Annotated in this window: 54 protein-coding genes, 1 tRNA gene and 2 pseudogenes (2 of these 57 only partly in view); 33 read left to right on the plus strand and 24 right to left on the minus strand. The window is 56.7% G+C overall.

Annotated features, from left to right (window positions below; genetic code table 11):
• The 11 genes from ACOQOY_RS14420 to ACOQOY_RS14470 all read left to right on the plus strand — a co-directional run.
• Positions 1-229 carry the 3' portion of a DUF2950 family protein gene (locus tag ACOQOY_RS14420; protein WP_420586074.1) on the plus strand. 662 nt of this gene lie to the left of the window's left edge, so the window shows 229 of its 891 coding nt (coding positions 663-891); its start codon lies off the left edge, out of view; its stop codon occupies positions 227-229.
• A 119-nt stretch (positions 230-348) separates the two neighbouring features.
• Positions 349-1,734: a trypsin-like peptidase domain-containing protein gene (locus ACOQOY_RS14425; RefSeq protein ID WP_420586075.1), complete on the plus strand. Its 1,386-nt coding sequence runs from the start codon at positions 349-351 to the stop codon at positions 1,732-1,734.
• Between the two features lie 4 nt (positions 1,735-1,738).
• Positions 1,739-3,049 (plus strand): replication-associated recombination protein A, encoded by a 1,311-nt coding sequence (locus ACOQOY_RS14430; protein WP_420586076.1) that lies wholly within the window; start codon positions 1,739-1,741, stop codon positions 3,047-3,049.
• 75 nt (positions 3,050-3,124) lie between these two features.
• Positions 3,125-3,931, plus strand: a complete 807-nt coding sequence (locus tag ACOQOY_RS14435) for a crotonase/enoyl-CoA hydratase family protein (RefSeq protein WP_420586077.1) — start codon at positions 3,125-3,127, stop codon at positions 3,929-3,931.
• A 107-nt stretch (positions 3,932-4,038) separates the two neighbouring features.
• On the plus strand, positions 4,039-5,082 hold the full coding sequence (locus ACOQOY_RS14440) for an RluA family pseudouridine synthase (protein ID WP_420586078.1): 1,044 nt from the start codon (positions 4,039-4,041) through the stop codon (positions 5,080-5,082).
• Complete coding sequence (locus ACOQOY_RS14445; RefSeq protein ID WP_420586079.1) at positions 5,079-5,750, plus strand: HAD-IA family hydrolase; 672 nt, start codon at positions 5,079-5,081, stop codon at positions 5,748-5,750. The genes ACOQOY_RS14440 and ACOQOY_RS14445 overlap by 4 nt, the downstream gene beginning before the upstream one ends.
• A gap of 4 nt (positions 5,751-5,754) precedes the next feature.
• Positions 5,755-6,462 carry an ATP12 family chaperone protein gene (locus ACOQOY_RS14450; protein ID WP_420586080.1) on the plus strand — a complete coding sequence of 236 codons (708 nt, stop codon included), beginning with the start codon at positions 5,755-5,757 and terminating at the stop codon, positions 6,460-6,462.
• A 208-nt stretch (positions 6,463-6,670) separates the two neighbouring features.
• Positions 6,671-7,690: an amino acid ABC transporter substrate-binding protein gene (locus ACOQOY_RS14455; RefSeq protein ID WP_420586081.1), complete on the plus strand. Its 1,020-nt coding sequence runs from the start codon at positions 6,671-6,673 to the stop codon at positions 7,688-7,690.
• Between the two features lie 124 nt (positions 7,691-7,814).
• On the plus strand, positions 7,815-9,047 hold the full coding sequence (locus ACOQOY_RS14460; protein ID WP_420586082.1) for an amino acid ABC transporter permease: 1,233 nt from the start codon (positions 7,815-7,817) through the stop codon (positions 9,045-9,047).
• A gap of 3 nt (positions 9,048-9,050) precedes the next feature.
• Positions 9,051-10,349, plus strand: a complete 1,299-nt coding sequence (locus tag ACOQOY_RS14465) for an amino acid ABC transporter permease (protein ID WP_420586083.1) — start codon at positions 9,051-9,053, stop codon at positions 10,347-10,349.
• Positions 10,350-10,361: 12 nt separating this feature from the next.
• A complete protein-coding gene (locus ACOQOY_RS14470; protein ID WP_420586084.1) occupies positions 10,362-11,153 on the plus strand; it encodes an amino acid ABC transporter ATP-binding protein in 792 nt (263 codons plus the stop codon).
• A 45-nt stretch (positions 11,154-11,198) separates the two neighbouring features.
• On the opposite strand, the gene ACOQOY_RS14475 is transcribed toward ACOQOY_RS14470, so the two are convergent.
• The 11 genes from ACOQOY_RS14475 to rpmH all read right to left on the minus strand — a co-directional run bounded on the left by ACOQOY_RS14475 (position 11,199) and on the right by rpmH (position 20,034).
• Positions 11,199-11,696: a SixA phosphatase family protein gene (locus ACOQOY_RS14475; RefSeq protein ID WP_420586085.1), complete on the minus strand. Its 498-nt coding sequence runs from the start codon at positions 11,694-11,696 to the stop codon at positions 11,199-11,201.
• Positions 11,693-12,370, minus strand: a complete 678-nt coding sequence (locus tag ACOQOY_RS14480; protein ID WP_420586086.1) for a ferredoxin — start codon at positions 12,368-12,370, stop codon at positions 11,693-11,695. Before ACOQOY_RS14480 ends, ACOQOY_RS14475 begins: the two co-directional genes overlap by 4 nt.
• Before the next feature lie 17 nt (positions 12,371-12,387).
• Positions 12,388-13,251: an acetylglutamate kinase gene (argB, locus tag ACOQOY_RS14485; RefSeq protein ID WP_420586087.1), complete on the minus strand. Its 864-nt coding sequence runs from the start codon at positions 13,249-13,251 to the stop codon at positions 12,388-12,390.
• 60 nt (positions 13,252-13,311) lie between these two features.
• The gene (yihA, locus tag ACOQOY_RS14490) at positions 13,312-13,965 is read right to left on the minus strand and encodes a ribosome biogenesis GTP-binding protein YihA/YsxC (RefSeq protein ID WP_420586088.1); all 654 of its coding nucleotides are present in this window, start codon (positions 13,963-13,965) and stop codon (positions 13,312-13,314) included.
• On the minus strand, positions 13,962-14,699 hold the full coding sequence (locus ACOQOY_RS14495; RefSeq protein ID WP_420586089.1) for an MOSC domain-containing protein: 738 nt from the start codon (positions 14,697-14,699) through the stop codon (positions 13,962-13,964). The genes yihA and ACOQOY_RS14495 overlap by 4 nt, the downstream gene beginning before the upstream one ends.
• Positions 14,696-16,519, minus strand: coding sequence for a membrane protein insertase YidC (yidC, locus tag ACOQOY_RS14500; protein ID WP_420586090.1), 1,824 nt, complete (start codon positions 16,517-16,519; stop codon positions 14,696-14,698). Before yidC ends, ACOQOY_RS14495 begins: the two co-directional genes overlap by 4 nt.
• Before the next feature lie 123 nt (positions 16,520-16,642).
• On the minus strand, positions 16,643-18,184 hold the full coding sequence (locus ACOQOY_RS14505; RefSeq protein ID WP_420586091.1) for a putative bifunctional diguanylate cyclase/phosphodiesterase: 1,542 nt from the start codon (positions 18,182-18,184) through the stop codon (positions 16,643-16,645).
• 71 nt (positions 18,185-18,255) lie between these two features.
• The gene (gene ttcA / locus ACOQOY_RS14510; protein ID WP_420586092.1) at positions 18,256-19,149 is read right to left on the minus strand and encodes a tRNA 2-thiocytidine(32) synthetase TtcA; all 894 of its coding nucleotides are present in this window, start codon (positions 19,147-19,149) and stop codon (positions 18,256-18,258) included.
• 56 nt (positions 19,150-19,205) lie between these two features.
• The gene (gene yidD, locus ACOQOY_RS14515) at positions 19,206-19,451 is read right to left on the minus strand and encodes a membrane protein insertion efficiency factor YidD (RefSeq protein WP_420586093.1); all 246 of its coding nucleotides are present in this window, start codon (positions 19,449-19,451) and stop codon (positions 19,206-19,208) included.
• Positions 19,448-19,873, minus strand: a complete 426-nt coding sequence (gene rnpA / locus ACOQOY_RS14520; RefSeq protein ID WP_420586094.1) for a ribonuclease P protein component — start codon at positions 19,871-19,873, stop codon at positions 19,448-19,450. The genes yidD and rnpA overlap by 4 nt, the downstream gene beginning before the upstream one ends.
• Before the next feature lie 26 nt (positions 19,874-19,899).
• Positions 19,900-20,034, minus strand: a complete 135-nt coding sequence (rpmH, locus tag ACOQOY_RS14525; protein ID WP_005980833.1) for a 50S ribosomal protein L34 — start codon at positions 20,032-20,034, stop codon at positions 19,900-19,902.
• A gap of 296 nt (positions 20,035-20,330) precedes the next feature.
• On the opposite strand from rpmH, the gene ACOQOY_RS14530 reads away from it, so the two are divergent.
• From ACOQOY_RS14530 to ACOQOY_RS14580, 11 genes are all read left to right on the plus strand, one after another.
• Entirely contained in the window at positions 20,331-21,062 is a 732-nt protein-coding gene (locus tag ACOQOY_RS14530; RefSeq protein ID WP_420587249.1) for a TVP38/TMEM64 family protein, read from the plus strand.
• A 4-nt stretch (positions 21,063-21,066) separates the two neighbouring features.
• Complete coding sequence (locus tag ACOQOY_RS14535; protein ID WP_420586095.1) at positions 21,067-22,485, plus strand: dihydrolipoyl dehydrogenase family protein; 1,419 nt, start codon at positions 21,067-21,069, stop codon at positions 22,483-22,485.
• Positions 22,486-22,503: 18 nt separating this feature from the next.
• Positions 22,504-23,886 carry a sensor histidine kinase gene (locus tag ACOQOY_RS14540; protein ID WP_420586096.1) on the plus strand — a complete coding sequence of 461 codons (1,383 nt, stop codon included), beginning with the start codon at positions 22,504-22,506 and terminating at the stop codon, positions 23,884-23,886.
• A 64-nt stretch (positions 23,887-23,950) separates the two neighbouring features.
• Positions 23,951-24,027, plus strand: a tRNA-Arg gene (locus tag ACOQOY_RS14545).
• 909 nt (positions 24,028-24,936) lie between these two features.
• Positions 24,937-25,947 (plus strand): TRAP transporter substrate-binding protein DctP, encoded by a 1,011-nt coding sequence (dctP, locus tag ACOQOY_RS14550; protein WP_420586097.1) that lies wholly within the window; start codon positions 24,937-24,939, stop codon positions 25,945-25,947.
• A gap of 89 nt (positions 25,948-26,036) precedes the next feature.
• Positions 26,037-26,561 carry a TRAP transporter small permease gene (locus ACOQOY_RS14555; RefSeq protein ID WP_420586098.1) on the plus strand — a complete coding sequence of 175 codons (525 nt, stop codon included), beginning with the start codon at positions 26,037-26,039 and terminating at the stop codon, positions 26,559-26,561.
• Between the two features lie 2 nt (positions 26,562-26,563).
• A complete protein-coding gene (locus ACOQOY_RS14560) occupies positions 26,564-27,862 on the plus strand; it encodes a TRAP transporter large permease (protein ID WP_420586099.1) in 1,299 nt (432 codons plus the stop codon).
• A 75-nt stretch (positions 27,863-27,937) separates the two neighbouring features.
• A complete protein-coding gene (locus ACOQOY_RS14565) occupies positions 27,938-28,855 on the plus strand; it encodes a dihydrodipicolinate synthase family protein (protein WP_420586100.1) in 918 nt (305 codons plus the stop codon).
• A gap of 3 nt (positions 28,856-28,858) precedes the next feature.
• Positions 28,859-30,367, plus strand: coding sequence for an aldehyde dehydrogenase (locus ACOQOY_RS14570; RefSeq protein ID WP_420586101.1), 1,509 nt, complete (start codon positions 28,859-28,861; stop codon positions 30,365-30,367).
• Positions 30,367-31,134 carry an NAD(P)-binding domain-containing protein gene (locus tag ACOQOY_RS14575; protein WP_420586102.1) on the plus strand — a complete coding sequence of 256 codons (768 nt, stop codon included), beginning with the start codon at positions 30,367-30,369 and terminating at the stop codon, positions 31,132-31,134. The genes ACOQOY_RS14570 and ACOQOY_RS14575 overlap by 1 nt, the downstream gene beginning before the upstream one ends.
• Positions 31,131-32,480: an NAD(P)/FAD-dependent oxidoreductase gene (locus ACOQOY_RS14580; RefSeq protein WP_420586103.1), complete on the plus strand. Its 1,350-nt coding sequence runs from the start codon at positions 31,131-31,133 to the stop codon at positions 32,478-32,480. Before ACOQOY_RS14575 ends, ACOQOY_RS14580 begins: the two co-directional genes overlap by 4 nt.
• Before the next feature lie 2 nt (positions 32,481-32,482).
• Here the strand turns inward: ACOQOY_RS14580 and ACOQOY_RS14585 are convergent, their stop codons facing one another.
• Both ACOQOY_RS14585 and ACOQOY_RS14590 read right to left on the minus strand, forming a co-directional pair.
• Entirely contained in the window at positions 32,483-33,430 is a 948-nt protein-coding gene (locus ACOQOY_RS14585; protein WP_420586104.1) for a LysR family transcriptional regulator, read from the minus strand.
• A gap of 229 nt (positions 33,431-33,659) precedes the next feature.
• Positions 33,660-34,358: a GntR family transcriptional regulator gene (locus tag ACOQOY_RS14590; protein ID WP_420586105.1), complete on the minus strand. Its 699-nt coding sequence runs from the start codon at positions 34,356-34,358 to the stop codon at positions 33,660-33,662.
• 104 nt (positions 34,359-34,462) lie between these two features.
• On the opposite strand from ACOQOY_RS14590, the gene ACOQOY_RS14595 reads away from it, so the two are divergent.
• A complete protein-coding gene (locus ACOQOY_RS14595) occupies positions 34,463-34,633 on the plus strand; it encodes a winged helix-turn-helix transcriptional regulator (protein WP_420586106.1) in 171 nt (56 codons plus the stop codon).
• Between the two features lie 432 nt (positions 34,634-35,065).
• On the opposite strand, the gene ACOQOY_RS14600 is transcribed toward ACOQOY_RS14595, so the two are convergent.
• Complete coding sequence (locus tag ACOQOY_RS14600; protein ID WP_420586107.1) at positions 35,066-35,698, minus strand: tyrosine-type recombinase/integrase; 633 nt, start codon at positions 35,696-35,698, stop codon at positions 35,066-35,068.
• Positions 35,699-35,939: 241 nt separating this feature from the next.
• On the opposite strand from ACOQOY_RS14600, the gene ACOQOY_RS14605 reads away from it, so the two are divergent.
• From ACOQOY_RS14605 to ACOQOY_RS14630, 6 genes and pseudogenes are all read left to right on the plus strand, one after another.
• Positions 35,940-36,851 carry an EamA family transporter gene (locus ACOQOY_RS14605; protein ID WP_420586108.1) on the plus strand — a complete coding sequence of 304 codons (912 nt, stop codon included), beginning with the start codon at positions 35,940-35,942 and terminating at the stop codon, positions 36,849-36,851.
• Between the two features lie 548 nt (positions 36,852-37,399).
• Positions 37,400-37,564 (plus strand): annotated as a pseudogene (locus ACOQOY_RS14610) (phage minor head protein); the annotation flags it as partial.
• Positions 37,565-37,600: 36 nt separating this feature from the next.
• Positions 37,601-38,194, plus strand: a complete 594-nt coding sequence (locus ACOQOY_RS14615) for a hypothetical protein (protein WP_420586109.1) — start codon at positions 37,601-37,603, stop codon at positions 38,192-38,194.
• Between the two features lie 145 nt (positions 38,195-38,339).
• Positions 38,340-38,681: a hypothetical protein gene (locus ACOQOY_RS14620; protein WP_420586110.1), complete on the plus strand. Its 342-nt coding sequence runs from the start codon at positions 38,340-38,342 to the stop codon at positions 38,679-38,681.
• 470 nt (positions 38,682-39,151) lie between these two features.
• Positions 39,152-41,752, plus strand: coding sequence for a response regulator (locus ACOQOY_RS14625; protein ID WP_420586111.1), 2,601 nt, complete (start codon positions 39,152-39,154; stop codon positions 41,750-41,752).
• A gap of 3 nt (positions 41,753-41,755) precedes the next feature.
• A complete protein-coding gene (locus ACOQOY_RS14630; protein ID WP_420586112.1) occupies positions 41,756-43,357 on the plus strand; it encodes an adenylate/guanylate cyclase domain-containing protein in 1,602 nt (533 codons plus the stop codon).
• An 11-nt stretch (positions 43,358-43,368) separates the two neighbouring features.
• Here the strand turns inward: ACOQOY_RS14630 and ACOQOY_RS14635 are convergent, their stop codons facing one another.
• Entirely contained in the window at positions 43,369-43,737 is a 369-nt protein-coding gene (locus tag ACOQOY_RS14635) for a response regulator (RefSeq protein WP_420586113.1), read from the minus strand.
• Positions 43,738-43,941: 204 nt separating this feature from the next.
• Positions 43,942-44,676 (minus strand): annotated as a pseudogene (locus ACOQOY_RS14640) (IS5 family transposase).
• A 400-nt stretch (positions 44,677-45,076) separates the two neighbouring features.
• On the opposite strand from ACOQOY_RS14640, the gene ACOQOY_RS14645 reads away from it, so the two are divergent.
• Positions 45,077-46,024 carry a DMT family transporter gene (locus tag ACOQOY_RS14645; RefSeq protein ID WP_420587250.1) on the plus strand — a complete coding sequence of 316 codons (948 nt, stop codon included), beginning with the start codon at positions 45,077-45,079 and terminating at the stop codon, positions 46,022-46,024.
• Positions 46,025-46,147: 123 nt separating this feature from the next.
• Here the strand turns inward: ACOQOY_RS14645 and ACOQOY_RS14650 are convergent, their stop codons facing one another.
• The 6 genes from ACOQOY_RS14650 to ACOQOY_RS14675 form a co-directional block, all read right to left on the minus strand.
• Entirely contained in the window at positions 46,148-46,342 is a 195-nt protein-coding gene (locus ACOQOY_RS14650) for a hypothetical protein (RefSeq protein WP_420586114.1), read from the minus strand.
• 48 nt (positions 46,343-46,390) lie between these two features.
• Positions 46,391-47,407: an endonuclease/exonuclease/phosphatase family protein gene (locus tag ACOQOY_RS14655; protein WP_420587251.1), complete on the minus strand. Its 1,017-nt coding sequence runs from the start codon at positions 47,405-47,407 to the stop codon at positions 46,391-46,393.
• Complete coding sequence (locus ACOQOY_RS14660) at positions 47,407-48,453, minus strand: ABC transporter ATP-binding protein (RefSeq protein WP_420586115.1); 1,047 nt, start codon at positions 48,451-48,453, stop codon at positions 47,407-47,409. The genes ACOQOY_RS14655 and ACOQOY_RS14660 overlap by 1 nt, the downstream gene beginning before the upstream one ends.
• 11 nt (positions 48,454-48,464) lie before the next feature.
• Complete coding sequence (ugpE, locus tag ACOQOY_RS14665; RefSeq protein WP_420586116.1) at positions 48,465-49,358, minus strand: sn-glycerol-3-phosphate ABC transporter permease UgpE; 894 nt, start codon at positions 49,356-49,358, stop codon at positions 48,465-48,467.
• Positions 49,359-49,369: 11 nt separating this feature from the next.
• Positions 49,370-50,251: an ABC transporter permease subunit gene (locus tag ACOQOY_RS14670; RefSeq protein WP_420586117.1), complete on the minus strand. Its 882-nt coding sequence runs from the start codon at positions 50,249-50,251 to the stop codon at positions 49,370-49,372.
• Between the two features lie 72 nt (positions 50,252-50,323).
• The gene (locus ACOQOY_RS14675) at positions 50,324-51,628 is read right to left on the minus strand and encodes an extracellular solute-binding protein (protein ID WP_420586118.1); all 1,305 of its coding nucleotides are present in this window, start codon (positions 51,626-51,628) and stop codon (positions 50,324-50,326) included.
• Positions 51,629-51,884: 256 nt separating this feature from the next.
• On the opposite strand from ACOQOY_RS14675, the gene ACOQOY_RS14680 reads away from it, so the two are divergent.
• From ACOQOY_RS14680 to ACOQOY_RS14690, 3 genes are all read left to right on the plus strand, one after another.
• Positions 51,885-52,874, plus strand: coding sequence for a LacI family DNA-binding transcriptional regulator (locus ACOQOY_RS14680; RefSeq protein WP_420586119.1), 990 nt, complete (start codon positions 51,885-51,887; stop codon positions 52,872-52,874).
• Positions 52,875-53,311: 437 nt separating this feature from the next.
• Entirely contained in the window at positions 53,312-54,697 is a 1,386-nt protein-coding gene (locus tag ACOQOY_RS14685) for an IS1182 family transposase (protein ID WP_420584753.1), read from the plus strand.
• A 78-nt stretch (positions 54,698-54,775) separates the two neighbouring features.
• The gene (locus ACOQOY_RS14690; RefSeq protein ID WP_420587285.1) at positions 54,776-55,135 is read left to right on the plus strand and encodes a hypothetical protein; all 360 of its coding nucleotides are present in this window, start codon (positions 54,776-54,778) and stop codon (positions 55,133-55,135) included.
• Here ACOQOY_RS14690 and qatD read toward each other — a convergent pair.
• Positions 55,016-55,684 carry a Qat anti-phage system TatD family nuclease QatD gene (qatD, locus tag ACOQOY_RS14695; RefSeq protein WP_420586120.1) on the minus strand — a complete coding sequence of 223 codons (669 nt, stop codon included), beginning with the start codon at positions 55,682-55,684 and terminating at the stop codon, positions 55,016-55,018. The two genes, ACOQOY_RS14690 and qatD, sit on opposite strands and share 120 nt — an antisense overlap.
• Before the next feature lie 268 nt (positions 55,685-55,952).
• Positions 55,953-56,958, minus strand: partial view of an ATP-binding protein gene (locus tag ACOQOY_RS14700; protein ID WP_420586121.1) — the 3' portion only. The gene runs 116 nt beyond the window's last position; only the last 1,006 of its 1,122 coding nucleotides appear in the window; the start codon falls outside the window, past its right edge; its stop codon occupies positions 55,953-55,955.

Genomic DNA, 56,958 nt, shown 5'->3' on the forward strand with positions numbered 1-56,958 from the left:
GGGGGCGAACGCTCCGGGCGGGGCCTATTCCTATTTCGTAGGCGACTGGTTCGTTGCGGGTCACGCGCTGTTGGCCGTCCCTGCGGAATATGGTGAATCGGGCGTGCATTCCTTTCTGGTTGGCGAAAACGGGATTGTGTACGAGGCCGATTTCGGCCCTGACACCCCAGAGCGCACGGCAGAGATCACCGTTTACGATCCGGGGTCCGACTGGTCGCCGGTCGAATGACACGCAATCGCGCCGGGGCGTTTGTCCCTGGTGTGTGACCGGGCTGAACACTTAACAGACGCTTGCATTACCCCTCGTGGACACGCATATCCAACGCAACTTTCTACGTTGAGGTCATGATGCTCCGCGCGACGTTTATTGCATTGTCTTTCGCCTGTGCTTCGGTTGCCACTGCGGAAACCCAGGTCCCGCAATCACAGGCCGAGATTTCGCTGGGCTTTGCGCCTGTGGTCAAAGAGGCATCGCCTGCGGTCGTCAATATCTATGCCAAGATCGTGCGCCAAGGCCGGGCCAATCCGTTCTTTTCGGACCCGTTCTTTCAGGATTTCTTTGGTGGCGGCTTTGGTGAGCCGCGCCAGCGGGTTCAGAACTCGCTGGGGTCGGGGGTTATTCTGTCCGACGATGGTTATGTGGTGTCAAATTATCACGTGGTCGGAACCGCCACTGAAATCCGCGTGGTGACGACGGATCGGCGCGAGTTTTCGGCCCATGTGGTGCTGGGCGACAAGGAAAGCGACATTGCCATATTGCGGCTGGACGAGGCCAAAGGCCTGCCGTTCCTGCACCTGCGCGACTCGGACCATGTTGAGGTTGGTGAGCTCGCTCTGGCCATTGGCAACCCGTTTGGGGTGGGGCAGACGGTGTCGTCGGGCATCATCTCGGGTTTGGCGCGGACGGGGACGGCCACTGGCAATGCGCGGGGGTATTTCATCCAGACCGATGCGGCGATCAATCCCGGTAACTCGGGCGGGGCGCTGATTGACGTGAATGGCGATTTGATCGGGATCAACACCTCGATCCTGACCCGGTCGGGCGGGTCCAACGGGATTGGCTTTGCCATTCCCGCCAATCTGGTGGCCGAGTTTCTGCGGCAGGCGAAAGACGGCAATGACCGCTTTGTCAGCCCTTGGGCCGGAATGGCCGGTCAGCACATGAGCGCCGATATCGCCGAGTCGCTGGGTCTGGTGATCCCGTTGGGCGTTGTGATTTCCGACCTGCATCCGCTCAGCCCGCTGTCCGAGGCAGGCTTGCGCGTGGGCGATGTGGTCACGCATGTGGACGGGGATGAGGTGAACTCTCCGGCGGAAATGAAGTTTCGGATGTCGGTGGCAGGCGTTGGCGGCAGTTCGGTTCTGACGCGGCTGCGCGGGCATGAGCAGGCCGAAGTCGAGGTGGCTTTGGTCAAGGCGCCTGAAACCCCGGCGGCTGAGGAAACCACCCTGGATGATCGCACCGCGATGCCGGGTCTGGTTGTGTCGCGGATCAACCCTGAGGTCATCACCCGGATGGGGCTTTTGCTGTCGCAGACCGGTGTGGTCGTTGTGGATGCAAGCCGCTACGGAGGGCGGTCGGGGCTGCGTGCAGGCGATGTGGTCAACAGCATCAATGGCACCGAGATCGAGCATCCGCAGGACGTGGTAGATGCGCTGACCGATCCGGGGCGCAGGCTGAACCTGGTCATTCTGCGCGGTGGCCGGTTGGTCTCACTACGGTTCCGGCTGTGATTTCATGAGCGACCTGTTCGACACCGGGGCGAGCGCGCCCGCGACCTCTGGCCATCGCCCGCTGGCGGATCGGCTACGGCCGCAAAACCTGTCCGAGGTGATCGGGCAGGAACAGGTGCTTGGCCCGGATGCGCCTTTGGGCGTCATGCTGGCCTCGGGCAGCCTATCCAGTCTGGTGTTCTGGGGGCCTCCGGGCGTGGGAAAGACCACCATTGCGCGGTTGCTGGCGCAGGAAACCGACCTGCATTTCGTTCAGATCAGCGCAATTTTCACCGGCGTGCCGGATCTGAAAAAGGTGTTCGAGGCGGCTAGGATTCGTCGTCAAAACGGGCAGGGTACGTTGCTGTTTGTGGATGAAATTCACCGGTTCAACAAAGCCCAGCAGGACGGGTTCCTGCCACATATGGAAGACGGGACGATCCTGCTGGTCGGGGCCACGACCGAGAACCCCTCGTTCGAGCTGAACGCCGCTGTGCTCAGCCGGGCGCAGGTTCTTGTGTTGGAGCGTCTGAACCTGACCGATCTTGAGCGTCTGACGCAGCGGGCTGAAAAAGAGCTGAACCGCGCTCTGCCGTTGACCGGCCATGCGCGGGAAGCCCTGCAAGAGATGGCGGACGGTGACGGGCGGGCGTTGCTGAACCTGATTGAGCAGGTTGCAGCCTGGAAAGTGCAAGGCCCGCTGGACCCAGATGCGCTGTCGACCCGGCTGATGCGGCGGGCGGCGAAATACGACAAGTCCGGGGATGAGCATTACAACCTGATCTCGGCTCTGCATAAATCGGTGCGCGGGTCCGATCCGGACGCTGCGCTCTACTGGTTCGCTCGGATGCTGACGGGGGGCGAGGACCCGCGCTATCTGGCGCGGCGGATCACGCGAATGGCGGTTGAGGATATCGGGCTGGCCGATCCGCAAGCGCAAGCGATCTGCCTGCAATCATGGCAGACCTATGAACGGTTAGGCAGCCCTGAGGGCGAACTGGCTTTGGCTCAGGCGCTTGTCTATCTGGCGCTGGCCCCGAAATCGAACGGGGCCTATGTGGGGTATAAGGCGGCAATGCGGTTGGCCAAGCAATTGGGCAGTGAGCCCCCGCCAAAACACATCCTCAACGCGCCGACATCGTTGATGAAGGATCAGGGATATGGCTCGGGCTATGCCTATGATCATGATGCCGAGGATGGGTTTTCCGGCCAGAACTACTTTCCGGACGGAATGGAGCGGCCTGAACTTTATCAACCGGTCGAACGCGGCTTTGAACGCGAATTGAAGAAGCGGCTGGATTACTTCGCCAAGTTAAGGGCGCAGCGTAACGGCTAAGTGCCGCCGCGTCAGAGGCGACAGATGCGGAAAAACGAGCTTCCCTAGGGTCATGAGAGTCGAGGGAGGATACTCATGACCGTTTCCATCGAGAAAACTGACGACGTCTGGACCATCGTTCACGACCGCCCGGATGCGCGCAATGCCGTGGACACAAACCATGCCGAGGCGCTGGTGGATGCGTTTCTGGAGTTTGAGGACAGCCCGGCCAAAGTGGCTGTGTTTTGGGGCAAAGGCGGGAATTTCTGTGCGGGATGGGACCTGAAACTCGCAGCTACGCTCGCAGACCCAAAATTGGGTGAGGCGTACTTCGAGAAACACAGCTTTCCCATCGGCTCGGCGCCCTCGACCCTTGGACCAATGGGGCCGTCGCGTCTGGAGCTGTCCAAGCCGGTGATTGGTGCCGTGGAAGGGGCCGCAGTGGCGGGCGGTATGGAGCTTGCCCTGTGGTGCGATATCCGGGTGATGGCTGAGACCGCTTATCTGGGCGTTTATTGTCGTCGTTGGGGGATCACGCTGATGGATGGCGGCTCGATCCGGTTGCCGCGTCTCGTCGGGCAGGGGAAGGCGCTGGAGATCGCGCTGACCGGGCGCAAGGTCGAAGCCGAGGAATGCTATCGCATCGGTCTGGCCGAAAAGATCGTGCCCCATGGTGAGGCCCGCGCGGCGGCTGAGGCGATGGCGCATGAGATCGCCCGCTTCCCGCAAGAGGCTGTACGCGCTGACCGCCGCTCGATCATCGAAACACGCGGGATGCCGGTGCGGGATGCGCTCAAGGTCGAATGGGCCAATGGGTTGGAAGCGATCCGCCGTGAAGGCACCGCCGGTGCGGGCCGGTTCCGTGACGGGGCAGGGCGGCATGGGGATTTCTCGAACATCTGACCACCTTGACTCTTGCCCCTTTGCACGCCACAGACGCGCATGTTTTCTAAGGCACGTACAGACGGTTTTACCGCGCGGGTATTCCGCGCGACGCAAGGGGTATCGGCATGAGCGGCGTACAGATGATCACCGTGGCAGAGGGTGACGGCGACCAGCGGATTGACCGGTGGCTGCGCCGTCTGTTCCCGCATGTCAGTCAGGGTCGCATCGAAAAGATGTGCCGCAAGGGCGAGCTGCGGGTTGAAGGTGGCCGGGTGAAGGCCTCGACCCGGCTTGAGGCTGGTCAGGTGGTGCGCGTGCCGCCTCTGCCGGATGCCGATCACAAACCTGCCGAGGTCAAGCGCCGTATCTCGGACGCAGACGCCAAGATGATCCAGTCCTGCGTGATCTATCGCGACGATCACGTGCTGGTACTGAACAAGCCGCACGGATTGCCGGTGCAGGGCGGCAGCGGCCAGACCCGTCATGTGGACAGCCTGTCCGAGGCGCTGCGGTTTGGTTATGACGAAAACCCGCGCCTTGTGCATCGGTTGGACAAGGACACATCCGGAGTTCTTCTGCTGGCGCGCACCCGTGAGGCTGCCAAGAGCCTGACCGCGGCATTCCGTCATCGTGATACCCGCAAGATTTATTGGGCCTTGGTGGCCGGCGTGCCGACCCCCTATCTGGGTGAGATCAAGACCGGGCTGGTCAAGGCATCCGGCCACGGCGCGCAGGGCGAAGGCGAAAAGATGATCGCCGTCCATATGAACGAGGTTAACGATACGCCGGGCGCGAAACGGGCGCATACGCTGTACGCTACGCTGTATCGCGTTGCCGGGCGCGCCGCATGGGTCGCAATGGAGCCGATCACCGGCCGAACCCATCAGCTGAGGGCGCATATGGCTGCGATTGGGCATCCGATCATCGGCGACGGCAAATACGGCGGTTCTGGGCAGGAAAACCTGGGCGATGGCTGGGGCGCGCAGTTGGGTGGGATCATCAGCAAGAAACTGCACCTGCATGCCCGGCAGGCGACGTTCCAGCATCCCGTGACCCGCAAGACCATCACCGTCACCGCGCCGCTGCCGGATCATATGAAGCACAGCTGGGACACGTTCGGTTGGACCGAAGATCTGGCCTCTGACGACCCGTTCGAGTCTTTGCAATGAGCGCACCGCTGCGTTTGGTGTTGTTTGATGTGGATGGTACCTTGGTGGACAGTCAGGGCAGCATCGTAGCCGCGATGACGGCGAGTTTTGAGGCTCTGACCCTTCCGGTGCCGAATCGCGAGGCGATACTGTCCATTGTGGGCCTCTCTTTGCCGGTTGCCATGGCGCGGTTGGCGTCGGATCAGTCGGAGGCTGTTCAGCACAACCTGGTCGAGGGCTACAAGCAAGCTTATCACGCGCATCGTCTTGAGCAGGGTGCCGCCAGCGCGCCGCTTTATCCCGGCGCGCTGGATGCGATTGAGGCGCTGCATGCGGTGCCAGAGGTGCTGCTGGGCGTGGCGACCGGGAAATCCCAGCGCGGTCTGGACGCGTTGATCGAGGCGCACGGGCTTGGCCGTTACTTCGTCACCCGGCAGGTCGCGGATCACCACCCGTCAAAGCCACACCCGTCGATGATCGACACGGCGCGCAGCGAAACTGGGGTCGCGGCAGCCAATACGGTCATGATTGGCGACACAAAGTTCGATATGGACATGGCCCGCGCCGCAGGGGTGCCGGGTATAGGTGTGACCTGGGGCTATCACGACCGGCCCGCGCTGGACGGCGCGACCCGCGTTATCGAAACCTTTGACCAGTTGCCAAGCGCGCTGGAAGAAATCTGGACCTGAGAACATGAGCGACTGGAAACCCAAACGATTCTGGACCGAGAGTGCGGTGGTCGAAGCCGAGGGTGGCTATACCGTCGAACTTGATGGTCGCCGTGTCAAAACTCCGGCCAAGGCGGGCCTGATCCTGCCCACACGCGCCATGGCCACAGAGGTCGCCGCCGAATGGGATGCACAGGAAAAAGTGGTCGATCCGACCTCGATGCCATTTACCCGGTCGGCCAACGCAGCCATCGACAAGGTACATCACCAACACGCCGAGGTTGCGGACATGCTGGCCGACTACGGCGATTCGGACCTGTTGTGCTATCGCGCGTCACACCCGCAGGAGTTGCAGGAGCGTCAGGCCGAACATTGGAACCCGGCATTGGATTGGGCGGCCGAGGCGCTTTCGGCGCGACTGTTGCCCGTGGCGGGTGTTTTGCACCAGGCCCAGTCCGAGGCCGCGCTGAGTACGCTCAGACAGCGTGTGCATCAGCTAAACGACTTTCAGCTCGCGGCTTTTCATGATCTCGTCAGCCTGTCGGGCTCGCTGGTTCTGGGGTTTGCGGCGGCTCAGGGCTGGCGCAAAGCGGAAGATATCTGGGAGATGTCCCGCCTCGATGAGAATTGGCAGATCGAGCAATGGGGCCATGATGACGAGGCGCACGCTGTCGCGGAAACCAAAAAAGCAGCATTTTTGCACGCAAAGCGGTTCTTTGACATCTCGATTTGAGCTCTCACAGCCTATTTTTTCCGGCCTGGGCGAGTCATCTCAGGATTGACGTATCGATTTCGCTGATCCGACCCTTGACGTTTGTTTATGAATGCGCCCAAACTCGTGCGCACTAAAGGGGAGACACCTTTGGAGTAACCTTTCCGGTGCCAAAGGTGCCGGACAGAGCCGTCCCAGGAGCGGGACGGAAAATCAGGAAGAGGTAAAAATGAAAAAATCCGTAATCTTGGGCGTGGCAACCGTTGCCGGTCTGGCTGCTGGGGCTGCCGCGGCAGGTACAGTGGATGACGTCAAGGCGCGCGGTAAGCTGAACTGCGGTGTAACCACCGGTCTGGTTGGCTTTGCTGCACCCGATGCAAATGGCGAATGGCAGGGCTTTGACGTCTCGCTGTGCCGCGCTGTCGCGGCCGCCGTACTGGGCGATGCAAACGCTGTTGAATTCGTGCCGACCACCGGCAAAACACGTTTCACCGCGCTGGCCTCCGGCGAAATCGACATGCTGGCCCGCAACACCACCTGGACCTTCAGCCGCGACGTGGACCTGAAGTTCGAGTTTGTGGGTGTCAACTACTATGATGGTCAGGGCTTTATGGTTCCCAAGGCACTGGGCGTAAGCTCGGCCAAGGAACTGGACGGCGCAACCGTCTGCATCCAGACCGGGACCACCACCGAGCTGAACCTGGCGGACTTCTTCCGCTCGAACAACATCAGCTATGAGCCGGTTCCGATCGAAACCAACGCCGAGGCGCAGCAGCAGTATCTGGCTGGCGCATGTGACGTTTACACCACCGACGCTTCGGGCCTGGCCGCAACCCGCGCCACGTTCGAAAACCCCGGTGATCACGTCCTGCTGCCCGAAATCATCTCGAAAGAGCCGCTGGGCCCGCTGGTCCGTCACGGTGATCACGAGTGGGGCGATGTTGTCCGCTGGACCCTGAACGCGTTGATCTCGGCTGAAGAGCTGGGCGTTACTTCGGCCAATATCGACGAACTGTCGGGTGGCGCGGGCGACAACCCGGAAGTGAACCGCCTGCTGGGTACCGAAGGTACTCTGGGTGAGATGCTGGGTCTGGACGCTGACTGGGCGGCCAAGGCGATCAAAGCCGGTGGTAACTATGGTGAAGTGTTTGCCAAGAACATCGGTGAAGAAACCCCGATCGGTCTGGCACGCGGCCTGAACGCACAGTGGACCGAAGGCGGCCTGCTGTACTCGCCGCCGTTCCGCTAAAATCCACGGAAAAGGGCGCAGGGCAACCTGCGCCCTTTTTCTAATCAGAATGCTACGGGTCGCTCAAGAGCGGGGAATACCTCGCCGGACATGAAGCACTCGAAAAGCACGGGGATCCCAAAATATGTCGACTATGACAGACCCGCCGAAAGCTGATTTTCGGTTGTCGATGCTCATAAACGATACCCGCTATCGCTCACTGACGTTTCAGGTGATCGCGGCCATCGTTATTGCGCTTTCCATCTGGTATCTTGGCAACAACCTGATCCAGAACCTCAGGGCCGCAGGGCTCAATATTTCCTACACATTCCTCGGCGACTCCGCCGGGTATGACATCAACCAGCGCTTGATCGAATACGACAGCCAGTCCTCGCACGGACGGGCGGCTGTGGTCGGTCTGCTGAACACGCTGCTGGTGGCGTTTCTAGCCTGTATCACCGCCACGATCTTTGGCGTGATCGCGGGCGTTCTGCGCCTGTCGAACAACTGGCTGGTGTCGAAACTGATGGCGATCTACGTCGAGATCTTCCGGAACATTCCGGTTCTGATCTGGATCATCATCATCTTCACGATCATGACCGCCGTGTTGCCGGGGCCGCGCGCCTTCCGGGGGGAAAACCCAACGTCGAGCATGGTGCTGGACCTGTTCGCTTTCACCAACCGCGGCGTCTATATCCCGCGTCCTGAATTCGCCAACGGGCTGTTCAGCGCCACGATCCTGAATTGGGTTTTGGTTCTGGCGGTTCTGGTGGGATCGTGGTTCGTGTCACGCGAAATCGAAAAGCGCGCGACGCTGAAGCAGGAAATGACCGGTGAAAAACCGAAAACCCTGTTGCTGAAACTCGCCGTTTGGCTGGTGCCCTTTGCAATCCTGATGGTTCTTATGGGGCTGACCTGGGACGTTCCTGCGCTGAAGGGCTTTAACTTTAGCGGTGGTATCAAGGTCGGCGGTCCGCTGATCGCGCTTTGGTTTGCGCTGTCGATCTATACAGGCGCCTTCATCGCAGAAAACGTGCGGGCCGGTATTCAGGCGATCAGCAAAGGTCAGACCGAGGCTGCAGCCGCGCTGGGCCTGCGTCAGGGACGGATCATGAACCTTGTGATCCTGCCGCAGGCGCTTCGGGTCATCATCCCGCCGCTGATCTCGCAGTATCTGAACATCACCAAAAACTCGTCGCTGGCGATTGCCGTGGGCTATGCGGATATCACCGCGACCCTCGGTGGTATCACACTGAACCAAACTGGTCGCGCGATCGAATGTGTTCTGTTGCTGATGTTGTTCTACCTCACAGCCTCGCTGCTGATTTCGATGGGGATGAACATCTACAACGCCTCCGTTAAGTTGAAGGAGCGCTGAGCCATGAGTGATCAAACAACAAACCCGATCGCCTTTGTGGCCGAAGGCACAATCCCGCCCTCACCGCCACCAGCGAACGAAGTCGGGGTGGTCAAATGGTTGCGCGAGAACCTGTTCTCGGGCGTGACCAACACGATCCTGACGATTCTGTCGCTGCTGCTGATCTACGTGCTTCTTAAGAACACGATGCCGTGGATTCTGAACGGTGTGTGGAATGCCAATTCGCTGGCTGAATGCCGCGAGATTCTGGCCGGTAAGACCGGCGCGTGTTTCGCGGTTCTGACTGAACGTTGGCCACAGCTGATCTATGGGTTCAAATACCCCACCGATGCTTATTGGCGCCCGAATCTGGCCTTTGTGCTGATGCTGGTGGCCATTGCGCCGGTGCTGTTCTTCGATCTGCCGCGTAAGCTGCTGATCTTCACCGCGCTCTACCCGTTTGTGGCCTTCTGGCTGATTTGGGGCGGTACAATCCTGGTGCCTCTGGTTGCACTGGTTGGCTGTATCGCTGCTGGCGCGGTGTTCCAGAAACTGGGCAATAACAGCTTTGCTGCCGGGTTCTTCGGGGCCATCGTGGCTGCTCTGGTCGTCTGGAATGTGGGCGGAGCGCTGATCCCTGAGGGCGCGTCCGAGAACGCTTGGCTGACGGCTGTTCCCAGCCGTGATCTGGGTGGCTTCATGCTGAACATGATGCTGGGCGTGACCTGTGTGTCGCTGTCGGTTCCGCTGGGGATTGCCCTTGCGCTGGGTCGTCAGTCGAACATGCCGCTGATCAAGTGGGTCTGTGTCATCTTCATCGAATTCATTCGTGGCGTGCCTTTGATCACGCTGCTGTTTGTGGCTTCGGTGATGTTGTCCTACTTCTTCCCGCCTGACAGCACGGTCGACCTCTTCCTGCGTGTTGTGATCATGATTACCATGTTCTCAGCCGCCTATATCGCCGAGGTGATCCGCGGCGGTCTGGCAGCGCTTCCACGTGGACAGTACGAAGCAGCAGACAGTCTTGGCTTGGACTACCCGCAGGCAATGCGTCTGATCATCCTGCCGCAGGCTCTGAAGATCTCGATCCCCGGTATCGTGAACGTGGCCGTGGGCCTGTTCAAGGACACCACACTGGTTTCGGTCATCTCGATGTTCGATCTGGTGGGCATGATCCGGGGTCCCATCCTGGCGTCGACCGAATGGAACGGCGTCTATTGGGAACTTCTGGGCTTTGCCGCGCTTCTGTTCTTCGTCGTCTGTTACGGCATCTCTCAATATTCCCAGTGGCTCGAGCGTCGCCTTGCCACGGATCATCGTTAAGGAGTTCAACGTATGTCTGAACTTGCAATTGACCGCGAAATCGACCGCACCAAAATGCAGGTGAGCGACGAGGTCGCCATCGAAATCAACAGCATGAACAAGTGGTACGGGTCGTTCCACGTGCTGCGCGACATCAATCTGACCGTCAATCAGGGCGAGCGGATTGTTATCGCGGGGCCGTCAGGTTCCGGTAAGTCCACCCTGATCCGCTGCCTGAACGCGCTGGAGGAACATCAGCAGGGCACGATCGTTGTGGACGGGACCGAGCTGTCGAATGACCTCAAGAACATCGACAAAATCCGGTCCGAGGTCGGTATGGTGTTCCAGCACTTCAACCTGTTCCCGCATCTGACCATTCTGGAGAACTGCACGCTGGCCCCGATCTGGGTGCGCAAGACGCCCAAGAAAGAGGCCGAAGAGCGCGCTATGCATTTCCTGGAAAAGGTGAAAATCCCGGATCAGGCGCTGAAGTACCCCGGCCAGCTGTCCGGTGGTCAGCAGCAGCGTGTGGCGATTGCCCGCTCGCTCTGCATGATGCCGCGGATCATGTTGTTCGATGAACCGACATCGGCGCTGGACCCCGAGATGATTAAAGAGGTGCTCGACACCATGATCGAGCTGGCCGAAGAAGGCATGACCATGCTGTGCGTGACCCACGAGATGGGCTTTGCCCGTCAGGTCGCCAACCGCGTGATTTTCATGGATGCCGGCCAGATCGTGGAACAGAACGAACCGGAAGAGTTCTTCAACAACCCGCAGAGCGAACGGACCAAGCTGTTCCTGAGCCAGATTCTGGGGCACTGAACCAAGCAAATTCAAAGAAAAGGCGGGGTCTTGCCCCGCCTTTTTTCATTCCAGCAACTCGCGTGGGATAGTGAAGCCCAGCACTTGCCCGCTGCGCCACCGGATATCGGCCCAATCGTCGATATCAAATCGCATCACTGTCGTCGCACAGGTCGGATAGTCATAGAACCGCGGGTGGTTGGGCTTTCGCCGCACGATACGGCTGGCAAAGGCGGCAATACCGGGGTTGTGGCCCAACATAAGCACTGTAGGTTCCGTGGCCCCTGACAGCTCTGCCAGCATCGCCTCAGAGTCTGCGTGATAAAGGCTGCGGTGAAAGCAGACCTTGTTGGCGTCCAGACCCATCCGGTCCCAAGTTTCACGGGTGCGGGCCGAGGTCGAACTCAGCACCTCATCCGGCAGCCATCCATTTTCGCGCAGCCATCCGGCAATCGCAGGGGCCGACTTGCGCCCGCGCTTGTTCAGTGGGCGGTCGTGATCGTCAATCGCTGGATCATCCCAACTGGATTTTGCGTGGCGGGTCAGGATCAGGGTGCGGGTCATGACGGGTGGAAGGCTCTCATATGATGGGCGGATTGCTCCGGGTCGCGACCTGCACCCGCGCTGAGCGGGCAGGACAGGCGTGCCAGACAGCCTCCGGTCATGCAGGTTTGCCCTTCGGGGGTCGAGAGATGGCCGTGGCAGGCTTCGACATCATAGAAGCTGTCGCTGTTCAGCGCACCGACCGGGCAGGTTTGGGTGCATGGGGCCGGACATGTCGTGCACGGAGAGACGCCCGATACTTCGGGGATGTCGAATTCATCGTAGAAATGTAGCGCGCCGCGGTACGAGATCATCATGCCGACGCTATCATGCACCAGCGCGCCGACCGGGCTGCTGAAAGTGCGACCGGATTTCAGCGCCCAGTCAATGAAAGGCGCGTAAGGTGGGCCTCCGAACGGGAAATGCGCCTCAGCCCCCAGATCACGCGCCATCTGCCCGATCACACGGGTTGACCAACGATCTACTGGATGGTCGCCGGACCATTCGGGTGCGGCTTTCAGCATTGGCCAGAAATCCGGACCTGCGCCCAACAGGATCAGAGTGCCACCATCCAGCTGCTTTGCGCCTGTCAGGCGCGGATGCAGCGCGCCCATGACGATCAGACCGGCTTGCCGGATCGCACTCTCCACGCGGTCATAATGGTCTGCTGAGGAGGGGGATGGCTGTTTGGTCATGTCTCCTCCGCTGTGTGTCAGTCCGGCCGGATCAGCGAGCCAGCACCGTGTTCGGTGAACAGCTCCAACAGCACCGCATTTGGCGCGCGCCCGTCCAGAATGACCACCGCCCGCACGCCGCTGTGCAGCGCGTCCAGTGCGGTTTCGGTTTTGGGGATCATGCCACCTGCTATGGTGCCGTCCATCGTCATCTCGCGGATCTGACCGGCCTTCAGCTCAGTCACAACCTCACCCCCCGCGTTCTTCACGCCCGAGACATCTGTCAGCAGCAGTAGCCGGTCTGCCTTGAGCGCAGACGCGATGGCTCCGGCTGCTGTGTCGCCATTGATGTTGAAGGTCTCGCCGTTCTTGCCTGCGCCCAGCGGCGCAATCACCGGGATCACATCGTGAGAGAACAGGTTGTGCAGGATCGCGGGGTCCATTTCGGACGGAGAGCCAACGAAACCCAGCGACGGATCCGCCTGATCGCAGATAATCAGATTGGCGTCCTTGCCTGACAGACCTACAGCTGTCCCGCCCTGACCGTTGATCGCCTGAACGATGCGCTTGTTCACGAGGCCGGACAGGACCATCTCAACCACTTCGACGGTGGCCTTGTCGGTTACGCGCTTGCCGTTCACAAACTCGGATTGGATGTCCAGTTGATCCAGCATCGCGTTGATCATTGGCCCGCCACCATGCACGATCACCGGGTTCACGCCGACCTGACGCATCAGAACGACGTCGCGCGCAAAGCTCTCCATCGCTTCGTCGCTGCCCATGGCGTGGCCGCCCAGTTTGATAACGACGATGGCCCCGTCATAGCGTTGCAAATACGGCAGAGCGCTGTTCAAGGTGGCGGCGGTGGCGATCCAGTCCCGGTTCATATCTCGTGTCTTCATGGCTGCTTATCCCTCTGGAACCCGTGTTAGGGCCTTTAGGGGATGGTGCCAAGGGTGAAGCTATTCAAGATGCGCAATGATCGAGCGCAGCGTCGGCACCCCGTCGCCCTTTTCTGACGAGGTCAACACGATCTCGGGGTAGGCCGCCGGGTGTTTCGACAACGCGCCGCGCACTTGCTCCAGCACCTTTTCACGATCTTTGGCTTTGACCTTGTCAGCTTTGGTCATCACGCATTGAAACGTCACCGCGCTGGTGTCGAGCAACTTCATGATCTCGGCATCGACCGGTTTCACCCCGTGGCGCGAGTCGATCAGAACAAAGGCCCGACGCAATGTCTGGCGTCCGCTCAGGTACTGTTTCAGCAGCCGCTGCCACTTTTCCACAACTTTCACCGGCGCATTGGCATAGCCATAGCCCGGCAGGTCGACCAGGTAGAGTTCAGGGCCTTGCGTGAAAAAGTTGATTTCTTGCGTGCGACCCGGCGTGTTCGATGCGCGCGCCAGTCCCTTGGTGCCGGTCAGCGCGTTGATCAGGCTGGATTTGCCCACGTTGGACCGACCGGCAAAGCATACCTCAAGCCGATCAGGTGCGGGCAGGCCGTTCATGGCGACCGCACCTTTGACGAACTCAGATTCACCTGCAAACAGTTTGCGGCCACGCTCCAGCGCGAACGCGTCGGGGTCTTCGGCCAGCGGGAAGGGAAGGGGGGTCATAACAGCTCTACCTTATCACCAACCGAGATTGCGCCACCTGTGATCACCTCGGCATAGACACCGAATTCCTGATGGCCCCAGGTTTCCAGCGCGGCCAGTGTATCTGCATCGCGCTTGCCGGTTTCAGGGTTGGCCGTTGTCGCCAGGCAGCGGGTGATGGGTTCGCGGATATGAAAGACAGCTTCGCCGATCTTAACATCGCGGCCCAGCCAGTCGAACTCTTCCCACAGCGGCGCACCGTCGAACCAGATATTGCCGCGCCAGCGCGCAGGAGAAAGCTCTTGCCCGAGCTTCTGCCCGACCGCGCGGTGCGAGGCCATGTTGCACAGACTGATCGACGGGTAGTCGCTGTCGGTCATTCCGCGCCCGGGCACACGGACAATTCGGGCTGATGCGGCCCGGTCCGTTGGCATCAGTGGTTTGACCCAATCCAGAAACGCGTCTTGCCCGCTATCCGGCGCAAAGCTCAGGTCCGGGCGGTCCGGATGGGACAGTGTCAGCTTGTCACCGTCCGTGCGCGCAGAAATTGCCATCAACTGAGGTGCCTTGGCGCCGCGGCTGAAATTGGCGCAAGGAACCCAAGCAGAACCGTCCGCCTCGGACGCCTCATGCGCAACCGCCCAAACGCGATCCCCGGGCATGGTCTGCCCGGGGTTCACGGTTACGGTCTGGACGGCTTCACGACCATGGCTTTTGATCGGATGCCGCCAAAGCTGGGTTACTTCAGCTGTCATTTATCATCCGTTTTCGGCGTTCGCTTAAAGCCGGATTTGATGTTGCCGAACACGTCCGGCTTATATCCCTGGCTGCGCATGATCAGATATTGCTGCGCGAAGGTGATCGTGTTGTTTGCAATCCAGTAGACCACCAGCCCGCTGGCAAAGCTGCCCAGCATGAACATGAACACCCATGGCATCCATGCAAAGATCATTGCCTGTGTCGGATCAGTTGGTGCCGGATTCAGTTTCTGTTGCAGCCACATCGAGATACCCAGCAGCAGCGGCAGGATACCGATGAAGATCAGCGCCATAAAGCTCTCCGGCTGCGGACCAGCCCAGGGCAACAGGCCGAACAGGTTCATGATCGAGGTCGGGTCCGGCGCGCTCAGGTCGCGGAACGGGCCGAACCAAGGGGCCTGACGCAGTTCGATGGTGACGAAAATCACCTTATACAGCGAGAAGAAGATCGGGATCTGCAACAGGATGGGCAGGCAGCCCGCGGCGGGGTTTACTTTTTCCTTCTTGTACAGCTCCATCATACCTTGCTGCATCTTCTGGCGGTCGTCACCGGCGGCCTCTTTCAACGCCTCCATCTGCGGCTGGAGTTCTTTCATCTTCGCCATCGAGACATAGGATTTGAACGCCAGTGGCAGCAGGATCGCCTTGATGATCAGGGTGAGGCCAATGATCGACCAGCCCATATTGCCGATCAACACGTTGATGTTGTGCAGCAACCAGAAAATCGGCTTGGTCAGGAAGAAGAACCAGCCCCAGTCGATGCTGTCGATGAATTTCTGCACGCCTTCGGATTGATACTCGCGAATGGTTCCCCATTCTTTGGCGCCGGCAAACAGCTGCGTCGTGACCTCTTCGGTCGCACCGGGGGCAACGGTCAGGGTCGGCAGTACTGTTTCAGTCTGGTAGATTTTGCGGCGGGCATCGTATTTTGCAGCGGCTTTGAATGCAGTGCCCGCCTCGGGGATCAGCGTGGTCATCCAGTAATGGTCGGTAAAGCCGATCCAGCCGTCCTGCTTGACCTGAAACACCTCAGCCTGGGCGCGTTCGTTCGGGTCGATGTCGAAATCACGGACATCGCCATAGTCGATTTCGGCCAGCGTGCCGTCGGCCATGCCGATCACGCCTTCATGCAGGATGAAGAAGTTCTTCAGACCGGGCAGGTCGCCATCCTCGCCGATGCCGTGGCGGGCCAGCAGCCCATAAGGGGCCATTCCGACCTCGGATGCCGAGTTGTTTTCCACCGACTGCGTGACCGTGAACATATAGTTCTCATCAACCGAGATTGTACGGCGGAATGTCAGCCCGGTGTCGTTTTCCCATTTCAGAGTAATCGGTGTGTCGACACCCAGCGACTCCCCGCTTTCCACCGACCAGAGCGTATTCGGGCCGGGGACATCCGTGCCGCTGACACCCGCGCCCGGCGCCCACCCATAAACCGCGTAATAGGCCGATTCAGATCCAACCGGGTACAGCAGTTCGACGATCGGTGCGCCGTCGTCGATCGAGACTTTGTAGTCCTTCAGGAACAGCTCATCAATTCGGCCACCGGACAGCGACAAGCTGCCTTTGAGGCGCGGTGTGTTGATCTCAACCCGCGGAGCCTGCTCTTCGGGCAGGGTTTCTTCGGCGGCTGTTGTCGCCTCACCTACGGTACCTGCTGCGCTGGGCGTCTGAACCTCGTTGCCGTCGACAGCGGCGATCTCGGCCTCGCTGGGAACAGTTGTCTGTTCTGGCGGCGGGAACAGCACGAACCAAACAAGGATCACGAGAAAGCTGAGCGCGGTTGCAAGGATGAGATTCTTGTTCTGATCGTCCATCGGGGACAGCCACCTTATGCAGGGAAACACACCCGGTGGGTTCAACAGAGTGCAGGCCCAAAGGTCAAGTGGAATCGCCTGTCATTTCGTCACGTATCGTGGGTTTCTAGCGTAAATCTGCAATTATGAGCCGGTCTGACGGCCGATCTTCGGGACTCCGCTAACCTTGTTCCGATGCGCTGTAATCCAGTCCAGCGTTTTCTCGAACGGCATGGGCTTGCCAATGCCGAAACCCTGAACGTGGTTGCACCCCAATTGCGCCATCAACGCGTGCTCACCTTGCGTTTCAACGCCTTCAGCCAGTGTTTCGATATTCAGGCGTTCGGCCATGGTCAGAATGGCGCTGACCAATTGCTGCTGGCTGGCATCGCGGTCCGCCTTGGCAACGAAGGACCGGTCGATCTTGATCCGCGTGACATCAAACCGCTTGATCGCCGCAATCGAGGCGTGACCCGTGCCAAAATCATCCAGGTCAATGCCGCATCCCAGTTTGGCCATGCCCGTCACGTTTCGGGTGATCACATCGTCGGGCCGCCGTGAGAACACGGTTTCCAGAACTTCAACCGCCAGCCGGTCCGGGGTGAGGTCATTCTGGTCCAGCTCCCATTTCAGGCGGTCGATCAGAGACGGATCGCGCAGTTCGTCGGAGGAAAAATTCACGCCAATCCGGGGGATGTCGACGCCAGCACGATCCCAGTTTCGCATCGCTGCAAACGCATGATGCCGCATCGCCTGACCTAGCTTCTCCATCAATTCGGCCTGTTCGGCAAATGGCAGGAAGACCTGAGGCCCCAGAACGCCTTTCTGCGGATGCTCCCACCGGGCCAGCGCCTCGAACCCGGTCACGCGCCCTGTGTCGGTCGAGATTTGTGGCTGGAACCACGGGCGGATCTCTCCGTTGTCCAGCGCTGCTTCGAACTCTCTGCGCAGATTGGCCCGAACCTGCGCGCGGCGACGTGTTTCACTGGAAAACGCGCGGATTGTCGACGGCCCGTTGCGCTGTGCCTCGCCAAGTGCGGCGGCTGCGGCGTCGATCCAGTCTTCGTAGCGGGTTTCGGGCACGCTGGACCGCAGGCTGAACCCGATGGAGCAAGACATGTAAACGCCCGTGTTGTTCAGCGAAAACGGGTCTTCGACGGCGGCTTGAATGCGCCCTGCGGTCTGAATACAGGCTTCAAGGTCCAGATGCTGCGACGGATGCAGGCCGATGGCAATCTTGTTCTGCTCGAGCCGGGTCGAGATGTCCTGAGTTCGAATGACCGAGAGAACACGTTGCGCGAACTGATCCGCCAACTGATCACCCGCTGCATTGCCGTGCAGGTCGAGAAATTCAGAAAATTCATCCAGCGCAACAAGAATGCACGCGGATTCTGTCCCGCTGGCTGCGGAGGTGTCAAAAATTCCCTCAAGCTCGGCGGCGAAGCTGTCGATCGGCATCAGACCAGACGGGTTGCGGCGGCTGCGTCGCAGCCCGGTTCGCGCATCAACAGAGGCCGCTACCATATAGGCGAGGGGCAGGCCGAGCGCGACAACCACCAGCGCCCGTTCCCCGCCCAGCCAGAACGACGCCAAACTGATGGCTGGCACGAACGCCAGCGCAGCCGGGCCGCTGAGGCCCTGAGAGACAGCTTCGAGAACGCGATCTAATTTCTTATGTTTCCACATCGGTTTTCCGGGCCTTTACGGTGGGCGGGACACGTATTAGGCAACCGTAGAAAACCAATCTGAGTCAGACGTTAACGCAACTGCGGAATTTCATCCGAATTTTCGTCTTTTTTGCCGGGGTTTAGGGCGAGGTTGGCAAAATCGAACAGTTTCGGGTCCAGCAGGTGAGATGGCCGCGCATTGGTCAACGCCCTGAACATCACCTGACGACGACCGGGGCTGTTCTTTTCCCATTGGTCCAGAATCTGCTTTACCTGCTGGCGTTGCAAACCGTCCTGACTGCCGCACAGATCGCAGGGGATGATCGGGTACTTCATAGCGTTGGCGAACTTTTCACAGTCGGCCTCGGCCACATGAGCCAGCGGACGAAAAACGAACAAGTCGCCCTCTTCGTTCACCAGTTTCGGGGGCATGGTCGCCAGCCGTCCACCGTGGAAGAGGTTCATAAAGAAGGTCTCTAGGATATCGTCCCGGTGGTGGCCTAGAACAACGGCGGAACAGCCTTCTTCCCGCGCGATGCGATAAAGGTTGCCGCGACGCAGGCGCGAGCACAGGGCGCAATAGGTCCGGCCTTGCGGGACCTTGTCCATCACGACGGAATAGGTGTCCTGATATTCGATGCGGTGTGGCACGCCCATCCGTTCCAGAAATTCGGGCAGGACGGTCGCCGGAAAGCCGGGCTGACCCTGATCCAGATTGCAGGCCAGCAGGTCAACCGGCAGCAGGCCGCGCCATTTCAGTTCATAGAGAACGGCGAGCAGGGTATAGGAGTCCTTGCCGCCCGATAGGCAGACCAGCCAACGGGGCGGTTTGCCGTCCTTGTCATGGGCAGACGGGTCCACCATCCCGTATTGCTCAATAGCTTCACGGGTCTGGCGCACGATGCGTTTGCGCAGCTTCTTGAACTCGGTGGTCGAGGGTGCGCCAGCAAAGAGCGGGTGGATATCGTCAGCTTCGTCAAACATGCGCAGCCCCTACAATAGTTGGCGTAACCGGGCAAGATGCCGACCGGACGCCGGGTCTAATCCGTGTCCGCCCGGTCATGTGCGTCCGGCACCGGGTCATAGCCGTCTCCGCCCCATGGATGGCAGCGCCCGATCCGGCGGGCAGCCAGCCACGCGCCCTTGATCGCGCCATGTTTTTCTAGCGCGTCCAGCGCATAGGCCGAGCATGTGGGTTGATAGCGGCAGTTGAACCCGACCCAGGGGCTGAACACCAGCCGATAGGCCCGAACGGGCAGGGCAAAGATATGCGACAGCAGAGTCATTTCCGCGGCCCGTGCACTTTGCGCAAGGCATAGCGCAGATCGTCCAGCAGAGCGTCGAACGGGCGCGCAGCAGTCACCTCGGCGCGGCCGATCAGGACGTAGTCCCAACCGTCCTTCCCCTGAACGGGCAACACGGCCCGCGCCGCTTCGCGCAGACGCCGTTTGGCGCGATTCCGCGCCACCGCATTGCCGACTTTCTTAGAGCAGGTGAAACCAACGCGAATCCCCGACGCTTCGTCCGGGGTACGTTTGCGAGCCTGTACCATCATCGAAGCAGTCCCCTGACGCCGCGCGCGCGCTGCGCTCAGGAAATCAGACCGTTTCTTGAGGATCGTCAAAGTTTCAGGCGCGCAAACGGACGCCGCCGGGGGCGTATCCCAGGGCTGGTTCTTACCATCCACAGGGGCCTCCGGCGGCGTCATGTTCATAACCTGACAGGTCGAGCGGTTTACGCGCTCAGCGACTTGCGGCCACGTGCGCGGCGCGCGTTCAGGATTTTGCGGCCGGCCTTTGTGGCCATGCGCGCGCGGAAACCGTGGCGGCGTTTGCGAACCAGGTTCGAAGGCTGATAGGTGCGTTTCATCGCTCCGTCTCCAATCTATAGCGGTGGGTGCGGCGCGGATTCGCCTGGCCCTAGTGTTCGAAGCCCGTCCTCTACTGGGTAGTGGGGGGTAAGTCAAACCCCTAGGTGGGGGTTTTGCCGCCTTTTGCAACAATTCTGTAACCGCAGCACACAAAAGGTTTCAAAATGGCGGTTTAAGACGCCTTATCCCTCACATTCCCTGCCGTAAAGATCAACGCAGCGTGAGGCCCCTGTTGTGTACGCCCCGGACAGCGCATGTTGGGAGCAGAATGAAACGCACGAAACCGGACAGCCTTATGAGCGAAACAACTCAGGCCCCGCGCAACGGGCTTGCGCGACATATACCTTTGCTGGTGATTCTCGCCGTTGCCGCGGTGGGCTTTTTCACCTTGGGTGACTATCTGACCTTCGAGACGCTGCGCGACAACCGCGAAGCGTTGTTAGAGTGGCGGGATACGCATTACTGGGCGATGGCTGCCATATTTATCGCGGTCTACATCGTCATCGTGGCCTTTTCGCTGCCGGGGGCCGCAGTGGCCTCAATGACCGGGGGGTTTCTGTTCGGCCTGTTTGCCGGCACCGTCTTCAACGTCTTTGCGGCAACCATTGGCGCCTCGGCTATCTTTCTGGCGGCACGCTGGGGCTTGGGCGAAACCCTGACCGCGCGGCTGGAATCATCCGAAGGCACGATCAAAAAGCTCAAGGACGGTCTGCGCGAGAATGAAATCTCGGTCCTGTTCTTGCTGCGCCTTGTGCCGGTGGTGCCGTTTTTTGTGGCCAATCTGGTGCCTGCGCTGGTGGGTGTGAAGTTCCGCAACTTCCTGATCACCACAGCGTTGGGCATTATTCCGGGCGGCATTGTCTACACCTGGATCGGCGTAGGTTTGGGCGGTGTGTTCGACCGGGGTGAGACACCGGATGTCTCACTGCTGTGGGAGCCGTTTGTCATTGGTCCCATCCTGGGCTTGTGCGTGCTGGCCGCATTGCCGATAGTTATCAAAGCCCTGAGAGGCAAAAAGGACGCCTGATCCCATGCAAGAACTGAAAACCGATATCCTGGTGATCGGGGCCGGGTCGGGCGGCTTGTCCGTTGCGGCCGGGGCCAGCCAGATGGGCGCTGACGTGATCTTGCTGGAAGGTCACAAGATGGGCGGCGATTGCCTGAACTTTGGCTGTGTGCCGTCCAAGGCGCTGATTGCCAGTGGCAAGGCCGCCTATGGGCAATCTCACGCCGCTGCGCTGGGCGTGGCCGATGTGGTGCCCCAAGTGGATTACGCAGCCGCCAAGGACCACGTCCATGACGTGATCGCTCAGATCGAGCCGATGGACAGCCAAGAGCGGTTCGAGGGGTTCGGCGTCAAGGTGATCCGGGAATATGGCAGCTTTGTCTCTCCGACGCAGGTGCAGGCGGGGGATCACCTGATCACCGCGCGCCGGGTAGTGATTGCGACTGGATCGTCGCCTCTGGTGCCGCCGATCCCCGGTTTGGATCAAGTGGCTTATTTCACCAATGAGACCATCTTTGATCTGCGCGACAAACCCGAGCACCTGCTGATCATCGGCGGCGGTCCCATCGGGATGGAGATGGCGCAGGCGCATATCCGTCTGGGCTGTGAAGTGACCGTGATCGAAGGCATGACCGCGTTGGGCAAGGATGATCCCGAAGCTGCCGGGATCGTGCTGGATACGCTGCGCGCCGAAGGCGTGGCGATCCACGAACACGCCATGGTCGCTCAGATCCGCAACAATAACGGGTTGGTCGAGGTCGTGACCCAAAACGGTGAGATCTACACCGGCTCGCACCTGCTGTTGGCTGCTGGCCGCAAGGCCAATACCGACCGTTTGAACCTACAGGCCGCAGGGATTGAACCGACCCGCACCGGGATCAAGGTCGATGACGCGCTGCGCACCACGAATAAAAAGGTCTATGCCATCGGTGATGTGGCCGGAGGGCTGCAATTCACCCATGTCGCCGGGTATCACGCGGGAATAATTATTCGGTCGGCTCTGTTCGGCCTGCCGTCCAAGGCAAGGACGGCGCATATCCCATGGGCGACCTACACGGACCCCGAACTGGCGCAGGTCGGCCTGACCGAGGCGCAAGCTCGTGACCAGCATGGCGACAAGCTGGAAATCGCTCGGTTTGACTACCACCACAACGACCGTGCGATCTCAGAGCGCAAGACGAAAGGCTTCATTAAGGTCATGGTCGTAAAAGGCCGCCCTGTGGGCGCTACAATCGTGGGGCATCAGGCGGGGGAACTGATCAACTTGTGGTCGCTGGCGCTGGCCAATAACCTGAAGATGGGGCAGATCGCCGCGATGGTTTCGCCCTATCCGACGATCGGAGAGCTTAACAAACGGGTGGCGGGTGCCTATTTCACGCCAAGGCTGTTTGAGAATCAGACAGTTAAACGAGTGGTCAGGTTCGTCCAGCGCTGGATACCCTGACAAGAAAGGAAGAACAGATTGAACTCTCTGTCGGGCCGATTTCTGATCCTGACGACGGTCTTCGTAATGTTGGCCGAGATTTTGATCTTTGTTCCCTCGATTGCGCGGTTTCGCGAAGATTTCCTGCTGAACCGGCTTGAGCGCGCCCAGATCGCCTCATTGGCTTTGCTGGCAGATGACATGCTGGCCGAAGACCTTGAGACCGAGCTGCTGGCAAATGCGGGCGTTTATAACGTCGTGCTGAGGCGGGATGAGGTGCGGCAGTTGATGCTGTCATCTCCGATCCCAGAACAGATCACCAAAACCTATGATCTGCGCGATGCCGGGCCGATTATCCTGATCCGCGACGCCATTGCTCGCCTGTTCACACCGGAAAACGAGGTCATTCGTGTAATCGGTGAGCCGGTAAAGGGCGCGGGTTTGCTGATCGAAGTCACCATAGACAGTATGCCGCTACGGATGGCGATGACAGACTATGGCCTGCGTATTCTGGGCCTGTCCTTTGTCATCTCGATTATCACCGCGTTTTTCCTGTTCCTTGCCGTACGCGTGGTCCTCGTGAAGCCGATCAAAAGCGTTGTGGGCTACATGCAGCGCTATGCCGGTGCGCCCGAGGACGCGCGGGGGATCATCTCACCGAATTCCAAAGTGTCCGAGCTGCGCGAGGCCGAAGAGGCGCTGCAACAGCTACAGACCGAGCTGACACAGGCCCTGAAACAGCGCGAACGCCTGGCGCAGCTGGGCGGCGCGGTGGCCAAGGTCAGTCACGACCTGCGCAACATCCTGACCTCGGCACAGCTGTTCACCGACCGGATCGAGTCCAGCGATGATCCGCTGGTGCGACGTATGGCGCCGAAACTGGTGAATTCCATCACGCGGGCCGTGTCCCTGTGCGAAAGCACTCTGGCCTTTGGTCGCGCGGAAGAACCCGCGCCGACCCTGACCATGGTCCCAATGCGCGACATCGCAGATGATGTTGTCGACAGCGAGAAGTTGGCCGTGGCCGATGCCTGCGTCGAGATTGTGAACGACGTACCGAAGGACCTTGTGGCACGCGCGGACCCGGAACAGATTTTCCGTGTCATGATGAACCTCGTGCGCAATGCGCGTCAGGCGCTGGTGGCATCCGGCAAGCCGGGCCGCATCACGATTTCCGGATGCGTACATGGGGACGACTGGTGCGTTGAGATCAGGGACACAGGCCCAGGCCTGCCACCCAAGGCGCGCGAGAATCTGTTCACACCGTTTCAGGGCGGGGTGCGCAAAGGAGGCTCGGGACTCGGGCTTGCCATTTCGCAGGAACTGGTCCGCGGACATGGCGGCGATCTGGTTCTGGCCGAGACCGGGCCCGAAGGAACAACCTTTGAAATCCGCCTTCCAAGAGGCGACGTGACTTTTTAGAATTTTTTTGAAGAATCGACTTGCACGTCCTCTGAGGTGGGTCTACATACCGCCTCACCAACGCGGACCGATAGCTCAGCTGGATAGAGTACTTGACTACGAATCAAGGGGTCGGGGGTTCGAATCCTCCTCGGTCCGCCACTGGTTTCCTGTTGAACGTCACACGAACCTGACCCAACCGTCACAGTTGGACCAGAAACGGGGTGAGCGTTCGACATCGGAAGGCACCCCCAACGTTGGACATCAGTTGAATTTGACCTTTGCGTCTCAAACTGACCCCAATTTCCCATTTTAATTCTCCCGCTAAGAATTTCGTTTGATCTGGCTTCCCTTTTGGGAAATCAGGGCTGATTTGCAGATCAGACAGCGAAGCTGCCTGTTTCTGCTGATCTGCCACGTGGCGAACGCGGGAGGGGGCGAGGCAATGCTATTCGACAGGGGTGGTGCGGCCCGCAGGCACAGCCGAGGACACGGCTCTGTCTAATGGGGTTGCCCGAGGGGGAGGGCAGCGTCTTACCCCTGATGGCCAGGGGCGTTTGGCTTGTCCAAATTCAACTGACCCCAAAACAAGTGCGGCGGAGCAGGCTGCGGCGTTACTTATTGCGCCAGAACACGTTGCTTTTCAATATAATGGGCGGAGAGCTGTCATTCGTTGCTGGGCTACTTCGGGCAAATGTAGATGTAGTTAGCCCATATTGATCTCAATGGACAATACACTCTCTTATTAGCACCGGGAGCACGCTTGTGAGGCAAAGAGACTAGCAGCGCGTTGTCACCGGGTACAAAAGCGCGCCAATGTTTTCCTTTTCGCCATCCCATTGACCGCGATCTTCAATTTCCGATTTTGAAGCGAAACAGAGGCCGCCCCCAGCGCCAATGATGCGACGGCGAATTAAGTTATTGTTTTTTATCATTTTCAATCCCTGCATAAGTTCTGTATTATGCACCCCCTCTGGAATTTAACGTTTGCGGAGATCGGTGGGTTTGGAGGCTTATGTCCGCATTTCGGTAAGAGGAACCGAAGCTCTAACACTCGTTCAGGGAGGACACATGAAACATTTCACCGCCGTATCTCTTCTTTCCATCGCTGCAGCTTTGGGCGCTACATCTGCTGTTCAGGCAAGCGACCAGGAGTACAAGCTTGTTCTGACCAGTGAAGCAGGCGACCGGGATTCTGTTCTGGGCAAGGCCATGCAGAACTGGGCTTCGATGATCGAAGAGAAATCCGAAGGTCGGATGCGGGTCAATGTCTTCTATCAAGGCGAGCTTGGCGGGCAACAGGAGCTGTTCGACCAACTGGTCAAAGGCAACGTCCATATGATGATCACTTGGCCGCAGACGTCATACGATCAGCGTATTGGCGTGAACTATCTGCCGTATCTGGTAATGGGCTGGGAAGACGCGATCGAATCCTTCGGTCAGGACGGCTGGGTCCGCGATGTGATCGAGCCGGTCTATGAAGACATCGGGCTGAAGTATTTCGGGCCATTCCCCGAAGGTTTTGGCGGGATCGCTACGAAGGGCCGTTATGCCACCAGCTTTGAAGAAGCCGATGGTTTGAAAGTACGTTCGCAACCGATCTTCCCGCTGCCGCAAACCATTCAGGCGATGGGCTTTCAGGCCGTCCCGATCGATTGGGCAGAAGTTTATACTTCGATCCAGACCGGTGTTGTCGATGGCGACAGCTCGAACGTGATCTATTGGGACTACGAGTATTTCCGCGATCAGCTGGATTACTTCGTGCAGTCTTCGCACAACTTCTCATCCTATTCGCTGCTGATGAATGGCGACACCTGGAGCGAAATGGACGACGAGGACCGCGAGATCATCGCATCCTCGGCTCAGGCCCTCATCGACCAGCAGTTCGTCGACGCCAAGGCGGAAGACGACAAGTGGATCGCGGCTGCACAGGAAGCGGGCATGGAATACATCGTCCCGACTCCCGAGCAAAAGCTCGCATGGGTCGAACGTGTGCGCGCCGAAGTTTGGCCGCAAGCGGAAGAAGCTTTGGGTTCCGAAATCATGGACCAGGTTCGGGCCAACGCTTCGACACCGAAGTAACGGACCTTTCATCTAAGGGGCTCTGGGTTTCCATGGCCCCTTTTTTGGTCCGAGACCGGATCATGCCATCTATATAGGGAGGGAAACGAATGGGCGTTCTACGCGCACTCGACGGGCTTCTGATCCGTATCATTCATCCGATTCTCATTTTCGTAGGGCTTGCGGTTGCACTGATGTTGACCGTCGGGATCGTAAGCCGTGCCTTGCTGGGAGCACCGATCTTTGGCCTGGAGGAACTGATGCTCTTGGGCATCATGTGGTTCTACATGCTGGGCGCTGCGCTGGCATCGCGTGAGAGATCACACCTGAGCGCCGACTTCGTCAAAGTTCTGTCCAACAACCCCAAAGTCTGGCGGGTAGCTGCAATCGTCTCAACCGCGATTTCGCTTGTTGTCGCGATTATGTTTGTCACCTGGTCCTGGGACCTGTTCGCTTGGGGCGTAGAAAAAGGCCAGGCGACGCCGGTCTTCAATATCCCTTGGTGGGTTTCGCAATCCAGCCTGTTTTTCGCGTCGATTTTGTTCGTCATCTACCTGACCCGGGACCTCATTCTTGAGATTACCGGAAAGTCGAACAAAGACCTCGACCCCGATCACTACGACGTGGAGACCTGATCATGGGCGCACTTATCGCTATTATCGCCGTTGTCGCTCTGATGATGATTGGCGTGCCAGTTGTCTTTTCCTTTGCGGCAATGACGTTGATTTTGTCGGTTATCTATGATGTCGACGTGTCTTCGCTGATGACGACAGGCTTTTGGTCCGTCAACTCGGTCATTCTCGTGGCATTGCCCTTGTTTGTTATGACCGGCTATTTGATGCAGACAGGCGGCATCGCCAAACGCCTGGTTGATTTCGTTGAAGCCGTTGTGGGTAAATCGAAAACCGGCATGGGCACATCAATGATCGTGTCATGCGGCATCTTCGGTGCCATCTCGGGCACGGCCTCGGCAGCCGTGGCTTCAATTGGTTCGATCATGATTGATCCGATGGAAAAGCACGGCTACTCGCGCGCATATACAAGCGCGATGCTTGGTATTTCGTCGTTGCTGGGCCTGTTGATTCCGCCCTCGATCACTATGATCCTATACGCCGTTGTGACCCGGGAATCCGTTGCTGCATGTTTCCTTGCCACGATTGGACCGGGCATCCTGCTGATGATCGTCTTGTCGATCCTGAACACTGTGCACGTAAGACGGCATCTGGGTGGGAATGACGAAAAGCTTCCGCTTGCGGAACGTCTGGCGGAATCGGCTCAAACCGGTTGGAGGGCTATCCCGGCTCTGCTGCTGCCAGTCATCATTTTGGGCGGCATCTACGGGGGCATCTTCACGCCAACCGAAGCCGCAGCCATTGCTGTTGTCTACGCGATCCCGGTCGGTTTGTTCGTCTATCGCGAACTGAACTTCAAAAAGATTGGTCAGGCTGTTGTTGCTGCTGCGACAACGACGGGTGTCATCATGGTCATTCTGGTCTTTTCCTTCGTGGCAAGCCGGATTTTCACGCTAGAGCGCGTGCCACAACAGTTAACCGATGTACTGCTGGGTACGTTTGAAAGCCCGATCCTGATCCTTTTGATGGTCAACATCTTCCTGATCCTGCTTGGAATGATCATGGATGACGTGAGCGTGATCGCAATCATCAGCCCATTGATGGTGCCGGTGATGGCAGAAATTGGGGTCGATGCAGTTCACTTTGCCGCAATTATTGGAACCAGCGTTGTGATCGGTGCGAATAGCCCGCCGATGGCTCCAATTCTCTTCATGGCATGTCGAGTGGGAGGAGTTGGGATGTCCGACGTCATCAAACCAGCCCTCTACTTTATGGCTTTCGCGGCATTGCCAGTGATGTTGGTGACAACCTACTATTCGCCACTGTCGTTGTTCCTGCCCAGGCTCCTCGGCTTCTTGCCGTAAAATCTTAGGGGTCGCCTTTTCTCCTCTTCCTCGGCGGCCCCTCTTTTTAACTCTCTGATGCAACGGAAACTTGCTATGAAATTCAGTTTCGAACTCGAAGGAATCTATACGCCGATCGTGACGCCTTTGAAGGCCGACGGTTCCTTTGACCTCGATGGTCTGTCCGATGTTGTTGAACATCTTGTCGAGAAAGGCGTTCACGGGATCATCTCGGGCGGTTCAACGGGTGAGAACTACGCCCAAACCGTCGAGGAACGTATCGAACTTGCCCGTTTCACAAAGAACGCGCTGAAAGGCCGACTGCCCCTGATCATGGGAACCGGATCGATGCGTACACCGGATTCCATCGCGCTGGCGATGGCGGCCAAAGAGATGAAGGCCGATGCGCTTCTTATGGGAACGCCGCCTTACTCGGTGCCGACCGAGCGCGAAAATGCGCTGAACGTGCTTGCCGTTGACCAAGCCGCAGATCTTCCGATCATCCTTTACAACTACCCCGGGCGTATGGGCGTTCATATGGGCGAAGAATTCCTGAACCGTGTGGGCCGGTCCCGCAACGTTATCGGGATCAAGGAGAGTTCGGGGGATATTAACCGGGTTCACCTGCTTGCGCGCGATTACCCTCACATACAGATGTCTTGCGGGATGGATGACCAAGCGCTTGAGTTCTTTGCCTGGGGTGCGCGCAGCTGGATCTGCGCCGGATCGAACTTCCTGCCGGAAGAGCATGTGTACCTGTATGAAACCTGCGCGCTGAACGGCGATTTTAACAAGGGCCGCCGGATCATGAAGGCAATGATGCCGTTGATGCGTGTTCTCGAACAGGGTGGCAAATTCATTCAGTGCGTCAAGCATGGCACAGAAGTGGCCGGATTGCGGACCGGTGGCATGCGGCCACCGCTGAAAGCGCTGAACAAGGATGACAAGCGCGAGCTGGAACAGGTCATCCGCGTTTTGAAAACAACTATTGCCGGTATCAAGGCGGAGAATTGAGCCATGAGCGATCTTTTGACACATGAAGAGTACAATGCGATTGCGGCAAACTTGGTATTGCCGACATGTGCGTTCATCGACGGCGGGTTTCGCAATTCCACATCAGGCAATACCTTTGAAACAGTGAACCCCGCGACGGGCGTCAAACTGTGCGATATTGCAGCCTGCACTGAAGAAGACGTCAATTTCGCGGTGGAAAAGGCCCGTGAATCTTTTGAAGATGGCCGCTGGTCAAAGCTGCATCCGTCTGAGCGTAAGGATGTTTTGATCCGCCTGTGCAAACTGATGACGCGCAATCGTCATGAACTTGCGGTTCTGGAAAGCATCGACAGTGGCAAAACCATCTACGATTGTGAAACCGTCGATGTACCTGAGACGATCCATTGCATCAAATGGCACGCAGAACTGATCGACAAAATCTATGATCAGGTCGCCCCGGCCTCGGATGATCATATCGCGATGGTCGTGCGTGAACCTGTTGGCGTCGTGGGCTTGGTCCTTCCCTGGAACTTCCCTCTGCTTATGCTGGCCTGGAAAATTGGACCGGCCCTGGCGGCGGGATGTTCTGTTGTGGTCAAACCAGCTGCGGAAACATCCCTGACTGCCCTGCGGCTGGCCGAGCTTGCCAGTGAAGCCGGAGTGCCGGCAGGTGTGCTCAATATCGTCACCGGCAGCGGCCGCGAAGTGGGTGAGCCGTTGGGGCGTCACCCGGATGTTGACATGGTGTCATTCACCGGCTCAACCGTGACCGGACGCCGGTTCCTTGGATATTCATCTGAATCCAACCTCAAAGAGGTTGTGCTTGAGATGGGCGGTAAGAACCCGTGCATCGTTCTGGACGACGCTGAAAACCTGGATGCCGTCGCAGAACATGTGGTGAATGGCGCGTTCTGGAACATGGGTGAAAACTGCTCTGCTGCCTCACGTCTGATTGTGCACCATGACATCAAGGATGCGTTGCTTGAAAAGGTCAAAACACATGCACGCCTTTGGAATGTAGGCAATCCGCTTGATCCGTCCGTTCGTGTCGGTGCCCTGGTTTCCAAGGCGCATTTCGACAAGGTGTGCAGCTATCTGAAGCAAGCCAAGAAGTCCGATATCGTCTTGGGTGGTAAAGACAGTGATGGTGCTTTCGTTGAGCCGACGATTGTCGACGTGGAAAGCAATGATCATCTTCTGGCACGCGAAGAGATCTTTGGACCAGTTCTGTCGGTCATTGCGGTGTCCAGCTTCGAAGAGGCGATCTCGATTGCCAACGACACAGAATATGGTCTAGCGGCTTCGATCTTTACGGCCAACACAAAGCGTGCCCTTCGCGGTGCCCGCGCGCTGCGGGCCGGAACGGTGACGGTGAACAGCTTTGGTGAAGGTGACATCTCGACGCCGTTCGGGGGCTATAAGCAATCCGGTTTTGGCGGGCGGGACAATGGTATCCATGCACATGACCAATACACTCAGCTGAAAACGATCTGGCTGGATCTAAGTGACGATTCCGATAGTTCGGTGGACTAATGGCTCGGGTCGGCTTTGTTGGAACCGGTGCCATCGCTTCGGCGATGGTACAGGCACTGGGAGAGCAGGATCATAGCCTGCTCGTCTCAGAGCGATCTCAGAGTCGTGCTCAGGCGTTGGCGGCGACCTATGACAGTGTTTCGGTTGCTGACAATGCAGGGGTCGTGGCAGGTTCGGATATTGTTATCCTTTGCCTGCCCGCTGATGTGGCACGTGATGTTCTGCCTGATCTGACGTTTCGGGAAGATCAGACCGTGATCTCAGTCATGGCGGGGTTTTCCTTACAGGAATTGACCCATTCATGTGCGCCCGCCACAGATCTGGCCATCATGATCCCACTGCCGTCATTGCCATCGGGTGTAAGCCCGATCGTTGCTTATCCGCATAGTGACGCGATTGTGTCACTCTTTGGTAAATCGGCTCAGCTTCAATTCGCCCCATCTGAGGACGCCCTGAATGCGCATTTTGCAGCGACAGCGATGCTGTTGCCAATCATGACGCAAATAGATGTCGCGGCAAATTGGCTGGCTGCGGCAACTGGTGATAAACCCGAAGCCGAAAGATACATGTCGGCGTTGTTTGCAAGCTACTTCAAGACGTTGGAACTTGATCCCCAGATGAACTTCGAAGCTCTGAAAGCAGGCCTGTCCATCGAAGGCGGCATGAATAGCAGATTGACCAAGTCGCTTAGGGATTTGGGTGTCGAAGAGACTATCGTTGCAACACTAGATCAGTTTGCTGATCAAATGAGGCTCACATCAAAATGAAGGCGGCAAGCTATTCGGCGAAACGCGTCCCCGTACACAGGGGAAAGGCCGCGTGGAAAGAACTTCTACCGTATCGCGCGCCGAACGCGCCGTTGGATACTGATCTGAGCGCAGATTTCGTTGTGGTGGGTGGCGGTTTCGCGGGGCTGGCAGCCTGTCGCCGGTTGATCGAGCTAGAACCTCAGTCGAAAGTTGTCTTGCTGGAGGCTGGGGAAATAGGCGCGGCCGCATCCGGGCGTAATTCGGGCTTTATGATTGACCTTCCGCACGAATTGACGTCCGAAAACTATGCTGGCGAGGAAACCTCGAAAGACCGTGACCTGATCGAGCTTAACCGCCAAGCTATTCAATTTGCGGATGCGGCCGTTGAAGAATACGGAATCGATCCGAATTTTTTTGATCCTGCGGGTAAAATCAACGGCGCGGCGACAGAAAAAAGCAAGAATGCAAATCTCAGCTATGCCGATCATCTTCGGTCACTGAACGAGAGTTACGAGTGTCTCGATCAGCAGCAGATGAAAGACATCACCGGTTCTGACTATTATATCTCGGGTTTGTATACACCCGGGACCGTGATGTTGCAGCCCGCCGGATTTGTTTGCGGCCTGGCTGATGGTCTGTCCCGACACCTCAAGCTGTATGAGAACTCACCCGTTGTCGAAATGACGCAAGACGGCTCGGGGTGGTGCGTTAAAACGGCCCGAGGCTCTGTAAAAACAGAACGCATCATCATGGCCTGTAACGGCCATCTTGAGAGCTTTGGTTTCAAACGCGGCCGTTTGATGCATGTTTTTTTGTTTGCCGCGATGACGCGGGAACTGACGGTTGATGAAGTGCGCTCGCTCGGTGGTCGATCCAGATGGGGCATTACCCCGTCGGATCCAATGGGAACCACGGTACGCCGCATTGATACCGGACATGGCGGCAATCGGATCGCCTTGCGAAATTGCGCCGAGTTTCGTCCCAATATGCAGGCATCGCAGCGGAAGATGGCTCATGCACAAGAAGTCCTGCAAAGAAAGTTTGACGACCGCTTTCCTAACCTTGCGGGAATTCAGATGGAATTCAGCTGGGCAGGCCAACTTTGCCTGTCCCAAAACTCAGTGTCCGTCACAGGCGAAATTGAACAGGGAATATTCGCCGCCTGTTGCCAAAACGGGCTTGGCACGACGCGCGGTACTTTGACCGGAATTGCTGCGGCTGAGCTGGCCTGTGGTCAATCGAGTGTCATCTCGGATTATTTTGCCCGTGACGAAGAGCCCAAACGCCTACCGCCGCGCCCATTTTCGACCTGGGGCGCGAACACGTACTTGCGATGGAAAGAGTTTCAGGCGCGCGAAGAATGAGCTCAATCCCACACATCCCAGTCTTTGTGAAAATCTAGGATAAAGTCTGCGAAATCTGCGGCGTGCCTTCCGGATTTACCTGAGTTGCTTACTTTTATGTAATTCCCGCGCTCGAGCCTTAAGGCCGTGTCATTTGCCACGCATAGATCGTTGTTCACAAGGCTTGTGTGCACGATGTGTTGCCACCCGAGGACCACGCCCTCGCCTCGGATCGCGGCATCAATGAGCATGCAATAATTGTTGCTCACGAAGCCCGGCGCAGGGAGCTCTCGAAAGTAATTCGATTTCGCGAACCAATCGGGCCAATTGATCGGTTGCCAACCGATTGCTGCGGAATTCCAATGTTTCTGGTGCAGATGCAGCAGGTTAGATTGAGCGATTTCTTCGATACTATTGAGATTATTGTCTCTCGCGAAACCCGGGCTGCAAACTGGTTTTACGACCTCCGGAAAAAGGTAATGAACATTTTCACCAACTCCAAATCGTTCGTTTCCACACACGAATGCAACGTCGACTTCTTTAAAGTTCCGAAGGGTGTCGTCTTCATCCGACGCAAGGATCGAAAAGCGAATGCTCGGATTGGATTTTGCATAGAGATCAGTAATGGGTTTCAACCAATGCGTGGCAACAGCCACAGTTGCAGAGCAAGTAATTGTCAGCGATTCAGCTGAACCTTGAACTTCTGCAACAGCTTGACTGATTGAATCCAATCCACTGGATATCGCGCCAAGCAATTGACGCCCCTCGAGCGTAAGTTCCAACGCTTTGTGCTGGCGTAGAAACAATGGTTTTCCAAGGGCGCGTTCAAGATACTTGACTTGCTGGCTCACCGCTGCCTGCGTTACATTCAGTTCGGACGCTGCATTGGTGAAGCTAAGATGTTTCGCAGCGACCTCAAAGGTTGCGAATGAATTCAAAGAAGGCAGATGTCGGCGCGACCAATTCTTCATTTGGTCTCCTGTTTTTTTTGGCGCGCCCACAGATACTCTGCATTCTGGCAAATGTCACATGATCCTTGACCAACTTTTCGTCACCGCTGGAAGGGTGATCTCAGATCATGCAACGAGATCTGCGCACGGTGGTCACGCGAACCTGACAGCCATCCACACAGGTACCGGTTCAGTTGATTGGTGGGTTACAGACACACAAAGGCGCAAGCGCTCTATGCGCGAATGGGAACTAGCGGGTTATTGTTCCTAGCGGAATGCTCAACTCGGGCGGCATGAAAAAACGCTCAATCTGATCGCGTGAAAAGTTCCAATAGCGGACGGCCAGCTGATCTGCTTCCTCTTCATCACCGGCTTCGATGGCCGCGATGATTGCGTCGTTCTGGGCGCTGGTTTGAGAAAGATATTTCGCCAAATGGTCGTCTTGTGATCTATGAAGCCCCATGCTGATCCGAGTGTGATCAATGAGCAAACGATTGAACGCTGATAGCAGGTAAACGTTGCCAGCCATTTTGCCCGCGGTCTCATGAAATTGGTTGTTGGCCAAAGCCCGGTCTGAGAGAGTTCCAGAGCGGAGCGCGGACTTGAAAGCCTCTTGGGTCTGTTTCAGTTTCGCGACCTTTGGCTTTGTGGCGTGTCGAACCGCTAATCTCAAAACTGCCCGGTAGACCATCGGGGCTGTCAGAAAAAAATCTCGCATCGCTTTGGGCGATATTTCACTAACTCGTGCACCTCGGTTGCTTCTCAGTTCAAGATATCCTTCACCGGCCAACTGCGAAACGACCTCTCGAAATGAGGTTCTGGAAAGTTCAAATTTCTCTGACAACGTTGTTTCATCGAGATCGGAACCAGGGCTCATAGCTCCGGTCAACACGGCTGATCTTATTTCGCCATAGCAAGTCTTCTTGCGTTGTTTAGCAGGTGTCGTCATTAGAATTGCACGTTACAGGGACTCCAATAAAATTCCCAGATTTGTCAGGAAATTTTATTGTTGTCAGATATCTAAATATTGTCAAAGACCCGGTCAGAGCGAGAATGATCATCATTCTCGTGCAGGAGAATAAGCCAAAACGATTTGGTGAGCTCAAACGCTGCATTGGGGATGTCACACAAAGCGTGCTTACTGAGAACCTTCGAGGATTGCGGTGTGATAGTTACTTGGCCCGCACCGTCGATCCCGGACCTCCCGATAGCTTATGCTTATGAATTGATGCCGTCCGGTCGCAGTTTGTTTGAGATGCTGAAACCACTTGTCTTCTGGTCGCATGAACATAAGGATGAAGTTAGAGAATTTCGCCTGCAATTCGACCGCGAGCAGGCAAGTTGACTAAAACCGGATATATATTTCTATACAGTGAGTTGCCGTGATTTTACGCAGACTGTGGATTCAGCGAAACGTCAATCTCGCGCATGCCGCGAACGGCAGCAAAGCGGGATGCGACTGAAACACTCGACGGTTCGCCAGCGACCGGTTTTGGCTGGCCTTATCAGCGGCCAATGTCGGTATTCAGAACATCGCTTCGGTTTGTTCATAGTGCAGGATCTGGGAGGTTTGGGCCCGAACCGAAGCACTGCTACGGTGCGACCTTAGGTCTGGTCTGGATTGGCGAACGGCAAGTGCCGCTCGCCTAAAATGGTTCAAATGTCGATTTGCTCGGCGATGCTCAACGCATCTTCAAGTTCGACACCAAGATATCTGACTGTGCTGTCAACCTTTGTGTGTCCGAGCAACAGTTGAACCGCCCTGAGATTTCCGGTTTTGCGATAGATCTCCGCCGCCTTGGTCCGGCGCAGCGAATGGGTACCGTAGCCGCTCGGTTCCAACCCAATCGCAGCCACCCAATCTCGCACAAGTCGGCCATACTGCCGGGTCGAGATATGCGGGCGGTCATGAAACCGGCTCGGAAACATGAAGCGGCAGCCCATCATTTCTGGCGATTTGATCCATGCGGCGATGGTATCCCGCGTGTTTTCAGAGAGTTCGAACTGAACGGGTCGCCGGGTTTTGCTCTGGATCACAGACACTCTCTCGCGAACGCGGTCATCTCTGACCAAATCGCTGACGGAAAGTTTCACCAAGTCGCATCCGCGAAGCTTGCAATCAATTGCCACGTTGAACAGCGCGAGATCACGCAGATTCCTGGCCAATTCGACCCGCGCGCGGATTGCCCACACTTGTTTTGGCAACAGCGGCCTCTTCTGCCCGATAATCCGGCCTTTGTTCCAGGCTCTTCTTCTTGGGGTGACCGCGGGAAGTTGAACTCTTGGCATATTGGGGCCTCCAATCCCCCCCGCCAAGCCCAGACATAAGCACCGCGCTGACAGCTGAACATTACTGTTGGTTTGAATGGCCGTTGTCCGATTGTCTGTTCGTTGAGAAGCGCCACAGACGTATTGGGCCGTCTGAGTCCATACCTACGAAAATACCGCTCCGCGGCCAACGGCAGCTTCCGTGTCCTAAATTTGAAACCGAAGCAGCGCATTGGCAAAACACCGAAGTGGAGGTCTGAGTATGTCGATTGGAGTGTTCTTTGCGGTTCTTTGTGCGGCACTATTGCACGCCAGGTGGAATGCTTTGGTCAAAGTGAGCGTGGATAGACTTGTTCTGCTAACTGTCCTCAAGATCAAAACGACGATATTTGCAGTCGCTTCGATCCCATTCATATCGACACCCCCGGTCGAAGCTTGGCCATACATTGCCGCCTCTGTTGCCATTCATACCGCCTACTTTCTCTTTCTGACGATTTCCTACCGGTTCGGTGATCTGAGCCAAGTCTATCCAATCTCTCGGGGAGCGGCCCCACTGCTGTTTGCCGGGATTGCGGTCGTCGTGCTTGGCGCGACGCTCGAATTTCAGGCCAGTATTGCTCTCCTGCTCATCTCTTGTGGGATAATGAGCCTTGTTTTCAGCGAAAAGGGAGCGACTGGCCAACCCAAAGCTATCGGCGCTGCGCCTGCTACGGGCTGCTTTATTGCAGGCTACACGGTTGCGGAAGGCGCAGGAGCACGTCTTTCACAGGACGCGCTCAGCTATATCCTCTGGCTCAACGCCTTTAACGGTACTCCAATTATTCTAATTGCTACAGCACTTCGTCGTCGTGAACTCGTCCCACAAGCGAAGCGCGTTTGGAAGATGGGTGCATTGTCCGCGATTATCTCGCTTGCAGCATACTGGATCGTTTTGTGGGCAAGCACACAAGCTCCGCTCGCACTTGTCGCAGCCGTTCGGGAAGCAAGCATTGTCTATGCTCTGCTATTTGGGGTGGCCTTCCTGAAAGAGGAGATGGACCTTAGAAAGGTGTTGTCGGTCTTTGTGACCCTCAGCGGGACTGCTTTGTTGCGTGTCAGCCGAGACCGCAAAGCGGACATTCACCCTTTCCAAGTCAAAGGCAGCAAGGTCCGCGGTTTTATCCTCGCCCTTTAAGTGCTTGCTTCGTCACGAACGAATGGCAGGTTTTTCCGAGCCTAGCAGCACCGAGAACCACGCAGCCGCAGCAATTTTCCCGCTGCGTGCGCGCGCAGCACAAAATCACTATGACTGCCTTAGGCTCATAGCAGTCGTCCGCTGACATCTGTCGGGCATGCAGCTTGTCCCGGCACGACCAACGGCAGTTATGCGGACTTTGCTGCCGTTCGATCATTCACTTTAAAAGTCCGCTTCAATGTACAATCAATACCAGTGTAAAACAGAAGGCCTAGACAGCTATTAACCACAAAAGTAGTGGCATGGAGCTATGGCTAGCGTAGCTGTTCAGTTCGAAAAGCGTGAATCAAGGGAACCGTTGCATACATGTTGGCGCCTTAGGCGGTTGAGCAACGAACTCGTGACCAGCGCATTCATAGTTAACCATTTCTAAAGCACTTAATGGCACAAACATGTGTTCAACAAGAGGCTTTGCGTGCGATATGACCCTGATTGATCCCCAAGAGTATCGGGAAGCTTTTGTGCAATAACTGCGCAAGGGAATTCCAATCCGTTTTGAGACGAAAAACACCAAGCCTACGGATCATTACATTTGGCGGACGCAGCGCGATGGCAAGGTTCGGTCATCACATGCCGAACGCGAAGGCCAGATTTTTTCATGGGACGATCCACCAGAGGGTGGACACCCTGGAGAAGACTACGGGTGCCGTTGCGCGGCGGAACCGTATATACTTGAGGCTTCCGAGTTCATGGAAATCACATTGCAGGGTGTCTCAGGTCCCGACGAAGCCTGGAGCAGCCGGGACTTTGTCCGCCACTACTACCGTCGAAACGGACGCGGCGTTACTGTACGCGAGACCGGCCACCTTTCCGCAATCGCCAGTCAATACATGCCTTTGGTGAATAAAAAACTGAAAGACCAGGTTGCGAGGGCAGCTCGCGAGAAGCGCGATGGCCGTTTCTCTGATACGTTTTACAACACCTATGGAATGACAGGTGTCGTTTTCAGTATTGGTGATACAGTGATCGGCGGTGGATTTTTAGTGAATGTCGAAGAACAGCATGGTGTGCTGGCTGTTGAAGGCTCATTTGAATTCTATCTGAGGGACGAATTTTCTGATCCGGCTGACATAGGCGTTGAGGTCATTGATCCAGGCGAGACGATTTTTGAGAACATACACAGGCCGCTAGATAACTACCTTAGAGGCCGCACCGGCCTTCTACCGCATGGGCCTCAACGGCTCGGGATTCAAACTGGTGAAACAAATTCAATAACTGACGATTGGTCGGGAACCCTGAGAGGACAAATCTACCTAGACCCTGCGCGAAGTGCCTATGGATAAATTCTGCGCCCTTTTCGTTACCGGAATATGTGTCGCAATTTTTGCAATCGCCTTCTTTTGGGGGGTCCCAACACGCTGCGTTCAGCTTCCGAACGGTTTGAATATCGGAAAGCAAGCCCTGATCGATCTTAACAGGCCATATTTCATGCCCGATATTGTCCCAAATTTCGGAAACGGAAGGTCGCTACTACCCGGAGACGCATGGCCGTTCTTTACCACAGAAACAACAGTTCACGGGCTCGCGCTAGAAGCCGATCCTGAAGATGATTTCTGGTTCGCATGGCGTGAAGACACTGGGTTGGTCCTAAAGCGAGAAAACCTTTCGCTCTATGATAAGCTCGTTTCCGAAGCTGGCGCACCGATGGGCAACAAGGGTATCGATATCGTAGGTTCTCATGTCGTGATGATAGAACTGCAAAGACGACCGGAATATGCCAATCAAACATGTCGAACGCGATGGATAACAATCGGAACAGGTAATCTCTAGGCCGCAACCGCCCCGGCCTCGTTTTTCGCCGCTGCTATATTCCGCTCGGTGGTCGTGTGCCATTTGCCGCCTCATGCGGAATTGATCGCGCGCGACCAAATCCAGCGCGATCAGGCATAGGATGCAACAAAGCCAACCTTCTGACTTCACGCAGCATCGGTAGCTCTGGGCTCACTACGGACCTCGGAGACGGCGCAGCATCCATGCGTTATACGACCTGGGTACGGTCAGTCCGGCCCATAGCCGCCTTTGAGCAGGTTGATTTGCATCTCCTATCGTGACTGTATTCCGGACATTCGCCACAATTGCACCGCTGGCCTCAGGGGGCCTGGCATAATAACGGCTCCGTCAACATCAACCCAACGGCACACGCAGGCGGGTCGAAACAACCTTGTTTTGGCCCCGCATTTCAATTCAACTGAAAACAGTGGCTTACCGACGTGTCGGTCTCACCAGATGGAGAGTACGAAATGAACCAATCCGACGATCACCATGTGTCAAAACCGGTTGGAACGAACCAGGCGCTGGACCGGATCGTCGATGCAATAAACACAATACCGGAAGGCTTTGCCCTCTACGATTCCGATGATCGTCTGGTTCTGGCGAACGAGACGTATCGCAAGATGCTGTATCCGGGGCACGAAGATCTGGTGAAACCGGGGATGACATTCGAACAGGTCGTTCGCAAAGCACTGTCGCTCAACGTGATCGCAGATGCGGTCGGACGTGAAGAAGAATGGTTGGCGCAGCGACTAATACGCCACGACAATCCGGAAGGCACCCAGATGCAAAGCCGGACATCCGGGGGCTGGATCAAGATCAGCGAGCGGAAGACCAGTGATAACGGAACCGTTGCGATCTACAGCGATGTGACCGAACTGAAGAAGGTCGAAGCCCGCAATGCCGAGCTTGCTCAGATCCCAGAAGAAAACCCCAATCCGGTTATGTGCATCAGCAGCGATGGAAAGCTGCTTTTTGCGAATAAAGCCAGTGACCCGATGTTGAAAGCGTTGAACCTGAAAGTCGGTGCAGCCGTTACAAAAGAATGGCTGGCACGCGTCAGGAAAGGGCTTGAAGAGAACGAACGGCAGGATTTTGAATGCCATGCTGGCGGTATGGTCTATTCGTTACTGCTCTGGCCGGTGCCGGATGCCAAACATGTCAATTTGTACGGGCGGGACGTTACGCAGCTGAAGCAAGCAGAAAAGCGGATGCGAGAACTGGCGCGCATTCCTGAAGAGAACCCTAACCCGGTCTTGCGCATCACTGATCAGGGCAAATTGATATACGCCAACAAGGCAAGCACTCCGCTGATTGAAGCGCTGCAACTGAAGGTTGGCGACCGCGTCGGAACGGGTTGGCGCAAAAGGGTCACTAAAGGTTTGCACGAGGATCAACGGCAAGACTTCGAATACGAGGCAGGTGGTCTGATCTATGCCCTTTTACTATGGCCGGTACCGGAGGGCGGCTATGCGAATATCTACGGTCGGGACATTACCGCCCAAAAGCAGGTGGAAAGCGAACTGCGCGTGGCAAAAGACAATGCTGAAGCTGCGAATAAGACCAAGAGCACATTTCTTGCCAATATGAGCCACGAACTCCGCACGCCACTAAACGCGATCATCGGGTACAGCGAGTTGATGCTTGAGGAAGCCATCGACCAGAATGATGAGACGAACCTGAGCGATCTTCAAAAAATCCAATCTGCCGGGAAGCACCTGCTTGCCCTGATTAACGACATTCTGGATTTGTCCAAAATCGAAGCCGGAAAGATGGAGTTCAATCTGGAAGCATTCGATGTCTTTCAAATGATCAAAGATGTCGGAACAACGGTGCGACCGCTGGCCGAAAGAAATAACAATACTCTGAAGATTGTGTGCGCCGAGAACATCGGGGATATGGTTTGCGATCTGACCAAGGTGAGACAAGCATTGCTCAACCTTTTGTCCAACGCCTGCAAGTTCACCGAAAACGCTACAATCACGCTGTCCGTCCTAAGATCGAAGGAACAGGATCAGCTGGAATTTTCAGTCGCCGATCAAGGCATCGGCATGTCGCCCGAACAAGTCGACAAAGTTTTCGAGGCGTTCACTCAGGCAGATTCCTCCACTACCCGCAACTATGGTGGTACCGGTCTAGGGCTGTCGATCACCAAGGTCTTCTGTGAACAGCTGGGGGGTGACATTCACTGCGCCAGTACTCTCGGCGACGGGTCAACTTTCACAATTCGTCTTCCAAGCGTCTGCAGAGATCCGTCGGCAGACCCGCTGAGCGAAAGAGGGGAGCCCGCGGACGATCCGGACAGCGGTTCAAACGCGCCACTGGTTCTGCTGGTCGATGACGACCCGACGGTGCATGACCTTTTGGGGCGGCGGCTACGAAGGGAAGGATACCGCGTTCTTGCCTCGAGCAAGGGTGACGAAGCACTGGAACTGGCGCGCAAATTCAGGCCTGACGCCATCACCTTGGACGTATTCATGCCCGAGATTGACGGCTGGGCGGTGTTGTCCAAGCTGAAAGACGATCCGGACATGGCGGACATCCCGGTAATCATGCTGACATTCGCAGAGGACCGCACGCGCGGGTTGTCGCTGGGTGCCAGCGAATATCTGGGAAAACCCATCGACACGGTCGCACTTCTGAACGCGCTGAAAGAGCATTGCCCGCCGCTTCTGGCGCCCCGCGCTCTTATCGTCGAAGACGAGGCCGTAACCCGCGAAATGATCTGCCGCGTTCTGGGCAAAGAAGGCTGGCAGATCGAGCAGGCCGTCAACGGGCTGGACGCCCTTCAACATCTTTCTGCATCCGTACCGGACGTCATTTTGCTGGATCTCATGATGCCCGAGATGGACGGTTTTGAATTTCTGGCGGGGATGAGGAAGAACCCGGACTGGAAAGACATACCTGTCATCGTTGTCACCGCGAAGACCCTGTCAAACGAAGATCGCGCGCGATTGAGCGGCTCGGTCGAGACACTGATCAGCAAAGACGGGGATGAAATTGAAACCATCCTCAACCAGTTGAACGACATTCTGGTCAAACACCGGCCTGCCCCTGCAAAGGAAACTTAAGTTTTGAATGGCAGCCCAGAAAACGAAGCACAAAACACACAGGCAGTGTGGCTGGCCAATTTGCGTCAGAACCTCATCTCTCCGGTCAGCGCCATTGTCGGATTTTGTGAGTTGCTTCAAAGCGAATCCAGGCGGCTGAATCTGGATGAGGCTGTCTCGGATCTGGACCGGATTTCTCAGGCGACAACGGAACTGAAGGCCTTGGTGGATCAGCTTTTGCACCCTGAGATGGCGACGAAGCTGACGGTCAGCGGCGATGAAGGCGTGAAACGGCTTCGCCATGACCTGCGTACACCGATGAACGCGATCAAAGGCTACAGCGAAATGATGCTCGAGGATCTGCCGGACCTGGACGCAGAACATCTTGAGCCGGACTTGCTTGGGCTCTTGGACCACACCGAGACCTTGCTACAACGTATCGGCACACTCTCGGGTTTGTCCGGTGATGCTCTCAATGTCTCTGAACCACCACACGAAACGGCCGCGATGTTCGCCAATCTGGCCCGGAGTATGCAGCCCCTGACTTCAATCGCCGATACATCCGGATCAACCGGTGATATCCTTGTCGTCGATGATGCCGAAGCCAACCGGGACTTGCTGGCCCGCCGGTTAAAGCTGGACGGGCATCGCGTCTGGACCGCCGACGGCGGCTATTCCGCTCTGGAGAAAATGTCTTGCCAGCCGTTCGATCTGGTTCTGCTTGATTTGATGATGCCGAATATCAACGGTTTTGAGGTCTTGGTGCGGTTGAAACAAGATGACTCCCTTCATGATATCCCCGTCATTATGATTTCTGCCCTTGATGAGATCGAAAGCGTCGCGCGCTGCATCGAAGCCGGTGCCGAGGACTACCTGCCCAAGCCCTTCAACCCGATCCTGTTAAAAGCCCGGATCAGCGCGGCGCTGGAGAAAAACCGCTGGCGAAAGCGCGAACGCCAGTACCTTGAGATGATGGAAGCGGAAAAGCAAAAATACAAAGACCTTCTGCTCAGCATCCTGCCGCAACAGATCGTGACGCGCCTTAACGACGGCGAGGCTACAATCGCTGATCGCCACAATGATGTTACAGTCCTCTTTTCCGATATCGTCGGCTTCACCGAGATGTCGGCCAGACTGGCCCCGGCACAGGTGGTTTCCTATCTGAACCGGATTTTCTCGGGGTTCGACAAAATGGCGACGGAACTTGGCGTTGAAAAGATAAAGACGATTGGCGATGCGTATATGGTTGCCGCCGGAGTGCCGGATGGTCGTGAAGATCATGCCGAGGTGATCGTCGAGATGGCTCTTCGGATGCTCGATCAGGTCGAGGCGCTGAACTTTGAAATGGACCACCCAATGCATATCAGGGTCGGCGTGCATACGGGACCGGTGGTTGCCGGAATCATCGGGTCGCACCGTTTTCTTTACGATGTCTGGGGGGATACCGTTAATTTTGCCAGCCGCCTTGAATCATCCGGTACACCAGGCCGGGTACAGATTTCCGAGGCCACTGCCAGACGGGTCGAACATCGCTTCGATATCTCTGAATCCGTCGAAACAAGGGTGAAAGGCAAGGGTCAGGTTAGTACCTACTATGTCACCCGACGCAAAACGGCCGCGGATTGAGCGGTTCTTCCTCAGGTCGCAGGCAGAAGGTTCCTCATCTTTTCCAGCAAACGGCTCAGCTCAACGGGTTTGGTATCGAAGTCGTCGCAACCTGCTTCCAGCGCCTTTTCCCGATCACTTGCCATCGCATGCGCGGTCAGGGCCACGACCGGGATCGAGGCCGTCTCGGGCGCTGCCTTGATACGCCGTGTAGCCTCCCATCCATCAATCTCGGGCAGGCTCATATCCATCAAAATGATGTCTGGACGTTCTTCTCCAGCCATTGACACGCCTTCCAGCCCATCCTTCGCAACGACAACGTTAAAGCCCTTGCGTTCCAACCGGCGCGACAGCATATCGCTGTTCATCTCATTGTCTTCCACCAACAGAACTTTCGTCAAAACTCCCCCTTGCGCCTATGCGCATTATGAACACCGATTGGCTCAAGAAGCATCGAAACTTGTATTCGAAGGCCGTGCTCTGCTGCCAGATCGTGCAATCTTTACTGGTCGGTGCACTCTCGCATCAATTCCATACCACGCAATGAGTATTTAGCCGACTCGAGTCGACCTACCCACCTTTTGCTAGGCTCCAGACTCATTGATTTACAGCCAGAACAGCACGGTAGCTGCTAAAGCGATGGCCGAAAGGAATACCTTTGGGCATCTGTCATATCGGGTGGCAATCCGCCGCCAGTCCTTCAGGCGACCGAACATGATAGCGGCGCTTGTGGTACCGGACAGGCTTGTCGTGTGATTGTCGGCCTGGGATGCAGGGCCTAATTCCCCTGTCATCAGGGGCTTCGCGGAACCAGTCTGCGTCATAGCCTCGATCTCTCAGTAGCCAGTCCGCCGATGGCAGACTGTTCACCAGAGCCTTAGCTCCCGTGTAATCGCTGACCTGGCCCGCGGATATGAAGAAGCGGATGGGGCGTCCGAAGCTGTCAGCAACAGCGTGCATTTTCGTATTCATGCCACCCTTGGTACGCCCGATCAGCCTGCCGCGCCCCCCTTTTTCAACCGCAGGCTGGAGGCCGTGCGGTGCGCTTTGAGATATGTTGCGTCAATCATGATCGTCTTGTGATCCGTGCCTTCAGCAGCCAGCCCGGTCATGATCCGAGCGAATACACCCATATCGCTCCACCGCTTCCAACGGTTGTACAGTGTCTTTGGTGGTCCATATTCACGCGGCGCATCGGACCAACGTAACCCTTTGCGGTTGATGAAAATAATCCCGCTCAGTACACGACTATCATCAACTCTCGGCTTGCCATGGCTGTTTGGAAAGTAAGACTGAAGCCGCACCATCTGCTCGTCGGTCAGCCAGAATAGATTACTCATGTTATACCCCTGAAACTCAGGGGTTTGAATCACGCAGCCGAGATGACGGCAACCAAATTAATGGGTCCAGAACCTAGAGGGATCGACTTTGAGTGTTTTCACAAATGTATCTCTTCTAGAAAAGAACTTTAGTCGATCAGGTTATCGAGGACGATTTTTGTCGGCTGAACTTCGCGGCTCCGATACGGCAAACTTGTCATAATTTCCGTCAGTAATGAACCTTCGCTACGCTCATCGGCCCTTAGCTGCCCATTGGCCCGGCCCCCTGATGCGGCCCGTCAGAGGAGACATTCGCCGCGAGCGCTATATCCAATTCAACCCGAACTCGTGCATTGCGGGATTTTTGTGTGTGGTCGTATTGAGAACAGACACGCATTTGGCGACATCTCTAAATGAAACGATGACCTCTGCTGAACCCATACCTCAATCTCCGGATCGCACCCTTGCCGGCGTTGCGCTGATGCTGGGGTTTTGCCTAACCGCTCCTTTGCTAGACGTGTCTGCGAAACTCGCGTCGACCAGCGTGCCGGTTGGGCAGATTACGGCTGCCCGGTTTGTGGTGCAATGCGCGCTAATGGCGCCTTTCATCTGGATAATGGGTCTGTCGGTGCGCGTGGCGAAAGATCAGGTGATGGTGCTGGTTTTCCGCTCATTGCTGTTGGTGTTCGCAACATTTTGCTTCATTGCCGCAATCCGGGTGATGCCCCTTGCCGATGCGCTGGCAATCGTGTTCGTTGCCCCTTTCATCGTCTTGTTGGTCGGCAAGTTCTATCTTGGTGAAGACGTCGGCCCGCGTCGCGTTGGCGCGGCGCTTGTGGGGTTTGTCGGGGTGTTGTTCGTCATCCAGCCCAGTTTTGCAGCTTTCGGCTCGGTTGCCATTATTCCGCTTGGCACGGCAATTGCCTTCGCTTTCTACATTCTGTTGACCCGGGGATTGTCGCGTCGGGTGCACCCTGTGACCCTGCAATTCCACACCGGCCTGATCGCCAGCCTGTTTTGCATTCCAGCTCTAATTGTTGCCCAAGGTTCCGGCTCTGATTTGTTTGATCCCGTTTGGCCGACAGATATCGCGTTGTTGTGGCTTTTAGGCGCTGGCTTTTTTGCGACGGTGAGCCACATGATGATGACCTATGCGTTGTCTTTTGCGCCTTCCGTCACGCTGGCACCTCTGCAGTATTTTGAGCTGCCGGTCGCGACCTTGTTCGGCTATCTTGTCTTCAACGACTTCCCGAACACGCTTAGCCTGCTTGGTATTGCCATCATCATTAGTGCGGGGCTGTATATGATACATCGCGAAAGGGTCGCGGCCAGACAGTTGGTCGCCATGCGTGCCGTACCTCCAATCTAAGGCTACACGCTCTCGGCCCATACCGGGCCTTCGATCTGCCTAGAAGATGCCACGGCGCTGCCCACCGAACCTGCCCTTCACAACGAGCTCTTTGTCGGAGGGCGGGAGCCTATGACCAATTGATTATCCAGATGAACAAAAACCGAGAAGCTGACGAAAAGGTTGCTTACCTGGGAAGCGGCTGCCGTCGGCGCTGTTTTGTGCATCAGCAAATACGTCAACTTTGATCGCACCTGATGGATCATTGAACGAACCTAAGTCAGAAACATGAGCGAAGCGCACCGCGAATTGATCAAGCTCGCTGGCGCCCTTTTTCAAGAAAATTCTAGCAAGACAAAGCCTCTTCGCTCATTCTGGGCTTTGTATTCACGATTGATTGTCGTCTAGAATCCTGAGCGTGCTCCAGACACAATCATGGTCTGACAATGGCGTGCCCACCGCTGAATTTGACGACAATATCCCAGATTCGACTGGAATAAGATCTCTGCCCGCGATCCAATCCAGTTTCATTGTGCGTTCGGGATGCGGTGTGATCAGGCTGGGACGCGTGGTTGCGCCAGGGGCTGTGAAGTCCCATGAATAACCGTGGGTTTCAGCCAATTTGAACAAGGTTTCCTGTCGCCAGTCGAAATCCGGAGGAATGTGATTGCCGGTGTTGAGGTCTCCGCCAATCAGGGTCGGCACTCCGGGCGCAAATTTGTCAACGCCTTGTAGCAACAGCTCAAATTGGCGGTGCCGGTGGGCAGCATCGGCATTACTCTCCAAGTGCGTAGAGACCACGCAAATCGAGCCTTCAGCGGTCGGAACCACCGCAGCAATGGCCATTCGCCCCCCGACCCTGGGCTGATCGGGGTCGGCGGCACCGGTTTCGGCAGCAAACCAATGGCCGTGATCGTCCAGCCGGATCAAAGCCGTGCGCTCAAATGGAACCGAGGACAGGATAGCGTTGCCGTGCCAACCACATTCGTTGAAATCACTCGTGCAATAGGCCCTTTCTGTCGGGCCGCCCAGATCAAGCTCATGAAACTCGACCCCAAAGGCGTAGACCATGCCCAAAGCGCTGGCCATTTCTTCGGTGGTGTGGCGCTGCGCGGTACGCGCCATGCCGTGATCCACCTCGGACAACAGGACGATATCGGGAGCGATCTGGTTTAAATGGGCGGCGGTGTCTTCCGGAAACAAACAGCGTTCGACATTCCAAGCCGCGACTGTAAGCTGCGCCTGCAATTGGTCAGATGTGCCAGTGCCGCCCAGTTGCAAGACATTCATGGCAGGCAGGTCGGACATCAGCCTGCGATGCTCCTCAGAGGTGCGCGGCGCGGACAGGATTGCCTGCCGCTGGCCAGGCGTTACTGCGGGCAGGACGTTCAAAGTTTCTGTGATCAAAGCACTTTTCCCGTTTTCACGTCAAACAGACGAAGGGCCTCGGGTTTGAGTGTGATGCGTGTCTCACCCGTCTGAGCCGGGTGATCCTTGCCGACCATCACCGTAAAGGGCTGATCCGCAATTGCTCCGTGCAACAGGCGATGTGCGCCAAGTTCCTCAAGGATGTCGACGCGGAACGGAACCTTGCCGCGCTCATCCAGTTCAACATCCTCTGGCCGGATGCCCATCGTGACCGGGCCAGTATAGGAACCTGGAGCAGGCATCAGCCCGTCATAGCCGTTGATGCTGACTTGTTGCGTGTCCACCTGCGCCTCAATCAGGTTCATCGGTGGCGCACCCATAAATGAGGCGACAAAGGTCGAGGCCGGGCTGTGATAGATTTCAGACGGGGTGCCGATCTGTTCGATCATGCCCGCGTTCAGAACAATGATGCGGTCGGCCATTGTCATCGCCTCGACCTGATCGTGGGTCACGTAGACCGCCGTTGTGCCGAGGCGGCGTTGCAGGGCCTTGATTTCAATCCGCATCTGGTTGCGCAGCTTGGCATCGAGGTTCGACAATGGCTCGTCGAACAGGAACAAGGCCGGGTCGCGCACCACTGCACGACCCATGGCGACGCGCTGACGCTGACCGCCGGACAGTTGCGCCGGTTTACGGTCCAGATACTCGGTCAGGTTCAGCATCTTGGCGGCGTCTTCCACCTTGGCCGCAATCTCGGAGGCCGGGGTGCCGCGGTTCTTCAGCCCGTAGCCGATGTTCTTGCGCACCGTCATGTGCGGATACAGAGCGTAGTTCTGGAACACCATCGCGATGTCCCGATCTGCGGGGTCCACGTCGTTCACCACCCGGTCGCCGATCTTCAGCGTGCCTTCCGTGATGTCCTCCAGCCCCGCGATCATCCGCAGCAATGTGGACTTACCGCAGCCCGAGGGGCCGACCAGAACGACAAACTCGCCATCCTGAATGGTGAAGCTGGTCGCCTCAACCGCCTGAAAGCCGTTGGGATAGACCTTGCGGATGCCCTCTAATGAAACCTGAGCCATGCGCGTATTCCTTATTTGTCGGATTCTGTGAGGCCCTTGACGAACCAGTTCTGGAAAAAGATGACGATTGCCACAGGCGGGATCATCGCAACGATGGCCAGCGCCAAGGCCTGCCCGTGTTCGGGGATCTGGCTGTCGGTATAGGACAGCACGATCTGCTTGATGCCCCGGACCAGCGTGAAAAAGCTTTCATCCGTGGTGATCAGGGTTGGCCACAGATATTGGTTCCAGCCAAAGACGAACATGATGATGAAGATCGCCGCGATCATCGTCCGGCTGAGCGGGACGAGGATGTCGATGAAGAACTTCCACGGGCCTGCACCGTCGATCCGGGCAGCCTCGGCCAGCTCTTCAGGGACCGACATAAAGAACTGCCGAAAAAAGAATGTGCCAGTCGCCGAAGCAATCAGCGGAACGATTAGGCCGGTGTAAGTGTTGGTCAGGCCCAGCTTTTGAATCGCTTCGTAAGAGGGCAAAATACGCACTTCAAGCGGCAGCAGCAGAGTGGTGAAGATCATCCAGAAGGCCAGCGTGGCAAAGCGAAGGCGGAAATAGACAATCGCATAGGCCGCCATCATCGAGATGATGATCTTACCCACCGCAAAGCCAATGCCCAGAATGAAAGAATTCATCAGCATCAGCGTGCCGTCCACCGTCTGGGTGAACCCACCCTTTTCGAACATGGCGGCGTTGAAGTTCTTGCCCAGATCGTCGCCCAGCGTCAGTTGCAGCCCCTCGCGGTGGATCGTCACTGCATCATGACTGGCGGTAGTCAGCGCCAGCAGGGGCGGCAGGATCATCAGCAGCGAGCCAAGGATCAGGACAAAGTGGTCTCCAATCGTCTCCCAGCGAATGCGACGGGGGCGTTGGGTCTCAACGGGTGTTTCAAGCGTTGTTTCAGCCATGACAAGCCCCCTCAGGTATAGTGAATCCGGCGTTCAACCAGCCGGAATTGAAAGACGGTTAGGATCAGAACAAGCACCATCAGCACCACGGATTGCGCTGACGAGCCGCCCAGATCATTGCCCCGGAAGCCATCCAGATAAACTTTGTAGACCAGAGTCATCGGGTTGTTGCCGGGTTCACCCTTCATCAGCGCGTCGATGATGCCGAACGTATCGAACAGCGCGTAGGTGATATTGATGATCAGCAAGAAGAAGGCGGTCGGGGCCAGCAGCGGAAAGGTAACTTGCCAGAACCGTCCTGTGGCAGATCGGTTGTCGATCATCGCCGCCTCGCGTACCGAACGCGGGATGGATTGCAGGCCTGACAGGAAAAAGATGAAGTTCACCGGGATCTGCTTCCAGACGGATACGATGATCATGGCGGTGGCGGTGGCGTTGTAATCCACGCCCAGTTTGAAATCCCAACCAAACATCTGAAAGAACTTGGTCATCGGGCCGGTGCTCTGGTCAAAGAACAGGATGCCGAGGAACCCTGCGACAGGCGGCGCGATGGCATAGACCCACATCAGCAGCGTGCGATAAGACTTGGCCCCGCGGATCACCTTGTCGGCTTTAACCGCCAGCAGCAGCGCGATAGCCAGCGAGAAAAAGGTAACGAGGACCGAGAACACAATCGTGAACCAAGCAATGCGCTTGTACTGATTGTTGTCCAGCAAAGAGGTGTAGTTGTCCCCTCCGACAAAGGTCGAGCCAAAGCCGAACGGGTCCTGAAGGTAAAACGATGATTGCAGCGCCCAACCCGCGGGCCAGTAAAAGAATATGGCGATGATCATAAGCTGTGGTAGCAACAGCGCCACAGGAAGCCAGATAGTGTCGAAGCCCACGCGTTTCATAACCTGTCCGTTTCAGTAAAAGGCGATGGCCGCACCGCGAAGGTGCGACCATGCTGGGGGTGATCCCAGGGTTTAGCCCTGAGTCTTTGCAAAGCGGGCCAGCAGTTCGTTGGCTTCCTCTTCGATATTTTTAAACGCGGTTTCCACGTCGGTTTCACCGGTCAGGATACGGCCATATTCACGGTTCATGATGTCGCGGATTTGAACGTAGAAGCCCATGCGATAACCCTTGGTGTTGTCGCCAGCTTTGGCCTGCAACTGGTTCACACCAACTTCTGCGGCCGGGAAGCGATCATAATGACCGTCTTTCTTGGCAACGTCATAAGCGGCCTCGGTGATTGGCACGTAACCGGTTTCCTGGTGCCAGAAATACTGGGTTTCCGGCGCGGTCAGGAAGCGGAAGAACTCAGCAGTCGCCTTGTTCTCATCATCCGATTTGCCCGCCATCGCAAACAGCGCAGCACCGCCGATGAAGGTCTGGGTCGGCTCAGGTGTCACAGCTTCCCAATAGGGCAGCTCGACCGCACTGAATTCAAAGCCCAGGTCTTTTTGCAGCAGGCCGCCGAAGGAACCGGACGAGCCCAGCCACATGGCAACCTTACCTTCTTCGAACGGCTTGGCGTTGTCGCCCCAGCCGGTACCGTACCATTCGAACAGACCGTTTTCTTTCCAATCGCTTACAGCGGTAAAGTGGGCCTTGATCGCGTCGTTGTTGACCAGGATTTCGGTATCCATGCCGTCATAGCCGTTGTTGTTGGTCGCAAACGGCAGGTTGTGGCGCGACATGAAGTTCTCGGTGAAAATCCACGGCAGATGCGACTGGCTGAGCGGGATATAGCCCGCCTCTTTCAGCGCCGGAGCAGTGGTCGACTGGAACTCTTCCCAGGTTTTCGGCGGGGTCACGCCCGCAGCTTCCAGCGCATCGACGTTATAATACAGGATCGGCGTCGACGAGTTGAACGGCATACCGATCATCTTGCCATCGCTGTCGGCATAGAAATAACGGACGCCTGCGATGTAGTCGTTGATGTCAAAGTCAACACCGTTGTCGGCCAGCAGGTCCTGAACCGGAACGGTCGCGCCCTTGGCGGCGATCACGGTGGCGGCACCGGCGTCAAACACCTGCATGATGTTCGGCTGCTCGCCGGCGCGGAAAGCCGCGATACCAGCGGTCAGCGTTTCTTCGTAGCTGCCCTTGTAGATCGGAGTGATTTTGTACTCGTCCTGCGACGCGTTGAATTTCTCGGCAACCTTGTTGACGGTTTCTCCCAATTGTCCGCCATGGGCGTGCCACCACGTGATTTCGGTTTCTGCAAAGGCAGCAGACGCAGTAAACGCGAGCGCGGCCGCCTTTGCGCAAAACTTCAGATTGGTCATTTCGATCCTCCGGTTCGGTGTCGGCCCCTCGCAGCAAAGAGACCGGCGGCAAAAATTGCCAAGTTGGTGTGCAGGTTTCTCTGCACGCTGTTCGACGTGCAGCCCTCCGCCCTGCGATGTGGGTCGTGTCTGGATTCTGCACACGTGACCACATAATGTTAACGTATGACAGTTCGATGAAAGATTTCTAGTAATATTGACAAATTCCACCAAACCAGAGGACAGCTTGGGTGTGGTTGATGATAATGGAAAACCTTTGAAGAGGCCGCGCCGGGTGACGGCGCAGGCGGTTGCCGAGGCGGCGGGCGTTTCTCGGTCCGCGGTGTCGCGAGCCTTTACACCCGGAACCTATCTGGATGCCAAAAAGCGCAGAAAAATCCACGAGTTAGCCGAGCGAATGGGCTATCAACCAAACGCCCTTGCGGCGGGGCTGAAAGGCGGGCGTTCGCATCTGGTTGCGGTCTTTGTCGGCAACATGCGCAGCACCTACGACTCTGAATTTGTGAACCGGTTGGTGGGGCGACTAAACGCGTTGAACAAGTGGCCGATTCTGATTGACGGTGGCGATTCCAGCGCCGAAGCGGCCATTGATCAGGTTTTACGCTACCCTTTAGACGCACTGATTCTGCGCGGAGGGAGCATGCCCCGGGCGCTGGTGACACAGTGCAGTAAGTTCGGTGTGCCAATGATTTCTTCCGGTCGTATCGTGGATGCGCCGGGGGTCGACAATGTGTGCTGCAAGAATGCCGACGGAACTCGGAAAGCCACGAAAGTTCTGCTAGAGCGTGGCCGCAAGCGGTTCGGCTTTATAACTGGTGCGCCAAGCTTCGCCTCATCCGCGGACCGCAGGTCCGGGGTAATCAGTACGCTGGATCAGGCCGGGCTTTCACTGGTTGCTGAAGAGACCGGGGAATTCACGGTTGAGGCGGGTTACCGCGCGTCGATGAAACTGTTTAAAGCGAACAATCTGGACGCACTTATCTGCGCCAATGACGCCAGCGCGATCGGTGCTTTGACTGCCGCGCGCGAACTGGGTTTGGATGTTCCTGTTGACATGTCGATCGTCGGTTTCGACGACATTGAAATGGCCCGATGGCCCACTTTCAATCTGAGCACGGTGAACAACCCTATTGATTTGTCAGTCGAGCACGTGATCTGGCTGCTCGAGCGGCGATTGGCGGAACCTGCCAAGGACAGTGAAACCCTTCTGATCGATCCGTTTTTCGTACCTCGTGGAACGCATTGATACTACCACCGCGCCGCAAAAGGGACTTTGATCTTTCGTTGGTCCCACGCAAAACGATTGCTCTGGTTCGGCAGAACTGAGCAAACAGTATCGTCGTGTCTTTTGTTGTCGCGCAGAAGAAAATCATTTGCCTGTGACCCATGATTTTGAGTCACCACCAAAGAGCATTGGTCTGGCATAGCGAACTAAGATCAAACCCTATGAACTTTCGATTTATTGCCATACAAGTATTGAACCATCGCACATGCAGCGAGCGTCCGCTTCCAAGCTTTTACCAATTACTATCGTTGAAGGCAGCAACTGGCTGATTTCGCCCAAAACGACAAATGCTGCGCTTATCACCTAAGTCGCCTTTGGGCTTATTTTGTTGAAAAACTCTTCCTTGATCGGTGTTTGAACTGCTGATTCAATTCTTCTAATGGGCGGGAGGATTGGCGATGATGGGACCGAGGCAGGAAGCGCAATCGTCGCTGTTCTATGAGTTCTCATTGGAGAACCACATTCCCAACGATCACTTGCTTCGATCTATTGATCGCTTTGTTGATCTGAGCAGCATTCGAGCGCATCTCGCGGATTTCTACAGCCACACCGGTCGTCCATCGGTTGATCCTGAACTGCTGATCTGGATGCTGCTGGTCGGCTATTGCTTCGGCATTCGGTCAGAACGCCGTCTGTGCGAAGAGGTGCATCTGAACCTGGCATATCGATGGTTCTGCCGCCTCGATCTGAATGAGCGTATCCCGGATCACTCGACCTTCTCCAAGAACCGGCATGGACGCTTCCGCGAGAGCGAACTTCTGCGTCATCTGTTCGAGACGACTGTCGCGCGGTGCATCGAAGAAGGTCTCGTCAGCGGCCAGTGCATGGCAGTAGATGCCAGCCTGATTGAGGCCGATGCAAACAAACAGAACTCAACGCCAAAGGAAGAATGGGATGCATCAACCATCGATCCAGAAGATGCGCCTCGCGCGGTCCGCGAATATCTCGACACTCTGGATGAGGCGGCTTTCGGAGCTGCGAGTAAGGTGCAGCCCAAGTTCACCTCGCATTCTGATCCTGCCAGCCAATGGACGGCAACACGCAAAGGTCCTGCTTTCTTCAGCTATTCCGACAACTACCTGATCGACACCGACCATGGGGTGATAGTCGACGTGGAAGGCCCCAGATCAATCCGGCAAGCAGAGGTCGGATCGACCAAGACGATGCTGGACCGCGTGAAAGCGAAGTTCGATCTACATCCGGAGCGCCTGATCGCGGACACCGCCTATGACGCCGGGCCGCTCTTGGGCTGGTTGGTCGGTCGCAAGATCGCCCCGCACATTCCGGTCTTCGATAAGTCCGGGCGCTACGACGGAACCTGGACCCGTGCGGACTTCGAATGGGACGCCGGGAACGATCAGTACATTTGCCCTGAGGGCCAGGAACTCAAGCAGTTCCGCCGCAACTATTCTGACCCAAACCGAGGGCCAACTGGCAAGGGCACGGCCCGCTACCGCGCCCTGAAAGACGTTTGCGAGGCCTGTCCATCAAAAGCCAAATGCTGCCCTAATGCCGAAGCGCGCAAAATCACCCGCGAAGAGCACGAAGACGCTCGCCAGGTCGCTCGCGAGATCGCCAAAACACGCCAATATGAGATCTCAATGAAACTCAGGAAGAAGGTCGAGATGCTCTTTGCACACCTCAAGCGCATTCTCGGGTTGGGCCGCCTCCGATTACGTGGCCCATGTGGTGCAAATGACGAATTCCTCCTCGCCGCAACCGCCCAGAACCTTCGCAAACTGGCAAAGATCTTTCCTGCACCGCAGCAAACACGCAAAGCCTGATCAGAAAGACACTCGCGCCGCATTCACACACCCTCTTTCTGCACCAACAACACGTTGTTTTTCCACAGAATCGGCTATTTGCAGACTTCGGAACTGGCGCAATATGAGTCCCTTCCCCGTTTTTCACGGTCCAAACCTGCCATTCACCGACTGGCCAAGACGTTGCAGTCGCAGCCCGCATTGCGGACATTTGTTTCGGCCAATTGGAATCGACTCATCGAAGTAAGCCAAGCCTTCATAAGCGCGCAGCAAAGCCTCTTCACTGGTCAGCGCAAGACGGAAATCAACCTAACCATCACCTGGAAGAACGTCTGGATCTCACTTCACAAGGTAAGCGAAGTTGGCTTGGACGCGCCTTTCAATCTCGTGTTCTTCAACTCGTTCGTGCTTGGCGAGCCGTGCCAAAACCTTTGTCACTTCACCGGGGGCAACTGGTGAACCATTCCGTACGACGAAGGGTCCGTCTGTCTCTGTCAAAATGCGATCGGACAGTATCACCTGGAGTAGGGCCTCAAACTTGGGTGAGTTGAACATCCTCTCGTTGACCGAAAAGTAACACCCCATTCCTACGGCGCGCCGTGCCTCGCCCGGGCTGCCGGTGAACCGGTGTAGCACGACACGTCCACGGTCCGGGTGCAAGCAAGTCTCGATCATGTCGAGAACATGTTTGGCTGCGTGCGCACTGTGGACGCTCAACACTTTGTTGCCGACGCGTGAGCAGGCTCGCAGAACGCTCTCGAAAACCTCGTTCTGCTTGTCGAAAGAACGATAGAACCGGGGGTACGCGTCTAAACCGATCTCACCGATATACTTGATATCCGGTAGAAGTTCTTCGAAAATCGAGACCTCTGGGGCACGGTCAGCGACAAGTTGTGGGTGCAACCCAAGGGCCACGCGGACGAACTTGCTCTTACGCGCACGTTCTAGGTTGCGCGGGAAGGCTTTTTGCCTGTTAACCCAGCCTTTCGTGCAGCAGTAGCAAACCATAGAGATGCGCCTTTCGCGGATCGAACATTGCCATGAGAAGCTACGTTTTTAAGATGTAAAATCAATTTGTTATTTTCTGGTCGGTGCGAATTTTTCTGAAGGTTGTGCAAGTTTGACTGGAGTTAGTGCGATTTCAGCAGCTACTGGTGCAGAAATTTCAGTCTGGGTAAAATCCTGTCATTCGATTTGCCAAAAATTGAGCGTGCAACAAGTTGTGAAAGCCGGCATCGTCTCAAACTTGCCTGTACTTAGTAACCTCAACAAAGGCTCAAAACCTGATCCGAAAACTGGCACCGTGTTCTGGGGTCATTGCTTCGATCATTGCACCCGCTTGTTTCAATACAGCGGCAACAATGGATAAACCCAAGCCAGTACCGCCTTGATCCCGTCTGGTCGTGAAGAATGGGTCGGTGATGCGAGCTTTGTTGCGCAAGGATATTCCCGTGCCGTCGTCAGAGACAACCAAGCTGTTCGAAGCCGCATCATACGTTATGTCGACACGCGTTGCGTCGTGCTGGAACGCGTTTTGCAGAAGATGATGCAGCACAATATGCCCCTGATCTTTGGACATGGGCAGATGCGTATCTGACGGCGCGTGCAGTTCGACAACTTGTTCTGAAAACTCAGCCGACGCAGCTTGGACAATATCCGCCAGCGACGTTGGGGTCGGGTCGGTCTGAACGCTGGCCCGAGCCAGTTCGCGAAGACGAACCAGCAAAGTGTTCATGCGCAAACCTTCTTCCTGAATGTTTTGAACCAGTTTCTGATTACGCACTCCGGACACAGCTGAAGGCCCGTCCGACAGCAGCTCTGCCGCACCGAGAATTGCGGTGACCGGGGACTTCAGCTCATGTGTGACATGGCTCGTATAGGTTTCGATCGCGGTAGACCGCTCCGATAAGGTCGCAGCCATCGAGACGACGTTGTTGCCCAAGTCGGCCAGTTCCTGCACGCCATAGTGCCGCACGGGATCGGGGGTTGGTTTCAATCCGCTTGCGACATCCCGGCTCTGGCTGCTGAGGTCGTGGATTGGCTTCGAGATCAGTCGCCACATCATCCAACCGAGCCCAATGGCGGAAACCAACATGAATACTGCGACAGAGCCCAGCGTAAACCGTTCCTGAAACAGAAATTTCCTTAGATCCATGGGTGTGCGCGACAGGTAAACGGCGCCGATGACCCTATCGTCCAACACCACCGGATGGGCGACGAACACGCGGTATGATGTGTCTCGGCTGATTGAGTTCAGAAGGTGCCGCCTGGAAGGATCATCC

The sequence above is a fragment of the Ruegeria sp. genome, from assembly GCF_965221235.1.
Lineage (GTDB): Bacteria > Pseudomonadota > Alphaproteobacteria > Rhodobacterales > Rhodobacteraceae > Ruegeria.

Coding starts and splice junctions, on each gene's coding strand:
- ugpE (WP_420586116.1), bottom strand. CDS start 49,358: ATGGCTGAAACAACGCTTGAAACACCCGTTGAGACCCAACGCCCCCGT.
- ACOQOY_RS14575 (WP_420586102.1), top strand. CDS start 30,367: ATGGCTCGGGTCGGCTTTGTTGGAACCGGTGCCATCGCTTCGGCGATG.
- ACOQOY_RS14675 (WP_420586118.1), bottom strand. CDS start 51,628: ATGACCAATCTGAAGTTTTGCGCAAAGGCGGCCGCGCTCGCGTTTACT.
- ACOQOY_RS14580 (WP_420586103.1), top strand. CDS start 31,131: ATGAAGGCGGCAAGCTATTCGGCGAAACGCGTCCCCGTACACAGGGGA.
- argB (WP_420586087.1), bottom strand. CDS start 13,251: ATGAAGACACGAGATATGAACCGGGACTGGATCGCCACCGCCGCCACC.
- ACOQOY_RS14645 (WP_420587250.1), top strand. CDS start 45,077: ATGACCTCTGCTGAACCCATACCTCAATCTCCGGATCGCACCCTTGCC.
- ACOQOY_RS14505 (WP_420586091.1), bottom strand. CDS start 18,184: ATGTGGAAACATAAGAAATTAGATCGCGTTCTCGAAGCTGTCTCTCAG.
- ACOQOY_RS14480 (WP_420586086.1), bottom strand. CDS start 12,370: ATGACCAAACAGCCATCCCCCTCCTCAGCAGACCATTATGACCGCGTG.
- dctP (WP_420586097.1), top strand. CDS start 24,937: ATGAAACATTTCACCGCCGTATCTCTTCTTTCCATCGCTGCAGCTTTG.
- ACOQOY_RS14465 (WP_420586083.1), top strand. CDS start 9,051: ATGAGTGATCAAACAACAAACCCGATCGCCTTTGTGGCCGAAGGCACA.
- ACOQOY_RS14440 (WP_420586078.1), top strand. CDS start 4,039: ATGAGCGGCGTACAGATGATCACCGTGGCAGAGGGTGACGGCGACCAG.
- ACOQOY_RS14460 (WP_420586082.1), top strand. CDS start 7,815: ATGTCGACTATGACAGACCCGCCGAAAGCTGATTTTCGGTTGTCGATG.
- ACOQOY_RS14565 (WP_420586100.1), top strand. CDS start 27,938: ATGAAATTCAGTTTCGAACTCGAAGGAATCTATACGCCGATCGTGACG.
- ACOQOY_RS14530 (WP_420587249.1), top strand. CDS start 20,331: ATGAGCGAAACAACTCAGGCCCCGCGCAACGGGCTTGCGCGACATATA.
- ACOQOY_RS14455 (WP_420586081.1), top strand. CDS start 6,671: ATGAAAAAATCCGTAATCTTGGGCGTGGCAACCGTTGCCGGTCTGGCT.
- ACOQOY_RS14555 (WP_420586098.1), top strand. CDS start 26,037: ATGGGCGTTCTACGCGCACTCGACGGGCTTCTGATCCGTATCATTCAT.
- ACOQOY_RS14590 (WP_420586105.1), bottom strand. CDS start 34,358: ATGACGACACCTGCTAAACAACGCAAGAAGACTTGCTATGGCGAAATA.
- ACOQOY_RS14685 (WP_420584753.1), top strand. CDS start 53,312: ATGATGGGACCGAGGCAGGAAGCGCAATCGTCGCTGTTCTATGAGTTC.
- ACOQOY_RS14570 (WP_420586101.1), top strand. CDS start 28,859: ATGAGCGATCTTTTGACACATGAAGAGTACAATGCGATTGCGGCAAAC.
- ACOQOY_RS14445 (WP_420586079.1), top strand. CDS start 5,079: ATGAGCGCACCGCTGCGTTTGGTGTTGTTTGATGTGGATGGTACCTTG.
- ACOQOY_RS14430 (WP_420586076.1), top strand. CDS start 1,739: ATGAGCGACCTGTTCGACACCGGGGCGAGCGCGCCCGCGACCTCTGGC.
- ACOQOY_RS14450 (WP_420586080.1), top strand. CDS start 5,755: ATGAGCGACTGGAAACCCAAACGATTCTGGACCGAGAGTGCGGTGGTC.
- yidD (WP_420586093.1), bottom strand. CDS start 19,451: ATGACTCTGCTGTCGCATATCTTTGCCCTGCCCGTTCGGGCCTATCGG.
- ACOQOY_RS14595 (WP_420586106.1), top strand. CDS start 34,463: ATGATCATCATTCTCGTGCAGGAGAATAAGCCAAAACGATTTGGTGAG.
- ACOQOY_RS14475 (WP_420586085.1), bottom strand. CDS start 11,696: ATGACCCGCACCCTGATCCTGACCCGCCACGCAAAATCCAGTTGGGAT.
- yidC (WP_420586090.1), bottom strand. CDS start 16,519: ATGGACGATCAGAACAAGAATCTCATCCTTGCAACCGCGCTCAGCTTT.
- ACOQOY_RS14615 (WP_420586109.1), top strand. CDS start 37,601: ATGGAAATCACATTGCAGGGTGTCTCAGGTCCCGACGAAGCCTGGAGC.
- ACOQOY_RS14625 (WP_420586111.1), top strand. CDS start 39,152: ATGAACCAATCCGACGATCACCATGTGTCAAAACCGGTTGGAACGAAC.
- ACOQOY_RS14495 (WP_420586089.1), bottom strand. CDS start 14,699: ATGACAGCTGAAGTAACCCAGCTTTGGCGGCATCCGATCAAAAGCCAT.
- ACOQOY_RS14470 (WP_420586084.1), top strand. CDS start 10,362: ATGTCTGAACTTGCAATTGACCGCGAAATCGACCGCACCAAAATGCAG.
- ACOQOY_RS14435 (WP_420586077.1), top strand. CDS start 3,125: ATGACCGTTTCCATCGAGAAAACTGACGACGTCTGGACCATCGTTCAC.
- rnpA (WP_420586094.1), bottom strand. CDS start 19,873: ATGACGCCGCCGGAGGCCCCTGTGGATGGTAAGAACCAGCCCTGGGAT.
- ACOQOY_RS14560 (WP_420586099.1), top strand. CDS start 26,564: ATGGGCGCACTTATCGCTATTATCGCCGTTGTCGCTCTGATGATGATT.
- ACOQOY_RS14620 (WP_420586110.1), top strand. CDS start 38,340: ATGCCCGATATTGTCCCAAATTTCGGAAACGGAAGGTCGCTACTACCC.
- qatD (WP_420586120.1), bottom strand. CDS start 55,684: ATGGTTTGCTACTGCTGCACGAAAGGCTGGGTTAACAGGCAAAAAGCC.
- ACOQOY_RS14600 (WP_420586107.1), bottom strand. CDS start 35,698: ATGCCAAGAGTTCAACTTCCCGCGGTCACCCCAAGAAGAAGAGCCTGG.
- rpmH (WP_005980833.1), bottom strand. CDS start 20,034: ATGAAACGCACCTATCAGCCTTCGAACCTGGTTCGCAAACGCCGCCAC.
- ACOQOY_RS14605 (WP_420586108.1), top strand. CDS start 35,940: ATGTCGATTGGAGTGTTCTTTGCGGTTCTTTGTGCGGCACTATTGCAC.
- ACOQOY_RS14425 (WP_420586075.1), top strand. CDS start 349: ATGCTCCGCGCGACGTTTATTGCATTGTCTTTCGCCTGTGCTTCGGTT.
- ACOQOY_RS14660 (WP_420586115.1), bottom strand. CDS start 48,453: ATGGCTCAGGTTTCATTAGAGGGCATCCGCAAGGTCTATCCCAACGGC.
- ACOQOY_RS14585 (WP_420586104.1), bottom strand. CDS start 33,430: ATGAAGAATTGGTCGCGCCGACATCTGCCTTCTTTGAATTCATTCGCA.
- ACOQOY_RS14670 (WP_420586117.1), bottom strand. CDS start 50,251: ATGAAACGCGTGGGCTTCGACACTATCTGGCTTCCTGTGGCGCTGTTG.
- ACOQOY_RS14535 (WP_420586095.1), top strand. CDS start 21,067: ATGCAAGAACTGAAAACCGATATCCTGGTGATCGGGGCCGGGTCGGGC.
- ttcA (WP_420586092.1), bottom strand. CDS start 19,149: ATGTTTGACGAAGCTGACGATATCCACCCGCTCTTTGCTGGCGCACCC.
- yihA (WP_420586088.1), bottom strand. CDS start 13,965: ATGACCCCCCTTCCCTTCCCGCTGGCCGAAGACCCCGACGCGTTCGCG.